The 57,671-nt window shown below is 55.4% G+C and carries 52 protein-coding genes, 2 tRNA genes and 1 pseudogene (2 of these 55 cut by a window edge); 38 read left to right on the top strand and 17 right to left on the bottom strand.

Annotation, left to right across the window (positions count from 1 at the left end; translation table 11 throughout):
- The 4 genes from P0120_05420 to P0120_05405 form a co-directional block, all read left to right on the top strand.
- Positions 1–1,123, top strand: the 3' portion of a protein-coding gene (locus tag P0120_05420; GenBank protein ID MDF0673768.1) for a DegT/DnrJ/EryC1/StrS family aminotransferase. The gene continues 35 nt to the left of window position 1, outside the view; only the last 1,123 of its 1,158 coding nucleotides appear in the window; its start codon lies beyond the left edge, outside the window; its stop codon occupies positions 1,121–1,123.
- Positions 1,123–3,654: a polysaccharide biosynthesis protein gene (locus P0120_05415; protein ID MDF0673767.1), complete on the top strand. Its 2,532-nt coding sequence runs from the start codon at positions 1,123–1,125 to the stop codon at positions 3,652–3,654. The genes P0120_05420 and P0120_05415 overlap by 1 nt, the downstream gene beginning before the upstream one ends.
- Before the next feature lie 91 nt (positions 3,655–3,745).
- Complete coding sequence (locus tag P0120_05410; GenBank protein ID MDF0673766.1) at positions 3,746–6,061, top strand: AAA family ATPase; 2,316 nt, start codon at positions 3,746–3,748, stop codon at positions 6,059–6,061.
- 1,155 nt (positions 6,062–7,216) lie between these two features.
- The gene (locus tag P0120_05405; protein MDF0673765.1) at positions 7,217–7,504 is read left to right on the top strand and encodes a hypothetical protein; all 288 of its coding nucleotides are present in this window, start codon (positions 7,217–7,219) and stop codon (positions 7,502–7,504) included.
- A gap of 21 nt (positions 7,505–7,525) precedes the next feature.
- On the opposite strand, the pseudogene P0120_05400 reads toward P0120_05405, so the two are convergent.
- A pseudogene (locus P0120_05400) lies at positions 7,526–8,701 on the bottom strand (IS3 family transposase).
- A gap of 28 nt (positions 8,702–8,729) precedes the next feature.
- Between P0120_05400 and P0120_05395 the strand changes: the two are divergent.
- Positions 8,730–9,047, top strand: a complete 318-nt coding sequence (locus tag P0120_05395) for a hypothetical protein (GenBank protein MDF0673764.1) — start codon at positions 8,730–8,732, stop codon at positions 9,045–9,047.
- A 115-nt stretch (positions 9,048–9,162) separates the two neighbouring features.
- Here the strand turns inward: P0120_05395 and P0120_05390 are convergent, their stop codons facing one another.
- On the bottom strand, positions 9,163–10,458 hold the full coding sequence (locus P0120_05390; protein MDF0673763.1) for a nucleotide sugar dehydrogenase: 1,296 nt from the start codon (positions 10,456–10,458) through the stop codon (positions 9,163–9,165).
- A 241-nt stretch (positions 10,459–10,699) separates the two neighbouring features.
- Here P0120_05390 and gltB point away from each other — a divergent pair, with 241 nt between their 5' ends.
- From gltB to P0120_05360, 6 genes are all read left to right on the top strand, one after another.
- Complete coding sequence (gltB, locus tag P0120_05385) at positions 10,700–15,217, top strand: glutamate synthase large subunit (GenBank protein MDF0673762.1); 4,518 nt, start codon at positions 10,700–10,702, stop codon at positions 15,215–15,217.
- 76 nt (positions 15,218–15,293) lie between these two features.
- Positions 15,294–16,730 (top strand): glutamate synthase subunit beta, encoded by a 1,437-nt coding sequence (locus tag P0120_05380; GenBank protein MDF0673761.1) that lies wholly within the window; start codon positions 15,294–15,296, stop codon positions 16,728–16,730.
- Positions 16,727–16,954 (top strand): hypothetical protein, encoded by a 228-nt coding sequence (locus P0120_05375; GenBank protein ID MDF0673760.1) that lies wholly within the window; start codon positions 16,727–16,729, stop codon positions 16,952–16,954. Before P0120_05380 ends, P0120_05375 begins: the two co-directional genes overlap by 4 nt.
- Positions 16,924–17,583 carry a nucleotidyl transferase AbiEii/AbiGii toxin family protein gene (locus tag P0120_05370; GenBank protein ID MDF0673759.1) on the top strand — a complete coding sequence of 220 codons (660 nt, stop codon included), beginning with the start codon at positions 16,924–16,926 and terminating at the stop codon, positions 17,581–17,583. Before P0120_05375 ends, P0120_05370 begins: the two co-directional genes overlap by 31 nt.
- Positions 17,584–17,686: 103 nt before the next feature.
- Positions 17,687–17,878, top strand: coding sequence for a hypothetical protein (locus tag P0120_05365; protein MDF0673758.1), 192 nt, complete (start codon positions 17,687–17,689; stop codon positions 17,876–17,878).
- Between the two features lie 251 nt (positions 17,879–18,129).
- Positions 18,130–18,933, top strand: coding sequence for a methyltransferase domain-containing protein (locus P0120_05360; GenBank protein MDF0673757.1), 804 nt, complete (start codon positions 18,130–18,132; stop codon positions 18,931–18,933).
- 20 nt (positions 18,934–18,953) lie between these two features.
- On the opposite strand, the gene P0120_05355 is transcribed toward P0120_05360, so the two are convergent.
- The 3 genes from P0120_05355 to P0120_05345 form a co-directional block, all read right to left on the bottom strand.
- Positions 18,954–19,568: a glucosamine-6-phosphate deaminase gene (locus P0120_05355; GenBank protein ID MDF0673756.1), complete on the bottom strand. Its 615-nt coding sequence runs from the start codon at positions 19,566–19,568 to the stop codon at positions 18,954–18,956.
- 119 nt (positions 19,569–19,687) lie between these two features.
- A complete protein-coding gene (locus tag P0120_05350) occupies positions 19,688–20,740 on the bottom strand; it encodes a glycosyltransferase family 4 protein (protein ID MDF0673755.1) in 1,053 nt (350 codons plus the stop codon).
- Positions 20,741–20,813: 73 nt separating this feature from the next.
- Entirely contained in the window at positions 20,814–22,319 is a 1,506-nt protein-coding gene (locus P0120_05345) for a hypothetical protein (GenBank protein MDF0673754.1), read from the bottom strand.
- A 242-nt stretch (positions 22,320–22,561) separates the two neighbouring features.
- On the opposite strand from P0120_05345, the gene P0120_05340 reads away from it, so the two are divergent.
- A complete protein-coding gene (locus tag P0120_05340; protein ID MDF0673753.1) occupies positions 22,562–22,753 on the top strand; it encodes a hypothetical protein in 192 nt (63 codons plus the stop codon).
- A 568-nt stretch (positions 22,754–23,321) separates the two neighbouring features.
- On the opposite strand, the gene P0120_05335 is transcribed toward P0120_05340, so the two are convergent.
- Together P0120_05335 and vapB are read right to left on the bottom strand one after the other, a co-directional pair.
- Complete coding sequence (locus tag P0120_05335) at positions 23,322–23,720, bottom strand: type II toxin-antitoxin system VapC family toxin (GenBank protein ID MDF0673752.1); 399 nt, start codon at positions 23,718–23,720, stop codon at positions 23,322–23,324.
- Positions 23,717–23,992, bottom strand: a complete 276-nt coding sequence (gene vapB / locus P0120_05330; protein ID MDF0673751.1) for a type II toxin-antitoxin system VapB family antitoxin — start codon at positions 23,990–23,992, stop codon at positions 23,717–23,719. The genes P0120_05335 and vapB overlap by 4 nt, the downstream gene beginning before the upstream one ends.
- A 412-nt stretch (positions 23,993–24,404) precedes the next feature.
- On the opposite strand from vapB, the gene P0120_05325 reads away from it, so the two are divergent.
- The 4 genes from P0120_05325 (at position 24,405) to P0120_05310 (ending at position 29,988) form a co-directional block, all read left to right on the top strand.
- The gene (locus tag P0120_05325; protein ID MDF0673750.1) at positions 24,405–25,022 is read left to right on the top strand and encodes a hypothetical protein; all 618 of its coding nucleotides are present in this window, start codon (positions 24,405–24,407) and stop codon (positions 25,020–25,022) included.
- A 122-nt stretch (positions 25,023–25,144) separates the two neighbouring features.
- Complete coding sequence (locus tag P0120_05320) at positions 25,145–25,672, top strand: GIY-YIG nuclease family protein (protein ID MDF0673749.1); 528 nt, start codon at positions 25,145–25,147, stop codon at positions 25,670–25,672.
- Positions 25,673–26,234: 562 nt separating this feature from the next.
- Positions 26,235–26,723: a type VI secretion system tube protein Hcp gene (locus P0120_05315; GenBank protein ID MDF0673748.1), complete on the top strand. Its 489-nt coding sequence runs from the start codon at positions 26,235–26,237 to the stop codon at positions 26,721–26,723.
- 664 nt (positions 26,724–27,387) lie between these two features.
- Positions 27,388–29,988 carry a hypothetical protein gene (locus P0120_05310; protein MDF0673747.1) on the top strand — a complete coding sequence of 867 codons (2,601 nt, stop codon included), beginning with the start codon at positions 27,388–27,390 and terminating at the stop codon, positions 29,986–29,988.
- 82 nt (positions 29,989–30,070) lie between these two features.
- On the opposite strand, the gene P0120_05305 is transcribed toward P0120_05310, so the two are convergent.
- Positions 30,071–30,229 carry a hypothetical protein gene (locus P0120_05305; protein MDF0673746.1) on the bottom strand — a complete coding sequence of 53 codons (159 nt, stop codon included), beginning with the start codon at positions 30,227–30,229 and terminating at the stop codon, positions 30,071–30,073.
- Between the two features lie 426 nt (positions 30,230–30,655).
- Between P0120_05305 and P0120_05300 the strand changes: the two genes are divergently transcribed.
- From P0120_05300 to P0120_05290, 3 genes are read left to right on the top strand one after another with little or no spacing between them, the layout of a single operon-like run.
- Positions 30,656–30,838, top strand: coding sequence for a type II toxin-antitoxin system VapB family antitoxin (locus P0120_05300; protein MDF0673745.1), 183 nt, complete (start codon positions 30,656–30,658; stop codon positions 30,836–30,838).
- Between the two features lie 11 nt (positions 30,839–30,849).
- Entirely contained in the window at positions 30,850–31,287 is a 438-nt protein-coding gene (locus tag P0120_05295; GenBank protein ID MDF0673744.1) for a DUF5069 domain-containing protein, read from the top strand.
- Between the two features lie 11 nt (positions 31,288–31,298).
- Positions 31,299–32,447, top strand: coding sequence for a hypothetical protein (locus P0120_05290; GenBank protein MDF0673743.1), 1,149 nt, complete (start codon positions 31,299–31,301; stop codon positions 32,445–32,447).
- A 68-nt stretch (positions 32,448–32,515) separates the two neighbouring features.
- Here the strand turns inward: P0120_05290 and P0120_05285 are convergent, their stop codons facing one another.
- From P0120_05285 to P0120_05270, 4 genes are all read right to left on the bottom strand, one after another.
- The gene (locus P0120_05285) at positions 32,516–32,947 is read right to left on the bottom strand and encodes a hypothetical protein (GenBank protein ID MDF0673742.1); all 432 of its coding nucleotides are present in this window, start codon (positions 32,945–32,947) and stop codon (positions 32,516–32,518) included.
- 200 nt (positions 32,948–33,147) lie between these two features.
- A complete protein-coding gene (locus P0120_05280; protein ID MDF0673741.1) occupies positions 33,148–33,984 on the bottom strand; it encodes a hypothetical protein in 837 nt (278 codons plus the stop codon).
- 6 nt (positions 33,985–33,990) lie between these two features.
- Entirely contained in the window at positions 33,991–35,550 is a 1,560-nt protein-coding gene (locus P0120_05275) for an AAA family ATPase (GenBank protein MDF0673740.1), read from the bottom strand.
- Positions 35,551–35,623: 73 nt separating this feature from the next.
- Positions 35,624–36,334 carry a hypothetical protein gene (locus P0120_05270; protein MDF0673739.1) on the bottom strand — a complete coding sequence of 237 codons (711 nt, stop codon included), beginning with the start codon at positions 36,332–36,334 and terminating at the stop codon, positions 35,624–35,626.
- A gap of 239 nt (positions 36,335–36,573) precedes the next feature.
- Between P0120_05270 and P0120_05265 the strand changes: the two genes are divergently transcribed.
- Both P0120_05265 and P0120_05260 read left to right on the top strand, forming a co-directional pair.
- Positions 36,574–37,212 (top strand): MBL fold metallo-hydrolase, encoded by a 639-nt coding sequence (locus P0120_05265; protein MDF0673738.1) that lies wholly within the window; start codon positions 36,574–36,576, stop codon positions 37,210–37,212.
- Positions 37,213–37,229: 17 nt separating this feature from the next.
- Complete coding sequence (locus tag P0120_05260; protein MDF0673737.1) at positions 37,230–37,736, top strand: bifunctional nuclease family protein; 507 nt, start codon at positions 37,230–37,232, stop codon at positions 37,734–37,736.
- A gap of 4 nt (positions 37,737–37,740) precedes the next feature.
- On the opposite strand, the gene P0120_05255 is transcribed toward P0120_05260, so the two are convergent.
- The 5 genes from P0120_05255 to P0120_05235 all read right to left on the bottom strand — a co-directional run bounded on the left by P0120_05255 (position 37,741) and on the right by P0120_05235 (position 42,513).
- Positions 37,741–38,049 carry a hypothetical protein gene (locus P0120_05255; protein ID MDF0673736.1) on the bottom strand — a complete coding sequence of 103 codons (309 nt, stop codon included), beginning with the start codon at positions 38,047–38,049 and terminating at the stop codon, positions 37,741–37,743.
- A 266-nt stretch (positions 38,050–38,315) separates the two neighbouring features.
- A complete protein-coding gene (locus P0120_05250; GenBank protein MDF0673735.1) occupies positions 38,316–38,738 on the bottom strand; it encodes a hypothetical protein in 423 nt (140 codons plus the stop codon).
- Between the two features lie 113 nt (positions 38,739–38,851).
- Positions 38,852–39,844, bottom strand: a complete 993-nt coding sequence (gene trpS / locus P0120_05245; protein MDF0673734.1) for a tryptophan--tRNA ligase — start codon at positions 39,842–39,844, stop codon at positions 38,852–38,854.
- On the bottom strand, positions 39,841–40,581 hold the full coding sequence (locus tag P0120_05240; protein MDF0673733.1) for a site-2 protease family protein: 741 nt from the start codon (positions 40,579–40,581) through the stop codon (positions 39,841–39,843). The genes trpS and P0120_05240 overlap by 4 nt, the downstream gene beginning before the upstream one ends.
- Positions 40,582–40,587: 6 nt before the next feature.
- Complete coding sequence (locus P0120_05235) at positions 40,588–42,513, bottom strand: penicillin-binding protein activator (GenBank protein MDF0673732.1); 1,926 nt, start codon at positions 42,511–42,513, stop codon at positions 40,588–40,590.
- A gap of 177 nt (positions 42,514–42,690) precedes the next feature.
- On the opposite strand from P0120_05235, the gene xerD reads away from it, so the two are divergent.
- The 17 genes from xerD to P0120_05150 all read left to right on the top strand — a co-directional run.
- Positions 42,691–43,647: a site-specific tyrosine recombinase XerD gene (gene xerD / locus P0120_05230; GenBank protein MDF0673731.1), complete on the top strand. Its 957-nt coding sequence runs from the start codon at positions 42,691–42,693 to the stop codon at positions 43,645–43,647.
- 105 nt (positions 43,648–43,752) lie between these two features.
- Positions 43,753–43,828: transfer RNA gene (locus P0120_05225), tRNA-Val, on the top strand.
- Between the two features lie 133 nt (positions 43,829–43,961).
- A tRNA-Asp gene (locus P0120_05220) sits at positions 43,962–44,039 on the top strand.
- Positions 44,040–44,112: 73 nt separating this feature from the next.
- Entirely contained in the window at positions 44,113–44,814 is a 702-nt protein-coding gene (locus tag P0120_05215) for a MotA/TolQ/ExbB proton channel family protein (GenBank protein ID MDF0673730.1), read from the top strand.
- Positions 44,811–45,254, top strand: coding sequence for a biopolymer transporter ExbD (locus P0120_05210; protein ID MDF0673729.1), 444 nt, complete (start codon positions 44,811–44,813; stop codon positions 45,252–45,254). Before P0120_05215 ends, P0120_05210 begins: the two co-directional genes overlap by 4 nt.
- Before the next feature lie 13 nt (positions 45,255–45,267).
- Positions 45,268–46,383, top strand: coding sequence for a TonB family protein (locus tag P0120_05205; GenBank protein ID MDF0673728.1), 1,116 nt, complete (start codon positions 45,268–45,270; stop codon positions 46,381–46,383).
- A 3-nt stretch (positions 46,384–46,386) separates the two neighbouring features.
- Positions 46,387–47,727 (top strand): Tol-Pal system beta propeller repeat protein TolB, encoded by a 1,341-nt coding sequence (tolB, locus tag P0120_05200; GenBank protein MDF0673727.1) that lies wholly within the window; start codon positions 46,387–46,389, stop codon positions 47,725–47,727.
- A 78-nt stretch (positions 47,728–47,805) separates the two neighbouring features.
- Positions 47,806–48,531: a peptidoglycan-associated lipoprotein Pal gene (pal, locus tag P0120_05195; GenBank protein MDF0673726.1), complete on the top strand. Its 726-nt coding sequence runs from the start codon at positions 47,806–47,808 to the stop codon at positions 48,529–48,531.
- Between the two features lie 64 nt (positions 48,532–48,595).
- Positions 48,596–49,999 carry a tol-pal system protein YbgF gene (gene ybgF, locus P0120_05190; protein ID MDF0673725.1) on the top strand — a complete coding sequence of 468 codons (1,404 nt, stop codon included), beginning with the start codon at positions 48,596–48,598 and terminating at the stop codon, positions 49,997–49,999.
- 4 nt (positions 50,000–50,003) lie between these two features.
- Complete coding sequence (gene ybgF / locus P0120_05185; GenBank protein ID MDF0673724.1) at positions 50,004–50,765, top strand: tol-pal system protein YbgF; 762 nt, start codon at positions 50,004–50,006, stop codon at positions 50,763–50,765.
- 63 nt (positions 50,766–50,828) lie between these two features.
- Positions 50,829–52,601 carry a DNA mismatch repair endonuclease MutL gene (gene mutL / locus P0120_05180; GenBank protein MDF0673723.1) on the top strand — a complete coding sequence of 591 codons (1,773 nt, stop codon included), beginning with the start codon at positions 50,829–50,831 and terminating at the stop codon, positions 52,599–52,601.
- Between the two features lie 91 nt (positions 52,602–52,692).
- Positions 52,693–53,694: a tRNA (adenosine(37)-N6)-dimethylallyltransferase MiaA gene (gene miaA, locus P0120_05175; GenBank protein ID MDF0673722.1), complete on the top strand. Its 1,002-nt coding sequence runs from the start codon at positions 52,693–52,695 to the stop codon at positions 53,692–53,694.
- Positions 53,695–53,706: 12 nt separating this feature from the next.
- Positions 53,707–54,606, top strand: a complete 900-nt coding sequence (gene mtnP / locus P0120_05170) for an S-methyl-5'-thioadenosine phosphorylase (protein ID MDF0673721.1) — start codon at positions 53,707–53,709, stop codon at positions 54,604–54,606.
- A 2-nt stretch (positions 54,607–54,608) separates the two neighbouring features.
- The gene (locus tag P0120_05165; protein ID MDF0673720.1) at positions 54,609–55,523 is read left to right on the top strand and encodes a PfkB family carbohydrate kinase; all 915 of its coding nucleotides are present in this window, start codon (positions 54,609–54,611) and stop codon (positions 55,521–55,523) included.
- The gene (locus P0120_05160) at positions 55,520–56,200 is read left to right on the top strand and encodes a tetratricopeptide repeat protein (protein MDF0673719.1); all 681 of its coding nucleotides are present in this window, start codon (positions 55,520–55,522) and stop codon (positions 56,198–56,200) included. The genes P0120_05165 and P0120_05160 overlap by 4 nt, the downstream gene beginning before the upstream one ends.
- A gap of 7 nt (positions 56,201–56,207) precedes the next feature.
- On the top strand, positions 56,208–57,134 hold the full coding sequence (locus P0120_05155) for a DUF4115 domain-containing protein (protein ID MDF0673718.1): 927 nt from the start codon (positions 56,208–56,210) through the stop codon (positions 57,132–57,134).
- Positions 57,135–57,620: 486 nt separating this feature from the next.
- On the top strand, positions 57,621–57,671 hold the start of the coding sequence (locus P0120_05150; protein MDF0673717.1) for a c-type cytochrome. The gene runs 396 nt beyond the window's last position; only the first 51 of its 447 coding nucleotides appear in the window; the start codon lies at positions 57,621–57,623; its stop codon lies beyond the right edge, outside the window.

The raw sequence follows: 57,671 nt of genomic DNA, 5'->3' as shown, positions 1-57,671 counted from the left end.
TGGGGAGGAAGAGGTGTCAGAAGTGCTGGAAGTTCTCCGCTCTGGTTGGTTGACAACCGGTCCCAAGGTGAGAGAATTTGAGCGTGAATTTGCCGCAATGGTTGGAGCCGAGCACGCGGTTGCGGTTAATTCCTGTACGGCGGCCCTCCATCTTGCCCTTGAAGCGGCTGGTGTGAGGGAAGGGGATGAAGTACTGGTTCCGACGATGACCTTTGCCGCGACGGCTGAGGTCGTCACCTATTTCAAGGCACGACCAGTTCTGATCGATTGCGTGCAAGACACGCTGAATCTGAATACCGATCGTATCCAACAAGCCATCACCGATAAAACGAAAGCGATCATCCCTGTCCACTTTGCCGGGCATCCGTGCGACCTACGACCCATTCAGGCGATCGCGAAGGATCACAGCCTACACGTGATCGAAGATGCGGCGCATGCCTTGCCAGCGCGATATCATGGCAAAATGATCGGCGGGATTTCTGACGCCACTTGTTTTTCGTTCTACGCGACAAAGAATATCACCACTGGTGAAGGCGGAATGGTTACCACTAATAACGCTGAGTGGGCCGCTCGTATGCGGATGATGAGTTTGCACGGTCTCAGCCGGGATGCTTGGAATCGCTACTCTGCGCAAGGTTCGTGGTACTACGAAATCCTCTCGCCTGGTTTTAAGTACAACCTGACTGATATTGCTGCAGCGCTTGGTTTGGCCCAAATGAAGAAGTGTGAGCGGTTTTGGAAAGGGCGTGAACGGTATGCTGCTCTGTATCAGGAAGGTTTCCAAGATCTTCCTGAGGTCATGTGCCCTCCAACTGCTTCTCATGTTCAGCACGCCTGGCATCTGTATGTCATTCAATTGAATTTGGATCGTTTGCGGATCGGTCGCGATGAATTTATTCGTCAACTGCAGCAGGCCGGTGTCGGATGCAGTGTGCATTTCATTCCTCTCCATTTACACCCGTATCATCGGGACAGGGGGGGCTACCGACCTGAAGACTTCCCCATTGCGAGTATGGTGTTCCAACGAATCGTTTCATTGCCGTTGTACTCGAAGATGACGGAGGATGAGGTCAATCGAGTCATTGAGACCGTTCGGGATCTTGTCAAGAGGAACCGACGGTGATGAAACGCACGCTCGATGTCTGCATAGCCGCGCTAGGGCTGGCTCTCATGGCGCCGTTGCTAGCAATGATCTCTGCTTTGATCAAACTGAGCTCACAGGGTCCGGTGATCTTTCGCCAGGTTCGCGTGGGACAGGGATTTCGTCCGTTCTCGATACTAAAATTCCGAACCATGGGTGTGGATGCTCCTGGTATCTGCTTGCCTCTCACAGTGGGACAAGATCCTCGCATTACGAGAATCGGTCGGATTCTACGGAAATTCAAGCTCGATGAATTGCCTCAACTGGTAAATGTTCTTGTAGGCGATATGAGCCTTGTCGGTCCAAGGCCGGAAGTTCCAGGCTATGTTGAACGACTACGTTCTGAGTTTTCGGAGGTGCTCACGGTTCGTCCCGGGATTACAGATCTGGCCTCGTTGAGGTACATTGATGAGGCGGCGCTCCTCGCCTCTTCCCCGAATCCTGAAGAAGAGTATCAGTTCAAAGTTCTTCCCGAAAAGCTCCGGTTGGCGAAATTGTATATTCGCCATATGTCTTTGCGGCTCGATCTTGCGATTATAATGCAAACGTTGGTGCATATTTCTAGGCTTCCGCTTGTGGTCTTCACACTTCCTGAACTAAAAGCAGCCGTCGACTCCCCCCTATCCTCTTCTTGGACTAACCTATCGTCCCTTATTATGAGGTGGCGGAAACCAATTATTGTCGTTCTTGATGTAGTGTTAATAATTCTGGCAAACTACTTCGCATTTGTCCTACGATATGATGGCAGTATTCCCGAAGGTGAAATCCACATCTTCGAGCAAACGGTACTCGCGTTGGTTGCCATTAGAGGAGTGGCGTTTGCCTTGTTTGGCCTGAATGAAGGTTTGTGGAGGTATACGAGCATTTGGGACCTTCAAAATATTATAGGGGGGGTCCTGACAAGTACTGTCATATTTTATGGTTGGGTCCATTGGGCGATGGGGATCTATAGCTACCCGCGTTCTATATTTGCCATAGACGCTATGTTACTCATCGGGTTTCTTGCCGGGATGAGATTGTCCTCCAGGGTCCTTCGCGATAAGTCAGTTTTTCAGAAAAAACGCAAGGTTTTGGTCATCGGCGCTGGAGACTCAGGAGAACGAGTGGTCCGGGAGATGAAAACGCGCCCAGTATTTGGTTGTCAGCCGATCGGATTCGTCGATGATAACGTCGGGCTTCTTAATCAACGTATCCATGGAGTCCGAGTCTTGGGGACAGTGCAAGACCTCCCAAAACTTGTAGAAGGATTCAAGCCTGAAGTAGTTGTGGTTGCGGTACCGAATGTCACCCCTGGGTTTCTTCGAGACCTCGTTATCAAATTGGAGCCGTATAATATTTCCATCAAGACATTGCCTGCCAAAGATGAACTCCTTGCAGACCAAAGTACGGTCAGTCAAATACGTAATGTTTCGATCCCCGACCTTTTGGCGCGAGCGCCCATTGATCTAGACAATGAAGCTACGAGGCAGATGATTAGAGGTAAGTGTGCCCTGATTACTGGTGCCGGCGGGTCGATTGGTTCCGAATTGGCTCGTCAAATTACCTTATTCGAGCCGAGAGTACTATTGCTCTATGAGCGCCATGAGAACAGCCTATACAACATACATAAAGAATTAGATGATCGGAGACTTCCGTTTCCCATTGTCCCGCTGATTGGGGATGTCACTGACGCCCAGCGCCTCTGCGCCGTTCTGGAGCAGTATAAGCCTCAGATCTTGTTTCATGCAGCAGCGCATAAGCATGTCCCTCTTGTGGAGCTGAATCCGATGGAGGCCGTGAAGAACAACTGCATCGGCACGCGCGTCACTGCTGAAGCCGCGAGCCTCCACGGAGTAGAACAATTCGTCCATATCTCGACTGATAAGGCGGTCAACCCATCGAGTGTGATGGGAGCTACTAAGCGAGTGGCTGAACTGATTATTCAGGATATTGCGAGAACGAGTCGCACTCGCTTCCTCTTGGTACGGTTTGGCAATGTTCTTGGCAGCAGTGGCAGTGTGTTGCTGCGTTTCCAGGATCAAATCAGGAACGGTGGGCCCGTGACTGTTACACATCCAGAGATTCAACGATACTTCATGCTTATCCCCGAAGCGGTTCAGTTGGTGCTTCAGGCGGCAACTATTGGCGAGCAGGGCCACATTTATATTCTCGATATGGGGAAGCAAATCAAAGTTCTTGATATCGCTCGGAGTCTCATTCGGCTGTCAGGACTCAATCCAGGGAAGGACATTCCTATTCAATTCGTCGGTCTCCGTCCTGGGGAAAAGCTTTATGAGGAATTAGTCGGGGAGGGAGAGATTGCGGTGCGATCATCCTTGGAGAAAATCTTGCAGATTCGTGCGATAAGCCAGCTCGACTTCGTAGAGTTTCGCGAAAAGCTATTTGCATTGGAGGCGTCAAGCTATCGCGGCGAAGCCGGCGTGTTGCTCGAACGACTCAAGGAAATCGTTCCTATGTTTCAAGCCTGCGTTTCAGATATGGAGTTGTCGACCGTGAAGACTGGTTCGCTGTAAAGCTAGAAGAGGTGTCTGCGATTCTGCTGATGCGTCTTTACAAGGTCTAGTTCCTGTTATGCCTTAGTGATAAGTTGTTCGGAGGGCACGCATGCAATATTCTGAGCCAATCGCCTCAGTAGAACAAACGGGAGTAGACGCAGTGCGCGAGTATGCCATCATCGCCTCGCGTAATAAATGGATCATCGCAGGCGCGATCGCGCTGTCTTTGACGCTGGCTTGGGGTTACCTGCTGATTGCTACTAAGTACTATCAGTCACAGGCCTTGATTGTGGCGGAAGAACGCAAGGGAATCGACGACGTTATCAATAAAGGAGAAAATGCGGATCAACATTTTGAGAAACGTCTCTTTCTGATTCAGAAGCAAATTATCAGCCAGGATTTCTTGGGTGCGATAGCAAAAGAATTAAATCTACCCAGTGATGGAGCGGATGAGCAAGGAGAGTTAATCGGCTGGGGCGAGTTAGCGACTATGACGAGAGTTGAGCGAGCCATGATCGACCCAGCTGGAGGCAAAACTTCACAGAACTTGGTTGACGGCTTCGTGGTTTCCGTTCTACATCCGGATCCGAAAACTGCCATGTCGGTGACGGCACGAATCGCGGACAAATTCATTGAGGTGAGCAACCGGGAGCGTGAGAAGGAGGTCGAAGGCACGGGAGAATTCCTTGATGAAGAGCTGCGTGCATTAAAGCACGAACTGGAAAAAAGGGAAGAGAGTATCAGTCAGTTCAAGAAGTCACACCTTGGTGACCTTCCCCAGCAGGCAGACACCAACCTTCGAGCTTTGGATCGAGCAGAAGCAGAGATCACGGCCACTTCAGAAAGTCTTCAGCGTCACGCAGATAAGCTTGACACACTGCATCAAGCGGTTCAGCTGTACCGTACATCCGGGCAGCAGAGTTTTGGCATCGGGACCACACGCTCGGTAGAACCGGATCCTCTGTTTCGGCATCTGAAGGAACTCCGAGAGAAACTAGTCAAGCTCAGGGCGGAATTTTGGGATGGGTATCCCGAGATCATCCTAACTAAGGAAGAAATTCGGCAAACGGAAGAAGAGTTAACCAATCTGTATGGTCGGGATGCGATTCGGCCGGACAAGACGCCGCTCGATCCGTACCTCCAAGATCTGTTGAAGCAGCAAAACGAGGAACGAACCGAGATAGCTCTTCTCAGACAGCGGCTAGATCAATTGCGCGCCACCAAGCGAGATCTCGAACAGCGCCTCGATAGGTCGCCTTCAGTTGAACAGGAGCTGCTTGTCCTTGAGCGCGACTACAATAATATGAAGACCAATTACGCGATGCTCCTTGATAAACGCCTGCATACGCGGGTCGAGGAAAATATCGAAAAACGGCAGAGAGGCGGAAAGTACCGCATATTGGACCGTCCTTATTTACCGCAGGTGCCAGCCATTCCAAACAGCCCAAGAGTTTTGGTATTAGGGCTCTTGTTCGGATGCGTTTTGGGGGCAGGCCTGTCGGTTGTACGTGAGCGACTCACTCCTCAGTTCCGAGGTCCAGAAGATGTAGAACTGCTTCTTGCAGGCCCTCGGTTATTGGCGGCCATTCCTGATTTTTCGTTACTGTGGCGTACGGCCGCCGATCCAGGGTATTTTCAGAACTCCGCTTTGCCGAGACCTTCGCTGGGCATAACCATCAGATCGCGGTCGGAGGCTGAGCTGAACAAGCAGCCGTTGGCTGAACGACCGAATTTGCACGAGACCGATAGAAGATTTGTTGCGAAGATGTTCCCACGTTCCATGGCTGCTGAGCAGTATCGAGTCGCCGCGGCGAGATTGCAGTTGCTCAACGCGACCGGGGCGCCGATGGTTGTCGCTGTGACGAGTGCCATCAAAGGCGAAGGAAAAACGACAACGGTGATTAATCTTGGCTATACGCTTTCGCGAGACTTTGGAAGGCGGGTACTCTTGATGGATTGTGACTTCGTCTATCCCGAACTAACGGCCTTCCTCGAATCACCGATAAGCCATGGGCTGATTGATTGTCTAAGAAGTGACATTCCGTTGCAGCAGGCCATGTGTTCCTTCACGGATGTTCCATGTTGGATAATGCCGGCTGGCGAATCTGTGGCTAATTCCAACGACCTATTAAGGGCGGGTCAACTCAATCGTGTGTTGGCTCAATTACGAGAGGAATTTGATTATATTCTGCTGAATGCTCCTCCAATTCTACCTGTGGCCACGATGAATGTGCTAGAGAGTCATAGCGATCTCCTCCTCCTTGTGGTGAGAGCGAACCTAACGTCCAAGCAAGCTGTCACACAGGCGATTGGATCGCTGCGTGCGGATAGACCCATTCATGTGGTTCTCAATGGTGTGGCATCAAATTCTCTTCCGAGCTATATGTTGGAGTACGCGGTCAGCGAAAGTCGAGTAGCTGTTTAACACGTGTTTTCAATTGAAGGCGATTAGGCTCTCGTCACGACAATAACAACCCGAAGAGCGCTTGATGCTCAGTGGTTCGTCTCACCACATGTTTTCCGTGTAAGTTTTCCTGAAGAGCGGAACCGAATCTCAAGATTAACAATCAACGTTTCGAGCAAGCGCGAGCGCGGGGCACTGAGTGGTTGACCCCGGCATTTTCAGCAAGGTTCGTTTGCAGGACGTGCGGCTACGCTGTGCAGAACTGAGCTCCTCCCAAATCGATTTTGAGATAGATTCTAGGCAGTCCAAACGGAGGACCGCTATCACTGAAGCACGCGGCTCTGAAGGATGTGAGCACAAAAAGCTCCAAGGCACCGCTGAGCGCCGGGAGGTTGTGGTCTATCTGGTCATGGTGAGTAGCCTTCTGGTTCAGCGAGCAGGCCGGGTAGTAGAACGGGTTCGAGAGAGGTACCATCGTTCTCTCGGCGATTGGGTCCGGTGCGATGCCCCGGTGATCGGCGCATCGAGGGCTCTGAGTGTGCGCCATTCACGGTGGGGTTTCCAGAAATATATGAACTGCTTGCGGAACAGGGGCACCGGTGGGAATCATAACTGGCTGTGGCGGGTTTATCGACGAGCCACCGTCAAGCGGTGTGTAAATGAGTTCAGGCGGTGGTCCTCTCCGGCTGCCGGCTCACCTCATTTCTCTTGTGTCCCGACTTCAGCTTGTTTCCGTCCTTGAATGTCATGCTGTGGCTACAAGCGGCAACAGCTCCGGTGCGTGCAGCGTGCGCCACGGCGGTTCGGGGGATCCCGGAGCGCCTTCTGGATGATCGCATTGGTTTTCCTCCACGCGCTTGTAGGGGCGGGACGCGTCTGGGCGGAGCCGTACTGAAGCGAAGGGGGATTCCAGGATGTTTGTGTGGCCCACAGCTTCGCCAATCCCTTGTGGGAACGAGGAGAACGTGACCTTGCGGTCCTAGTCCCGCAGTAGTGTATCGACGGCGTTCCCTCTCCGTGAGTTGCGTATACTGCTCCTCGCTAAGACAAGTGACGCATGAACTGAAGCAGACTGTGGCTGATCCACCAAGGAGGGATCAACCATGACGTCCCCCGCCTCACGATTTCCTTGAGCACGCATTTGGGGCCTACTGCCCCTCATCGAAGGAGGTGTCCATGGCAGAATCGGAGACGGAACGAGGCCGCTTCTCCTCGCGCAAGAATGTGGAAGCCGTGCTGCGGCTGCTGTGCAGTGAAGCTCTGGATCTGGTCTCCCGCGAATTGGGACTTACGGCAGCCCGGCTCGCCGCATGGCGGGACCAGTTCCTCACCAGCGGCACCGTGAGCCTGAAGAGTCGAACCGACGATGAGCGGGATGCGGAGTTAGCACGGATCAAGACCTTGGTTGGGGATCTCACGATGCGCTTGGAACTGTATGGTGTGGGTGACCCCGGTTGTCAATAGTGGACGCCATGAGTTGCCGCCTCACGCCGCCAGCTGTTGACGAGCCCACTGCTGGGCAAACACCGCGGGCGAGCAATTTCCCAGCCTGGAATGCCGACGCTGACGGTTATAGAAGAGCCTCGATGTACTCCGTGATCTCTCGCCGAGCCTGCTCCCGTGTTTCATACCGCCGGTGGTGCACCAGCTCATTCTTGAGCGTTCCCCAGAAACTCTCCATCGGCGCGTTATCATAGCAGTTGCCCTTCCGACTCATAGACGGGGTCAGGCCGAACTGCCGCAATTGCGCTTGATAGTCCTGGGCACAATATTGAGAGCCGCGATCAGAATGATGAATGAGCCCCGGGGCCGGGCGCTTGGTGTCGAGAGCGTTCCTGAGCGCCCCCTGCACCAAGTCCGTCGTCATCCGCGCCCCCATCGCATGCCCAACCACCTCACATGTATACAGATCTTTGATCCCCGCCAGATACAACCACCCTTCTGCGGTGGGGATATACGTGATGTCGGTGACCCAGGTCTCGTTCGGGCGCGTGGCGACAAACGTTTGGGCCAAGACATTCTCCGCCACCGGCAGCGAGTGCTTTGAATCCGTCGTGGTCGTGAACCAGCGCACCTGTTTGCAACGTAGTCTCAGTTTCTTGCGTAGCCGTTTGATGCGTCCGACCCCAGCGGGGAACCCATCCTCACGCAATTCCGCTTGGAGACGTTCCGGCCCATAGGTCTGCCGGGTGCGCACATGCGCGGCCTGGATCGCCACTTCTAGGCGCGCGTTCTCCTGAGCGCGCTTCGAGGGACGGCGCGTGCGCCAGGCATAGTACCCACTTCGGGACACCTCCAGCACCCGACACAACACACTCAGGGGATACTGGGGCCGCAGCGTCCTCATGAGCGCGTACCGGGCAGCTGCGCCTTGGCAAAGTACGCGGTGGCTTTTTTTAAGATGTCGCGCTCCATCCGCGCCTCGGCCAGGTCGCGCTTCAGCCGAGAGACCTCGGCCTCCAGCTCTGTCACGGGCCGTCGGCTCTCCCCCAGCGTCGCGAGCTGACCGCGCCGGGCTCGACACACCCAGTTCTCGAGCGTCTTGCCCGACATGGCCAGGCGTCTTGCTACCTCTGGAATCGTCAACTTCTGTTCCAGGACCAGCTGCACCGCTTGCTCACGGAACTCCTTCGTATACTGCTGTCGCGGAACTCGTTCCATCTCACACCTCCAGACCTCAGATCATAGGTTGAAGGCGTCCACTTTTTCGAGCCTAGCACAGTGCGGGGTCTGTCAGGAATGGGGCCTGAGTCGGTCGACCTTCTATGCGCAGCAGGGTCGCGGTGCACAGCTGTCCCTCTCGCCCACCAAGCGGAGGCCGAAGACGGCAGACACCGATGAGGTGCTCACGGGCCCTATTCGAGCGGGGATCACCACCGCGCCGTTTCTGGGAGAGAGCCACCGCAAGGCCTGGGTGCGGCTGCGAGCGGAGGGGATTCGCACGTTCCAACCTCCTGTGCTGCGGCTCATGCGGCAGGCCAACCTCTTGGTCCTCCGCTCTCGTTAAGAGTTGTTTCAAGAAGGGGTGATGGTTAAGAGAATGCTCTCTTCAAGCCAGGATCGAGGAACATCCCTACTTGCCCGCAATCGAGATTGTCCTGTCTCTGAGATCCAGCATGTCGTTACAGCCGCCAGTATCTTATCGACGCAGGAATGTGACTTGGATCAAGGATGCTCTTCACGTCGATCACGACGCCTTGCTTCTGATTGCGAAGAGGCTTCAGTAGATCGACGACGCTCATATTGGAAAACTTCTTGTGCGCAACGGCAATAATCAATCCATCAAGGTCTTTCATCTCTTTCCATTCGACGAGATGAATGCCGTACTCTGCCACGGCTTCTTCACTCTCTGCGATGGGATCATGTACGAGTACGTCGATTCCATATTCACGAAGTTCGGAGACGATGTCAGGCACTTTGCTGTTACGGAGATCTGGAACGTTTTCCTTAAACGTCAAGCCGAGCACCCCTACTCTGAGTTCATTAGCAGGTCGTGATAAGTGGCTGAGTAGCTTCATGGTGTGTTCCGCCACAAACTTTCCCATGCCGTTGTTAATGCGCCGGCCAGAAAGAATGACTTGTGGATGATAGCCCACTGATTCCGCCTTTGAAGTCAAATAATAAGGATCCACTCCGATACAATGGCCACCGACAAGACCAGGAGAGAACTTGAGAAAATTCCATTTCGTCCCTGCGGCTTCAAGCACAGATTTGGTATCTATTCCTAGTCGATGAAAAATCAAAGCGAGCTCGTTCATCAGTGCAATATTAAGGTCTCGTTGAGTGTTTTCGATGACCTTCGCTGCTTCTGCGACCCTGATACTTGATGCTCGATGAACACCCGCTTTCACAACTAACGCATATGTGTCCGCTACGATGTTCAGAGATTCAGGGTCCTGCGCCGATACGACCTTGGTAATCTTTTCGAGTGTATGTTCTTTATCCCCGGGATTTATTCGCTCCGGTGAGTAACCTAATTTAAAATCTCCGCCCGCTTTCATTCCAGAAGAACGTTCCAAGATCGGCAGACACACTTCTTCCGTCGCGCCCGGGTAAACAGTCGATTCATAGACCACGATGGTACCTGAAGATAAGTGTCGCCCGATCAGCTCCGAGGCTTTTTCTAAGGCGGTGAGATCCGGCTGTAATGCTTCATTGATGGGAGTCGGAACTGCAACAATAATGAAGTCGGCCGTTTTAAGGTCCGAGGGCTCCGATGAGTATCTTATTTGAGCAGCAGTTAGATCATTTTGTGATACCTCTCCTGTCCGATCGATTCCCTTTCGTAGTTCTTCAATTTTCCTTTTATTGATGTCAAACCCAACGACAGGAGCAATCTTCCCAAATGCCACGGCAATTGGGAGGCCTACGTAGCCCAATCCCACAACGGCAATTGAACGCGATGGTTGCTTATCCATACCACCCCCTGATGAGTAATGAACCAAATGACACTAAACAATGGCAGAAGACGCCTTGGTCGTCAAGGAAAGGCTATGCCTGTCGTAACCTTGACAGAAGAATGACCCATCCAGTAAGGTCCCATCTTAACAACCGGGTGAGGTTCACCCTGAACGCTATGGGGGCAAATCCACCCAAGTTTCTCGCAGATCTCATTCCCTATACTATAGGGAACTTTCATCCTTTGAACGAGATAGGCAGATGAATATTCCTGGGTTTCCCAGCCGACAGGGACTCTACGATCCTCAGCACGAGAAGGACTCTTGTGGGATCGGCTTTGTCGTCAATATCAAAGGGAAGAAATCCCATGACATTGTCCGTAAAGGACTGCAAGTATTGGAGAACCTTACCCATCGAGGCGCGCAAGGCTGTGATCCATGCACGGGAGATGGAGCCGGAATTCTTCTGCAGGTCCCGCACACATTCTTGAAACGAGTCGCGGAGGATGCCGGCGTGTCATTGCCGGAAGTCGGCGAGTACGGGGTGGGGCAGTTGTTTCTGCCGCCCAATGCAGATTCCCGACGGCTGTGCGAGAAGCTGTTCACTGAAGTCATTGGGGAAGAGGGCCTGCGCCTGCTCGGCTGGCGTGATGTGCCGGTCAAAAGCGACACGATCGGCTCGGTAGCGCGAACGACGGAGCCGTTCATGCGGCAGATCTTTGTCGCGCGCGACGCGCTGAATGAGGCGCAATTCGAACGGAAACTCTATGTGATCCGCAGACGGGTTGAGAAGGCCGTGGCAGAGTCGGCCATTCTAGGACGAGAACATTTCTACGTATCCAGCTTGTCGGCCAATACCATCGTCTATAAGGGGCTGCTGTTGCCGCATCAAATGGCGGCCTACTACCAGGACCTCACCGATGAACGGATGGCAAGCGCACTGGCCTTGGTGCACTCACGCTTCAGTACGAACACCTTTCCTACTTGGCCGCGTGCCCATCCCTATCGGTATGTGTGCCATAACGGGGAGATCAATACCCTGAAGGGGAACGTCAATTGGATGAGAGCTCGCCAAGGCCGCCTTCATTCCGAGCTGTTCGGGAAGGACATGGAGAAACTATTCCCGATCGTCTCCGACAATCAAAGCGACTCGGCCTGTCTGGATAATGCCCTCGAATTCCTGCTGCTTGGGGGGCGATCGCTGCCGCATGCCATGATGATGTTGATTCCCGAACCGTGGGTGGCGAATGCCCAGATGGATTTGGATCGCCGGGGCTTCTACCAGTATCACGCGGCGATGATGGAGCCGTGGGACGGACCGGCGGCGGTCTGTTTTACCGACGGCAAGATGATCGGCGCCACCCTGGATCGCAACGGTCTCCGCCCCTGTCGCTATCAGGTCATGGCGGACGGCACGGTCGTCCTGGCATCGGAGGCCGGAGTCTTACCGGTTCCGGCGAAGGAGATCCGCATGAAGGGCCGTCTCATGCCCGGACGCATGTTTTTGGTCGATACGGCGCAGGGCCGGATCATTGACGACGAAGAGATCAAATCCGACATCGTCAAGCGGAAGCCCTATCGCAGTTGGGTGACGCAATACGGTGTCTCGCTCGATGAGCTGCCGGAGCCGTTGAATGTTCCGCAGCCGGATCACCCGACGATCAGGCAGCGGCAGCAAGCCTTCGGCTATACGGTCGAGGAGCTCAAGATGGTCATCACGCCCATGATCGTGAACGGCGAAGAGCCGGTGTCGTCGATGGGCACCGACACACCGTTGGCGGTGTTGTCCGATCGACCGCAGCTCTTGTTCAAGTACTTCAAGCAACTGTTTGCCCAGGTCACGAACCCGCCGATCGATCCGATTCGCGAACAGCTCGTGATGTCGCTCGTCACGAACATCGGTCCGAAGCCGAATTTGATGGATGAGTCGCCCGAATCTTGCCGCCGCATCAAGGTGCAACAGCCGATTTTGACGAACGCCGATCTCCAAAAGATCCGCGGCATCTCCGATCCGAATTTCAAGAGCAAGACGCTCCGCATGTTATTCCGCGTGACTGAAGGAGCGGACGGTCTCGGTGCGGCGGTCGATGAACTCTGTAAGGAGGCGTCACACGCGATCAAGGAGGGGTACAAGTTCTTGATCCTCAGCGATCGCAGGGTCGATGAGGCTTGGGCGCCCATCCCAAGCCTCCTCGGTATTTCGGCCGTGCACCATCATCTGGTGCGGGAATGCACGAGAACCGAAGTCGGGTTAATTCTGGAGACCGGAGAGCCGCGCGATGTCCATCAGTTCGCCTGTTTGATCGGCTACGGCGCCGGGACGATCAATCCGTACCTGGTCTTCGAAACGCTCGTGGACATGGAGCGCGATGGCTATCTGCCGGAAGGGCTCGACGCGCAGACCGCGGAAGGCAAGTTCATCAAGGCCATCAACAAGGGCTTGCTCAAGATCTTTTCCAAGATGGGTATCTCGACCGTGCAGTCCTACTGTGGAGCCCAGATTTTCGAGGCCATCGGGCTGAATCACGAAGTTATCGAGCGCTACTTCACCGGCACGGCGTCGCGCATCGAAGGAGTCGGGATTCGCGATATTGGTGAAGAAACGCTACGCCGACACCTCACTGCTTACGAACCGGCGGCGATCCGCCAACTGGATTTCGGCGGAGAGGTCCACTACCGCATTCAGAGCGAGCACCATAACTGGAATCCGGAAACAATCTATAAACTGCAGCATGCCAGTCGCGCGAACGACGCGAAGACCTACGCCGAATTCGCTCAACTCGTCAACGACGAGAGTCAACGGCGGTCAAACCTGCGCGGCCTGCTCGATTTCAAGTTCGCGCCGCAGTCGATTCCTATCGAAGAAGTGGAGCCAGCGAAAGACATCGTCAAGCGCTTCAACACGGGCGCGATGTCGTTCGGGTCGATCAGCAAGGAAGCGCATGAAACGCTCGCGATTGCCATGAACCGGCTCGGCGGCAAGAGCAACACGGGGGAAGGCGGTGAGGATCCGGAGCGGTTCACACCCTTGCCGAACGGTGATTCGAAGAACAGCTACATCAAGCAGGTGGCCTCGGCCCGATTCGGAGTCACGGCCCATTACCTCATCAACGCGCGGGAGTTGCAGATCAAGATGGCGCAGGGAGCCAAGCCCGGCGAAGGCGGCCAGCTGCCGGGACACAAGGTGGACGAGAACATCGCGCGCTTCCGTTATGCCACGCCCGGCGTACAACTGATTTCGCCGCCGCCGCATCACGACATCTATTCGATCGAGGACTTAGCCCAGCTCATCTTCGACTTGAAGAATTCCAATCCGGATGCCGGTGTCTCCGTGAAACTGGTGGCGGAGGTCGGCGTCGGCACGGTCGCAGCCGGTGTCGCCAAGGCCCATGCGGACAAGGTGCTCATCAGCGGCGATTCGGGTGGCACGGGCGCGTCCCCATTGGCATCGATCAAGTACGCCGGGATCCCGTGGGAGCTGGGTCTGGCGGAAACTCATCAAACGCTGGTTCTCAACGACCTACGCGGCCGCATCCGAGTCGAGACCGATGGCCAGATGAAGACCGGCCGCGACGTCGTCATCGCCACCTTGCTTGGGGCAGAGGAATATGGATTCGCGACAGCGCCGCTGATCGTCGAAGGCTGCATCATGATGCGCAAGTGTCATCTGAACACCTGCCCCGTCGGTATTGCGACGCAGGATCCGGAATTACGCAAGAAGTTCGACGGCAAACCGGAATACATCGTGAACTATCTCTTCTTCGTGGCCGAAGAAGCACGGCAGCTGATGGCAAGGCTAGGTTTCCGGACGATCAACGAGATGGTCGGCCGTGTCGACAAGCTCAAGACCACGAAAGCCGTTGACCACTGGAAAGCGAAGGGGTTGAATCTCACGCCACTGCTGACGGCTCCTGATGTCCCGGCGGATGTGCCGCGCTATTGTGTGCAGAAGCAGGACCATGGTCTCGCCGACATCCTCGACAACAAGCTCGTCGAACTCTGCAAGGCTGCGATCGAGAAGGGTGAGAAGGTCAGGCTCGAGCTCCCGATCAGGAACATCAACCGCACGACCGGCACGGTGCTCTCGAGCAAGATCGTGAAGACGTACGGGCCGGACGGGTTGCCGGAAGACACGGTTTCAATTAGGTTCGCCGGCTCGGCCGGTCAATCGTTCGGAGCCTTCCTTGCGAAAGGTATCACGCTGACATTGGAAGGCGAGTCCAATGATTACATCGGCAAGGGATTGTCCGGCGGCAAGATCATTGTCTTCCCGCCGAAGAACATTCTTTATCATCCTGAAGAGACGATTTTGATCGGCAATACGTCACTCTATGGAGCAACGCAAGGCGAGGCCTATTTCTACGGAATGGCGGGTGAACGGTTTGCCGTGCGGAACAGCGGGGCGCATGCCGTCGTCGAAGGGACGGGCGATCACGGTTGTGAGTACATGACCGGTGGCGTAGTCGTGGTGCTCGGCAGGACCGGGCGTAACTTCGCGGCCGGCATGTCCGGGGGAGTGGCGTTCGTGCTGGACGACCTTGGGACGTTCCAGAGCCGCTGCAACACCGGGATGGTCGAGTTGGAAGCGGTGACGACGGCCGAAGATAAGCGGCTCCTGCATGATCTGATCGCAAAGCACTTCATGTACACGGGTAGCCGAAAGGCCAAGCAAGTCCTCGATACATTCGAGGCCATCTTGCCGAAGTTTGTGAAGGTGATGCCGGTGGATTACAAGCGAGTCTTGGAAGAACGGAAGCGCAAGGCGAGCGCGGTGCATTGAATAAGTGCTAAGCAAGAAAGTGCTGAGATCCTGATTTTCACTCAGCACTCAACTCTCAGCACTCAGGACTGAAGAAATGGGTGATCCAAAGGGTTTCATGAAATATACCCGAGAGGGCCCGAAGCGCAAGCCGATCGAGCTGCGTGTGCTCGATTGGAAGGAGATGTACGAACCGATCTCCGAGGAGAAACTGAAAACCCAGGGCGCGCGCTGCATGGATTGCGGGGTGCCGTTTTGCCAAGGCAACACCGGCTGTCCCGTGATCAATCTGATCCCGGAGTGGAACGATCTGGTCTATCGCGGGCGATGGAAGGATGCCCTCAAAGCGCTTCATACGACGAACAATTTCCCCGAGTTCACCGGTCGGCTCTGTCCAGCGCCCTGCGAGGGAGCCTGCGTGCTCGGCATCAATGAAGATCCGGTTGCAATCCGCATCATTGAATGGAACATCGTCGATCGCGGGTTCAACGACGGACTCGTCACGCCGATTCTGCCGGTCGTGAAAACCGGGAAATCGGTGGCGATTGTCGGTTCCGGTCCGGCTGGACTCGCTGCCGCGCAGCAGCTGGCTCGGTCCGGCCACGACGTGACGCTCTTCGAAAAAGCCGATCGGATCGGCGGGTTACTCCGTTACGGCATTCCCGACTTCAAGATGGAGAAGTGGGTCATCGACAGACGGCTGGAACAGCTGAAGGTCGAAGGGGTGAAGTTTCAAACAGGCGTCACGGTGGGCAAAGACATCACCGGCGAACAGCTGCGCAAACAGTTCGATGCTGTCGGACTGACCCTCGGTGCTGAGCAGGCCCGCGAGTTGGCGATCCCGGGGCGCGAGCTGAAGGGTGTGCATCCGGCCATGGTGTATCTCACCCAGCAGAATAAGCGGACGGCGGGCATTCCTCTCAGCGACGAGCCGATTACAGCGAAGGGTAAACGAGTGGTCATCATCGGTGGAGGTGATACCGGGTCCGACTGCCTCGGCACCGCGCACCGTCAAGGCTGTGTCGAAGCGCATCAATTTGAATTGCTGCCGGAACCGCCGACGCAGCGGGCCGAATCGACCCCTTGGCCGCTCTGGCCGATGCAACTGCGCACATCGCACGCTCACGAGGAGGGCTGCGACCGGCAATGGAGTGTGTCCACGACGAAGTTTACCGGCCACAATGGCCACGTCACAAAATTACATGCAAACCGTGTCAAGTTCGAAAGTGGAAAGTTTGTATCGATGCCGGGGACCGAATTCGAGATGAACGTTGATCTCGTGCTGCTGGCCATGGGGTTCACCGGTCCGGTCAAGAACGGCCTGCTCGACGATCTGGGTGTGAAGTATGACGCGCGCGGGGCGGTATCAGTGGACGAGAGCTTCATGACCAACCTCGACGGCGTTTTCGCCGGCGGCGACACCAAACGCGGCGCGTCACTCATCGTCTGGGCCATCGCCGAAGGCCGCAAAATGGCGGCGGGGATCGATCAGTATCTGCAAGCCGGCAAGTCGGCGAAGACATCGGTGAAATGACAAAGAAAGAAGCGCAGGCCTATCGCAATCGCTGGCGTGCCGTTAATCAAATTATCGCGGACGAGTTGCGGCATACTCCACTGGAGATAAAATTCAAGAAAATGGATGCTGCCTACCGGATCGCCGCTGGATTGGGCCTTCTTCCTCGGATGAAAGCACTCAAGCAGGAGTCTGAACAAGAGGTCAGACGTCGGTGGCTACAACTAAAGACCACGACCTTGTAAATCCGTCCTCCTTCGCTTCCCTTGCTCCTGCCATTCGCTCTCTCTGCACTCTTTTCAAAACGTCTGATGTCCCCGGCATAATTATCGGAGGGGTCGCTGCTAGTATCCACGGACAAGCAAGGGCAACGGAAGACGTTGATGTTGCGGTCTTGCTGGATGAACGGCATCTGAACCGCTTCGTCAAGTTAGCGGCAGTGGAAGGCTTGTATCCACGAATATCGGACGCGATTGCATTCGCGCGGCGGAACGCCGTCCTTCTTCTCGAGCATTCTGAAAGCGGTGTCAGCGTCGACATCGCGCTCGGACGATTACCGTTCGAACGATATGCGATTGAGCATGCGATAGGCGTCAAGATTGATGATCTTGTCGTTCCCGTGGTTGCCCCGGAAGACCTGATTGTCATGAAGGCTGTTGCGCACCGCCCTCAGGACCTTCAGGATATCCGCGTGATCGTGACTTCTAATCCGAAGCTGGATGTCAGGCGAATTCGCAGAGAGGTTCGTGGAATGGCTGGTGCTCTCGATATGCCAGAGCTTTGGACCGATATTGCGGGGCTCATTCAAGGATCAAGATCTCACTCAAAGAAGCATAGGCCAAAATCAGGAAAAGGTCGGCTAAAGAAGAAATAAATCAGGGATGTTCGAATTGTGTGGGTGAGTGCCGACAAACCGATGGACTTGGCAGACGTTGAGGAGCTGGAGGCAATCCACAGGCGAAAGGGAGATCGCTGACATGGCGAACAAATGTGAGGGGGCTTCAGGGGAGATACAAGCGGAGCATTGGGACGCTAGTGATCAGAGCCTGCTTTCGGCAACGCTGGTGGCGACGCCAGCGCAACGGCTCGCTTGGCCAGAGGAGGCACTGCAATTGGCCTACGCCACTGGGGCCTTGAAGCCGAGACGGATGATGACCAAGGAAGAATAGGACGCGATGGGATCGTCGAATCGGTGATCTCCGGACCATCGCCGAAAAAAGAAAGATAATCACAGTGAGTGAGCCGTATCGACAATCTGGTCGCTCCTCCAAGAGTGGCCGCTGAAAGCAACCGCTAACTGTTCTTGAATCGCTCAATCCCTTAACGTACGAAAACCGTGTGTTTCGGCGAAGACACTAAGTACGTAGTTTATACGGAACCAGAGAGCACATGGTCAGACAGTTTGGGACGTAAGCACGACATGAGCGAGCCCACGTTACAGGCTCAAGTCGACGCGGCGAACGCTTATGAAGCGCTGTTCGTGCCGGCACTCTTCGGGCAGTGGGCCCCGAAAGTCGCGGATGCCGCGCAAATCCAGTTTGGTCAACGAGTACTCGACGTTGCATGCGGTACCGGAATTCTTGCGCGTGAAGCCGCCTCGCGGGTGAGATCAACCGGGCATGTCGTGGGGATTGACTCGAGTCCTGGAATGGTTTCAGTTGCCAGACAGCTCGCACCAACGATCGAGTGGCGAGAGGGAATGGCAGAATCACTACCGTTCCCAGACCGGTCTTTCGACGCTGTTGTGAGTCAGTTCGGCCTCATGTTCTTTGCGGATCGCCGCCGGGCCCTTCGCGAGATGCTTCGCGTCCTGGCGCCAGGAGGACGGTTGGCTGTGGCGATCTGGGACTCGCTCGACAACATACCGGCGTATGCGTCTGAGGTAGCGCTACTGGAACAAATGGCCGGTCGGCAAGCGGCCGATGCCCTGCTCGCACCATTCGTGCTCGGCAATCGGAAAACTCTCGCCAAGTTATTTTCGGAGGTCGAGGTAACCTCAGCCAAAATTATGACTCATCAAGGGACTGCTCAGTTCCCCAGCATTCAGACCATGGTCGAAGCCGATCTGAGGGGCTGGTTGCCGGTCATGGGAGTACTGCTAACCGAGGACCAGATCAGCCGCATAGTAGAGGCAGCTGAGCAGGCTCTCAGTCCCTACGCTACTGCGGATGGACGAGTGGCGTTCCCATTGTCGGCCCATCTCGTGACCGCGAGGAAAACTTAGCACTCGGGGAAAAAGTGGCCTTATTGGAAGACCGTCTTGAGCGGCCTGCGTACATCTTCACGGTCAAGCACGAGGACGACGTTGGGATGTAACTGAATGGACGAGGCAGGTATGAAAGCGCTCAACGGTCCTTCTAAGGATTTGGCGACGACCTCGGCCTTGTGTGCTCCAAAGGCCAACAGCAAGAGAGTTCGCGCCGCACGAATGGTGCCGAGACCCATGGTTACAGACCATTCCGGGACCGGCTCGCTCTCGAAGACTCGAACAAGCTTGTGTTTGGTCGACGCGCTTAGGAAACAGCGCTCCGTCCGTGAGTTGAGACTGGAGCCGGGTTCCTTGAATCCTAGATGGCCGTTCTGCCCGATTCCTAGGATCTGCAGATTGATACCGCCTTGGTTTCGGATGAGCCGCTCATACGAAACACAGTAGGAGGCCATGTCCTCGGCCTGTCCGTTCAGCAGATGGAGATGAGACTGGTCGATATTGACATGGTCGAGAAGATGCTGATGAAAGAGGATGTGATAGCTGTGCGGGCTGTCGCTCGGTAACCCGATGAACTCATCGAGGCTGAAAAGCCGAACGTGAGAGAAATCGAGACGCGTTGTGCGGTGCAGATCTACCAAGTTCCGGTACAACGCCGAGCGGCGTGTTGCCCGCGAGTCCGAGCCGCAACGCCGGAGTCTGCTTGATTGCCTGGACGACGAGGCTTCCCGCTATCCTGCTGCCTTCCTCCGATGGGTGATGAACACCAGCATCATTCGTCCGAAGAGAAGGATTCGCTCATCGACGCTTCCTGGAGCATTCGTTCGTACAGTTGTACATACTCTTTCGCCATGCGCTCGGCCGTGAATCGTTCCTCGAAGGTTTTGCGGCATCGACGTCGATCGATCTCGTCGACGCGGCGGGCGGCTTGCACCATCTCTTGCTCATCTCGACAGAGAAATCCCGTCGTCTCATGGTCGATCAGCTCCGGATACGATCCATGTCGATAGGTTACCACTGGAGTGCCACAGGCCAATGCTTCGATCAACACCAAGCCGAACGACTCAGGTCGATGGGGGCACAGCACTGCGCTCGCATTCCCCAGAAATGCGCCTTTTTCACGATCGCTGATTTCTCCGATGAACTGGATGAGCGGATGAGTCAGGTGAGTGGCGATCTCGGTCTCAAAATATTCACGATCGACCGGGTCCACCTTGGCGGCCATCCGCAACGGCATGCCCAATTGTTGGGCGATCCGGATCGCCACCTCCGGCGATTTCTCCGGCGACATCCTGCCCATGAACGCAAGGTACTTCTGAGGTTTTGAGTGAAATCGATAGAGATCCACCGGGAGCCCGTGGTACACGTTCGCTTTCCAGTTGTTGTAGCGAAAGAGTGCTCGCTGCGCATACGAAACGGAGACCACAGGAATCTCCCAGAATTCGCGATAGACCTTCGCTAGTTCCGGCGCTCCCAGGTGTCCATGGACCGTGGTAATGACAGGGACCTCGGACCGGCGGGCAAGAGGAAATCCCACGAAGTCCAGATGAGAATGGATAATGTCGAACTGATGGGACAGGTTCCACACCTGTTCCAGCATCTGCGTCATGATAGCGTCTCTATTGATGAACAGCGTGTGGGTGAGTGCGCGGTCGCACATGGGGACGAGCTTCGCGCTCGTGGTCGAATCACCGCTGGCAAACAGGGTGACGTCATGACCGAGCCGGACCAGCTCTTCCACGAGGTGGAAGACCACTCGTTCCGTCCCCCCATACTTATCGGGAGGCACACTCACGCTTAGGTGGACCAGTTGAGCGATCTTCATGCCGGATCTCTCCGGATAGGGTCGTTACTGAGGGTCCGCACCATACTGCCCTCGACATAGGCCCAACACCCGATTACCGTGTGTGTGGCGAGGCTCCTTGTCGAAACCGTGCAAGGACATTTTTTGTGATCTGTTGAACGTTCGGATTGAGACTGGACTTGCGCAGGTTCGGCACGTTGAAATCGTCGAGCCCCCAACTCCATTGAATGGTACCGGCCGCGAACACCGTCGCCCCGTTATCAAGGGTATAGATCGTCATGTGGGCCAGATGGGGCTGACTCTCGAAGGTATATGGGGATTCCGCGAGAATCGTGGTGCCCGGTGGAGCACTTTCAAAGACTCGATCGGCCTCATAGCCCAAGAGTCGCGGTAAGCGGTTCCCCGGCCGAAGTTCCGTACCGATCATGGTCCAGTGGTCAGGTTTGGTGATGACAATATCAGCATCAACGGGATTGCCGTCATACATCACGCCGATCAATGACTCCTCAGGCCGGTTGACCGGTTCATCCCGCCAACGCACCGTCATGAGATGTCGATTTCCCCGTTCCTCTTGAGCATAGGGATCGCGCGCCGGTGCATCATCCTTGTATGAGACGATTGTACGATCTTGCTCACCTGTTATCGCACTGGGCTCCAATCGGATCTGCCAATAGCACACATTCCCCGAGAAAAATGCGAGGTGCACGCCGCGGTCTCGTCCACGTTCAACATGAGCGCGCATCTGCCACGTCCAATATTCGTCATGCCCGACGGAGAGCCAGCCTTTATGACGGTCTAGGAGACGGGCATCCGCATGGGTGTCCACATTCGTGCTATAGGTGACATCATAGCCTTCCCGTTCCAACCATCGTACCATGTTGTATTCCCAGCCAGAAGGTGAGGAGGCATCCGTCGGGGGCACGGCATTGTTGGTCATAAAGTCGCCGGCGCCATTGCCATAGGCGGCGGCAGGATTGCTGCTGATAGCATAAGGCCGATTGAAAGACACTTTGTAAGCCCGCCGTCCATCTGTGCTGTTGAAGTCGTAAAGCGATTTGCCGCCCCAATTATTATAGGCCTGATAGGTGGTGACGCTCGATTGAAAGAGAAAGTCAGAGGGGCGCGTCTCATCTCGCACGACAAAAATGATGTAGGCTTGCGCGCCGCTCGTCTCCGCCGTCAGTTTAGCGAGATAGATGCCGCTGACCCATGCTTCCCGATCGGACTCGTTTCCGACCACAAGGAGGTACGGATCCTGCCATGCACAGTCAACGAGTCCGGTCCGAACATCCATCGACGGCATCGGTTGCGAGACGCCCGGGAGGGTCACAGGTCCATGCACCAGCCTCCCGCCGGCGCCTCCGTACCACCCCATTCGATAGATCTCGATCCTGTAAAAGCGGTCCTGCGTGTGGACGTAGAACTTGATTGGGTGCCCCCGATTGACGCTGGTAACTGAGGCGTAGCCCTCGATTTCGTGATGCAATGCCGGATTGGTCAGGCGCCACTCTGCCGTGCCGGGCCGAGCATTCTCTCGTTGGACCGGATTGGTTTCCGCCAGCGCCTCTGCCTCCATGAGAGCGTTAGGCCAAGTTACCATCAATAGGAGACCAACCAGTCGGAAGCATGGATGCACGACACCTCCCGCCGATGAATCAGATCAAGGTATCGCCGCCCCTCATTGCAGTGAGCATTCCTATTAAATCACATTCTGTAGCTGCGGCGAAAGCATCGCTCCCACCGTTGTCTCATCTCCACGGGCATACAGCAGGACCTGCTTACGAGGGTTGGCAGACGCTAAGGAGCTGGAGGCGATTCACCGAAGAAAGGGAGATCGCTGAGATGGCGGACAAACATGAGGCTGCTTCAAGGAAGGTCCAAACGGAACATTGGGACGCCAGTGATCAAAGCTTGCTTTCGGCTATGTTGGCGGCAACACCGACTCAACGCCTGGCTTGGTTGGAGGAAGCGTTGCGGCTTGCCTACACAACTGGCGCCTTGAAACCAAGACGGTTCATCAGCAAGGAAGAATGAGATGCGATGGGAACATTGCCGAGATGATGGGCTGGGCCATTGCCGAAGGGCGAAAAATGGCCATGAGAATCGACAAGTATCGGCAAGCGGGAAAATCTGTAAAGTCAGGCTGCTGAAAACGGCGATTTCTCACCCGCCCACCCCGGCGCGCTAAGACGCGCCTTTCACCGGACTGCGTTCTTGCCTTGGTCAACCCTTCAACGGTGAATTCAACTGGAGGCAAAGTACCTATCCGCTCGCCTTTGATCGAAGCGAGCGGCACAAGCAAGCTTGGAACGTACCTCCTCGGGCTCTCGCTGCGGCCTTGTTGGACGGACGTTTTGAACGGCCAGAAACTCCAATCGTTGACACGTTCCATTCGAAATGTGGCCTGTCCCCGTTTCCGACGGAGCCGCAAAAACAAAACGACCAAGAACTTTTGTCATTTCTCGCATCAGGGTCATCACTATTCATTCATCAAACCATTGAGGCCGTCTTTTCACCAGGGCCTATCATCCGGCCGTAGCCGATCAAGCAATTGTTCCCGACCCCTTACTTCTTTTCCTGGTTGGGATCTGATCACCATACATCACACCCAATTGTCCAGCCGCAGGCCAGGAACATACTGAAACTCCCTGAGGTTGTTGCTAACGAGCCGAACCCCAAGGCTCAATGCATGGGCAGCAATGAGCATGTCCATCGAGCCAATCGGGGTCCCCTTTGCCTCAAGTTGCCCACGCAAGCGACCATATGACCAGGCTGCAGCCTGGTCAAACCCAGCGACCTGGAGCGGAGCAAGAAACTGCTCAAGGGCATGGCGATTCCTGGACGAATGACGGCTCTTGCTGACTCCATAAGCCAATTCAGCTACCGTGATGCTGGAAATCCCGATGTCGCCGACAGGGTGCGACAGGAAGCGCTCGATAATGGAGGGAGGCTGCTGTTTGATGAGGTAAATGCAGATGTTGGTATCCAGCATCCGCTTCATGCAAAGGGGCGCTTTCGTTTCTGGATCGGAGGCTGTTGCCTGCCCTCCCCCATGAAGTCGTCAGTAAACATGGTGAGGCTATCGGTGAGCGGCTGCCACGTCTGTTTCTTTTGGCGAATGACGAGCGTATTGCCTCGGCGCTGAATCTCGACCTCGCCACCCTCCAACTGAAACTCGCGGGGGATTCGTACAGCCTGGCTGTTGCCGCTCATAAACAGCTTCGTTTTCTTCCTCGTCGCCACCATAATCCTCCCATAATGTATATACGCCATGATATACAGATGCCCATTCGCTGTCAATGGACGTCAGGGAATGTCAGGAAGGACGGGACAGCGCAGGATGCCGGAAGACTGTTCAGATATCAAAGCCTGACCCCCTCAACCCTCTCCCACGGACCAAGCCCGGTCTTGGAAAGCAGTGGGTCTGCCCCCTTAAACTCGTCCACGCATGTGTTAAATCGGGCTGGAAAAGGGGTACGGAGTCCAGCCGATTCGCTGGGATCAGTGTTGAGCCCTTCGCAGCTATAACGGAACTATGCCGGTCTGTATAGCACGCCAATCCTGCAGCAGAGGAAATCTTGACAAGTGATTGAACATACGCAAGTATCACGATCCTGCGGGCAGGTTGCAGGTGCGTACTATACCGGTCAGTATACTCAATAGCTAGATGACAACAGAAACCGCTATGACGTGCGAACAGATTGATCTTATTCGCTGGGCAGTATCGATCGCTGTACCAGCGATAGCCGGTTTACTCGGCGTTGGAATTGGCGCATGGTTGACGGGACGTCGTGAAAAACGCCAATGTCGTCTCGCTTTTATCGAGAAGCAGTTGAAAGATTTCTACTCACCAATGCTGGGCCTTCGCAATGAAATTTTCATGCGCAGCAATCTTCGAGTGCGCATCCACGATACTGCGGATATCGTGTGGCGAGAACTCTGTACTCAAGCCAGCAGACTGAGTCCTGAGGCGCTCGGCGAGTTATCCAGAACTCGCGGACCAGAATTTACAAGCCTCACCGATTACGACAATTCGCAGTTACGAAAGGAATTGATTCCTGCCTATCAACAAATGGCAAAGCTGTTTCGCGATAGCTATTGGCTTGCTCATCCCGAGACTAGGGCGCATTACGAAGAACTCATAGAGTTTGTCGAACTTTGGGAAAGGTGGCTTGCGAAAACAATTCCCGCGGAGGTCATTCAGCGCTTGCAACATACTGAAGAGCGACTCAAACCATTCTATGCGCATTTGGAGAAAAAGCATGATCTTCTTCGATCCTCCATTGAGAGTGGCGCGGTCTGAAAGAGTTGTCATCCAACAACGCCATCAACACAGACGGCCCTGGTCAACGCGCCTTTGGCGCGTCGCCCAATCCTGCTGGTTATGACGAGCGTTAGACGGACCAACGAACTGGTGGGCAGGCGATGATCTACTTTATCAAGAACATCGTCAACGGCCAGATCAAGATTGGGTATACCGACAAGCCGAATAAACGACTCGCCGAGTTACAGACCGGCTCCACGGATAAGCTAGTGCTGATCCGAGCAATTGAAGGAGACAAGACGGCGGAGGCAGAGCTTCACAGCAGATTCGCTGTCCACCGCCTCCAGGGTGAGTGGTTTGCGCCTGTCCAGGACCTTCTGGATTTCATCACCGGGCAGACCGACAAGTCGCTTGTGGGCAAGTTCTTTCACAGCTTCAAGGACGGGAAAATCTGTTGGCAGGGCTACATCGTCGCTGATCAGGCCGATGGCTACTACCTGGTCCAGCTGTTCGAGTGGGTGCTCGGTGACCCGTCCGTGCAGAAGGTGATTCACCTCGGCCAAATGGCCGACTGGGATTTCTACGGTTCCACTGACGAAATGTATGAAGCGTATGAGCGAAGAACAGGATGTCCCAGCAAGCCGCTGTTCCGGTCGATCAAAGATGCTCCTGACTCGAAGGGAGCTTGACCTCCCGCCTAACAAGCGCTCGCAGCCGACTGCGAGCGTGTCAACTTCCGGAAGACCTGAGGTGCCAGTGCCCCGGGCTATCGGTCGTGGTTCGGGACGCGAAGCACGTCCCGAACCAGCGGCTGCACCGGACATCCGCTGCACAACCTCCGGTTGCTCCGCGTCTGCAAGTGAGCCGTGGGGCCGATGCTCGCGGCCTGCGGCTCCCTCGCAGTCGAGCCATCGGCGTGACGGCTGGCCACCCGCACGCGATGAGACTGCATCAAATGGCAATGGCGTTCGCTACGGTATGGCGCATTAACATCAAAACAGATGCGCAAGAAGAGTTAAGCCCGGAAGGTTCAGCTCGTAGGAAGGTTGTCCCAGGGTTGGATTAGTCAGAAAAATTGAGGTCCGGGATACCTATGGGCTTACCGGAGTTTCTTCCAATCGGCGAAGTGTTTTGCCTGCTCGGCAAATCTCGACGAAATTGACATGGTCGTTTCTCCATTCACCTCATTGACAGCGTTCCGCCTAAGGACTAGCCTTTCCGCCAGCTACTCCATTGAAAAGGAGGGATGTCATGGCGGCTGTTGATTATTTCCTTAAGGTCGACGGGATTGAGGGCGAGAGTAATGCGTTGAAGCATAAGGGGGAAATCCAACTGGATTCTTGGTCTTTTGGAGGAACGCAAGCGGGTGGCGAGCATTTCACTGGTGGTGGAGGTCGAGGTAAATTCTCGGCCCAAGATTTTCATTTCACGATGAAGCTCAGCAAGGCCTCGCCAAAGCTCTTTCAAGCCTGTGCCATCGGTGAACACTTTAAAGACGCCACGCTTGTCACGAGAGGGACGGGTGAGGGACAGCAGGAGTACTACTGGATCAGGTTCAGCGACTGTCTGGTGTCTTCGTATCAGCAGGGTGGTGCCGCTGGATCGGATCTCCTTCCGTCGGATCAGGCGTCGTTGAGCTTCGGGAAGATTGAGATTGAGTACACCGAGCAGAAGGCGGATGGGTCGCTCGGAGCGGTTGTGAAGGGTGGCTATGACTTGAAGGCAAACAGGCTTATCTAGGGGAGTTAACGGGAATTGTGACTATGCAACCTCTCGCACTCCACCTAGAAATGATGGGTTGGTGGGAATTCTTCTTGAGCGAGCTGAAGACAGGTGCTTTGAGCCGTCAGAAGCAGTGGGATTGAAGCAATGATAAAAATAGGTTGAGGGAAAGGTTGATGAGGACAGGTGTTTACGCCAAGGCGGCACTGAGGACCAACTCTTCTTCATGAACGTGGGTGGAAACCGCAGAAGCTTCGCAACCTTCGACCAGATCGGTGACTCGCTCACGAACTCCCTGTGCATACCGAAGAAATTCGATACCGAACTGGTTATCTCTGTGCCAGCGCACGATGGAGACTTAGACGGCTGGCGGAGACTCTTCTTTCAGGTACGCATGTATCTGAATGGGTTCTTACTGTATCCGTTCTGATACATATAACCTTGCAGCCCCACCGCATTTCCCTTCCGATAGCCATCTCACGATCCTATTCGGGCTAACAGCAATGCGCAGTGAATTGGCGATCTCGATCACAAGTTCCTCACACCAGTCGGCTAGACCGACCGGCTAGGTATTTCACTTGCAACAATCGATTTGGGATTCACGTTCGAGAGGATCTGCATTCTAGACCCTTGCAAGCCCAGTGGGCCGAGGTGCGGTTATGTGCCAACAAAGGGGGAAGCCATGGGACAGGGAAGGAAACATCGCTCATTCTGGTTGTGTCAGATCTTCGCCGCGATTGGATTGGCTTTCATCGGCGTACAGGAGGCGCGTGCGGTACTCCAGGGAGTCGTTCAGCCGCTAGAGGCGGAAGATGCGGCACTCACTGGTGCACAGGCCGCGACTAACCACAAAGACTTCACGGGCAGCGGGTTCGCCGACTTTACGGGAGAAGGGTCGATTGAGTGGACATTCAATGTGGTGCGCGCAGGACTGTATCAATTGGAGTTTCGTTATGCCTTAAGTACTGGCGATCGTCCACTGAACATCGTGGGAACTAATGGGATAGCGATCAAGTCCAATGTGAGTTTTCCAGCAACGGGCAGTTTTGATGTGTGGAAAACCGTTGACGTGTTTGCGCAGTTTGATGCCGGCCCCAATTTGGTTCGGTTGGTCACAACCGGCGGCAGTGGCGCGAATATCGACCACCTCGTGATCTCATTGACGCCACCCGATCTGAACCGGTTTCTGACGTTTCCTGTCCATTCTTCTCACAAAGACTTTGTTGGCAGTGACGATAATGCATCAGCTTATTACGCTGTCATTGATCCGAATAATCAGCGGGATACGTTCGACAAGTTTAGGGCAGCTAATGGCATGAGCGATCCACAACTCAATTCGGACGCCAGGGGAATTCACCGCGCGACCTATCTCAATGCGGGAGATTTGGGGTTTGGCCGGGACATGTACGTGCGAGTGACCAAGACCTCGGACGGGAAGGTCATCTCCGCAGCTTCCTACGTCCAAAACTATCTGTCGGTGGCGGATGCCGTGGATGGTCAGAATCTGTTGGCCACGGTGGCGATGGAGTATGGTCCTTCCGCAAATAACGTTACTGGACCCCGGTTCACGAAGTTCTATGTGTACGACAAGAATGGGCAACGGCTCAAGAAGATCGATCTCGACGGCCGTGGGGACAAGTTCGTCCCAGGACTGTGTAATGTCTGCCACGGCGGGAAACCAAAGGCCGGAGGATTTCACGGAAGCCTTGCCGTGTATGAGAACAAAGGCGACACCGGTGCCAAATGGATCCCCTGGGATCTTGATACGTATGAGTACGACTCGAGGAAAACGAGAGCACAACAAGAGGGCCAATTTAAGAAGATGAATGCCGATCTACTCGACATCTTTCATGATCAGCCAAAAGGCACGAGCGTCAGTAGCGGTGTTGCGATTGCCATCAAAGGATGGTACGGCGGGGAGGGACTTCCCAATCCCACGTTCAACGGCAATTTTGTGCCGCCTGGATGGGTCAGTACCACAGACGGCAACAAAAGCGATCTCTATCTGAAAGTTGTCGGGCCGACCTGTCGTGCATGTCACCTACAACGAGGCACCTACCACAACAGCGGACATGTCGTCTTTCAGGGACAGTCGCTGCAGCAGTCGCTCGAATTCAATAGCTACGACGATTTCAAAGGCTACAAGAAACACATTGAGCCGTTAGTCTATGACATGGGCGTGATGCCGGTGGCGAAGCGCACGTACGAAAACTTTTGGCGAAGCGATGCGCCGATCATTCTCGACAACGAATTGTTCGGAGGCCAGGTCTATCAGAACCCCAGCAATCTCAACCCCAATGCGCGGGTAGCGACGGTGTTCGGCCAATTGCGGCGTCCTGGTCGGCCGATTCCGAACATCGCCGGTATTCCCACGACCTTTGGATTGAAAGATCGGGCACCGATCGGCAATTTCTGTTTCCAAGGGCCGATCTTTACCATGGCCGACGTTGCAGAAGGAAAACGGGTTCGATTGAATGGTCGATCCAGTTTGTTTGTGGATACGTTCAACTGGAGCTACGTGGACCCGCAGGTCGGGTGTACTCCAGCTAGTGGCCCCACTCTCTCCGGGGATAAAACCTCGTTCGCTTCCTTTGCACTCGATCCCGCGAAGCTCTCCGATATCAAGAAACCGCTGGCAAAGCCGTATTTCATCAAGCTGACGGTCGGGAACCAGTTTACCTCAGGAGGTGGTGGCTTCAACGAAATCATCGTCGGCCAGCTCTTCACCGACAGTGCCTTGAAGCCGCTCGTCTTTGCCGACAGCAATGCTAGTACGAAGGATATCTACGACCTCATTAAAACGAACTTCACGTTGTCAGGAGCCTCGGGAAGTAGTGGCCCGCTGTCGTGCGTCCATTGCCATAGCAATGGGGCGCTGGGTCGAGCAGGGGGCGTATTTGATATGTGGGACGTGAAACTACCGGGCGGGCCCGACAGCGAGTTGTGGAAACTCGTGGCCTATCAACGCATCATGAGCCGCGTCGATTGTCGAGACCCGGAAAACAGTCTAATTCTCAAAAAGCCTTCCGGTCATCATCACAACGGCGGCACAGTACAGGGGTTTGGCGTGGGGTCAGGGTTTAATCATCTGGCATCAGGCGATGATAGTCATCGCGACGCAATTCTCAGGTGGATTATGGAAGGAGCCCCCTTTGCCGGGACCGGTAAATCGAGCGATCTGGGCTGCACAACCAAATTGTCATTGCTGACGCCGCTATCCCATCTCCCGATCAAGCCGGTCGGTCCAAAGAAAAATACTCAGCAGAAGAAGCCAAAACCTTAGCTCTTGAGCTTGTTTTGGATTGACAGCGTCGGAATGAGTGACGTTCAGAAACTGTTCGAAAAAGATTTATCGGAGGGGGTGTTTATGCGATGACTGGGCTGAGGGTCAGTTCCTCATGCTCAGCGTAAGCAGAGAGGATGGGAACTTCGCAGCCCTCGACCACATCTTTGACTCGCTCTCGATCGCCTTGGGCGTAGCGGAGAAATTCAATACCGAACTGATTGTCTTTGGTCCACCGCACAATTGAGACTTCGACGGCAAGCGGAGATTCTGTTTCAGGGCATCGATGTGCAGAGCCAGGTAGCTTCCTGGAGTCAGGGCCACGTTGCTTTGCATTCTGCAGCCTGTTGCGGAGAGATCGAAGAGGGTTCCTTCACTTGCGCCGTTGTCTGTCTGGACGCTGGCGGGATACCGCACATAAATTCTGGGGCTGCATCGAAGCTGCATATCAATCTCACTGCTACTGATGTATCGGCAGTGCCGAAGAAAAACTTGAAGGCCGACCGCGCACTACATCGCATCGCTTCGGGGCGCTTGCCATTGGCGTCCTGTAAGTATGGCGTAGAGTCTGACTGTGCGTAGACAGCTCCGACGCCGCTTGCTTCCTCTCGCGTGCGTGCGTAGTATTTCTCAAGTTATGTAACCTCCAGATCGGGACGGTATGCGTATGAATATCGCAATTGACAGCAGTCTCATACGGCAGGCGATGCAAGTGACTGGGCTCTCGACTCGGAAAGCCGTGGTCGAGGAGGGCCTTCGCTTGCTCATCAAACTGAGAGGACAAGAAGGAGTTCGACGTTTGAAAGGAAAAATCCCTCTTGCGGAGAATGTGCGTGAGTTGGACATCTGAAGGAAATGTCCATGACGACAGCAAGATATCCTCGCAGTCCAAAAGTCTTACTCGGCGGCATTGCTCACCTCGGGCGTTTTATCGACAAGATTCGCCTGCGTAATGCTGGACAGATTCAAGATTACAACTACATCACGGTCGGGTTCGATAAATATCTGGCCGATTTTCTCGGGATTGATCCCAAGGCGTTTGAGCAGCGCGTATTAGCCGGTGGGACTGATGAGGAGCTGATTGCCTGGGTGAAGGTCAACGGCCGCAAGCCATCTGAGCAGGAAATCGCGCAATGGTCCCAGGCTCTCCTCGCTTCCGGTCCGAAAGACGATGCAGCTCGTCAGCGGTTCCGAGGCCGCCTGGAGGATATCGCGACCAAACGTGGTGTGCCGGTTAGTTCTCTTCCACCTGTGACCACCTGGGCTGACGTGATTGAACTTGATGAAGGTCGACTGTAAAGGTCCGAGGCATGAACCGGGCTGGCGTCATTTGCGTCTTCCTTGCGCTGGTGCTTGGACTCCCGCTTCTCGGCGTGCTGTGGGCCGGTGAGCCGGTCGGGCGCTATCTTGAATTTCCTCCTCGTACTAATTATGTGCAGCATGAACCGTTCTCCTGGACGGTATTCATTGCTCTAACACTCTTGATCGCTCTCGCCATTGGACCAATTCTTTTTCGGATAGCGAACACAAACCTTCGACCGTCATCTTCCATAACTCAGCACTCAGCCCGCTTCGCCAGCTCAGCGAGGCGAGCACTCAACACCCAGCACTATCGCCCATCGTTTCCCTGGTGGGGTTGGCTCGGAATCGGATGGACGGGCCTCTGGTGGGTAGTGGCCTGGACCCGATCGCCCTGGATGGCGGCGCTTCAGGAACATACGTTCACGCCGTTGTGGCTGGGCTACATCGTGACCGTGAACGCCGCCTCATACGCCCGCACTGGCCGATGCATGATGCTCCATCGGCCAAGCTATTTCTTGTCACTTTTCTTCCTGAGCGCTGCCTTCTGGTGGATCTTCGAGTACCTGAATCGCTTCGCGCAGAACTGGTACTACGTCGCCGCAGCTGAGCCGTCGTCGCTTGAGTACTTCTTACGAGCTACGATTCCGTTCTCCACTGTGCTGCCGGCCGTTCTCGGTACCGCGGAGTTGCTGACCTCGTATTATGCTGTCAGTGCTGGTCTGGACCGTTGCAGACCGATACGCCTCTACAACTCTAAGCAGGTCAGCTGGTCGCTTCTTGTCGTGTCATGTCTCGGATTGTTCGCCATTGGGCACTGGCCTAATTACCTGTTTCCACTCGTCTGGGTTGGACCGCTATTGCTGGTAGTCTCGTTTCAGGGATTAGCCGGGAGACCGACTATCTTTTCAGCACTTACACAGGGAGATTGGCGGGGCCTATGGGTCCCGGCGCTAGCGGCGTTGATTTGCGGCGTGTTTTGGGAGCTTTGGAACTGGAAGAGTCTCGTTCACTGGGTGTACGCTATCCCGTTCGTGCATCGGTTCCAGCTGTTCGAGATGCCCTTGCTCGGCTATGCGGGATATTTGCCGTTCGGTCTCGAATGTGTGGCGTTCACAGATCTCTGTTTGAACCGTCAGGCTCCCGGAGGAGTGGAATAGAAGCGATTGCCGACCATAAGTTGTCGGTCCTTGTGGTCCGACCACGGCACGCTTGAAGAGCGTAGGTTCTACACCGAGGGCAGCGTCAGCAACTTTTTCATTTCGCAGTGTGCGAGGACGACGTCGGGGGCGCGCTGTAGTGCCTCATAGTAACTCCGCTCGTACCCATCGCCTAGTTCGGATGGACGAATGAGCGCTCGCACCTCGGTCAACAGTACCGCCACATCGTCGACGGTCAACTGGTCGTTCCCCTCGAGTAGTTCGTCGATGCGGACCACCATATTGGAAAGCGGATGCAGCCAGGTAAACCACGGATCGTTCATCACCAACTGTAAGAGTTGGCCTGTGGAATCAACCCGTCCGTAAATCCGCTCATAGGTCAGCTGTTCGGCGACGATCAAGGCTTTGTGCAATCCTAAGAGCCCATGTCGGATATCGGTCAAGGTTTTCCTGAGCGGATTGGTTTCGCGAATCTGTCTCTGTCTCGATGAGATCGCCATAAGCGTAATCTTATCAGCTCAATAACAAAATGGGGACTCAGGGGACCTTCATTAATCAATAATCAATGTCACGATATACTCTTATCGGAGATCAGGGGTTTGTTCTGTAGCCGCAACCAGAGCTTTTGCGATGGCTGAGCTGAGAGTCAAGTTCTCATCTAATCATCATTGGGTCGGGTCGCTAAACGAGGCATCGGAAATCAGCGTCCTTGTTCGGGTAATTCTGAGGACAAGGAGGTAGAAGCCCGCCGCTGGTTCGGATTTTGTGTGAATCGTCCCTCCGAAGAAAGATGGGTTGAAGGGCTCAGCAGGTTTCCATAGAAGGAAAACAGCTCACCGGTCAGACGGGCTGTGTGGTCGGGATCGGTAGGAAGTTTCCGCCGGATGTAATCGTTCAGCACGTGGCCGTCGATGTGCTTATGAACATGAGGCTGGTTCAAGTTCATGCGGTAGCGCTCGACGGCATTGGCGACGCGACTGATGAAGATCACGGTGCCGTCTGACTCCAGTCGTTCGACGACCCCCACATGGGTTAGGGAGTCATTCAACTTGCCGTCTCCGTTGAAATCCCACGTGTTATCGAAAAATACGAGATCGCCTGGACTGACGATTGATTCTCGATGAAGCGTGCCATGCTGGCGTACGTGGTTGTGGATGAGCCGGACGCCGTTTCCCTTCGGATCATTAAAACCTCCACGATACAAATCGATGCCGTGTTCCAAGAAGATGGCACGGGTCACCCCTGCACAGTCATAGACGATACGTTGGCCCTGGCTTGTAATCGTCCGTGCTCCAACCAGCTTGGCTGCAGACTCAACAATCGCTGATCGGCTGGGAAGAGACGTCAGGAACGAAGTTGGACGATCTGCTGTGGTCGATGTCGGAGAAGACTGCGGCAGTTCAGATGATTCACGAGGCTCCGTCTTGTCCGCTGAGACTGCTGGAGACGCGGTTTCTCTATTCAGTTTCATGACCGGCTTGGTGCAGCCCACGAGAGTTGCACCTGCAACAAAGGCGATGATCAGGGGAACTGGCATCGGTGGTTACCGCACGTTCACAAATCGGCCTTCGGCTGTCTGTCGGAGTGCATCGATGTCTTCACGTCGCGTGACGGAGAGCGGCACCGTGTGGGTCAATTCTTCAATGAGTAGGTCGGTCGTCAGCGGGGTCTTTTGGTGCAGTGCTCGATAGAGGGCCGCGACCACCGCTTGCTCGATTTCCGACCCGCTGAAGCCGGCGCTTGCACTGACGATCTTGCCGAGGTCGAACTTTTTGCTCTCCTGCTTCCGAAGGCTCAGGTGAATCTTCCAGATGGCTTCTCGTTCAACATTGCCCGGTAGATCGACGAAAAAAATTTCATCGAACCGTCCTTTGCGCAGGAGTTCGGGGGGCAGCGACGACAGATCGTTGGCCGTGGCGACCACAAACACATCCTGCTGCTTTTCCTGCAGCCACGTGAGAAAGGCACCAAAGAGGCGTCGGCTCAACCCCGCGTCCGCCCCGCCGCTTCCTCCGCCTGCGACCATCGCTTTCTCGATTTCATCGATCCAGAGGACGATTGGGGATAAGGATTCGGCCATCTCAATCGCCTTGCGAAAATTCTTTTCCGATTCGCCGACGAATTTGTCGAAGAGCCGGCCGGCATCGAGCTTCAGGAGCGGGAGTTTCCATTCCCGCGCGATCGCTTTTGCTGCGAGTGATTTGCCGCAGCCTGGCACGCCGACCAACATGATGCCCCGAGGCGGGGTGAGATTGAGAGACTTGGCTTCGGCGGTAAACCCGACTTGGGCGCGCTCGAGCCAGGCCTTCAGATTGATGAAGCCTCCCAGCTCAAACCGATTATCCTCCAAGGGATAGTATTCCAAAAGGCCGCCGTCCTTGATCGCCTGCACTTTGCGCTTCAAGATGGTTTGTATGTCCTCGACAGAGAGCGTGCCGTCCTCGACGAGGCACTGAGCCACGACCTGACGCGCTTGATGGAGCGTTAAGCCCTGGAGAGCACGGAGGATGGCGTCGGAATCTTTAGACGAGAGGCTGTTCTCAGCTGTCTTGGTATAGCTGATCGAACTGAGAATGCTTTGTGCGAGAGTCGTGGACCGTGGATGAGCGGTTGTTCGAGGTCCCAACGATTGGAGCAAGCCGCGCAACATCGACCGCAGTTCGTCTCGATCCGGCAGTTTCAGATCGAGTCGCACCGCAATTCTGTCGAGTTCCAGCGGCAGGGTGATCGGTTGGCCGGTCAACAGGCAGGTGGCTCGTGATCGGCTGTAGACGACTGCAACCTCACGAAGTTGTCGGCAGACAGCAGGATCTTGCAGATGTGGCCCAAGATCCTTGAGCCAAAACACCGCTTCGACTGTCAGGCCATGAAGATGCTGGAGGACTGCCAAGGGGGTCGCGGTCAGTTTACTGAGCGTCAAGCCTTCGTCTGCGCGCGTGAGTCCTCGGGTGATGGACCACTCGAAGAGCGGCATGCGCTCCTGCGCGGTCACCGACTGTAGTAAGGCCAGAACTCGCTCCTCCTCCACCGTTTCAATGACGACGAGAGGATGAGAGGAGCGGATCAGGGTGCGGAGATCGTGCACGCTGGTCGACAAAGCCATCGGAGGGAAATGCTAGCACGAGGCCTCGACCGGACCAAGAAAACCGGTGATTGTGATCGTCGCGTGCCGAAGATTATGTCTTGGCTGGATTGGCGAGCGCCTTGTTGATTTCGTTGATCAGGCGGTGCTCGATTTCGTTCGTTTCTTCGTGGCTGACACTTAAGATGCGCCCCCCCTGTGCGACCCGTTCGAATTCGGCTTTCACGCCGACTTTCGTCAGATTGTCGGGAAGGGCTTGAAGAGAAATGAGGTATTGATTCCTCGATCCCGTTACTTCGAGCGACGTCGGGTTGGAGATCTTGCGCTCCGTCACATAGACCGCCCGTTGGTCGGTCTTGACGCTGACCTTCAGTTGATAGCCGTTGCGTGCCAGTGCGTCCTCAACGACCTTTGCAACGGTTGGCATAGGCCGAGGGAGGGTATCGGACTGCGCGCCTTTCTCCTCGACTTTGAGGGATTCCGTCATTTGGGTTGCCATCATTCGTTTGGCCTCAGCTAACTGCAGCTCCAGTTCCTCAGTCTGGCGTTTGGCTTCCACCTTCGTGGCTTCCGTAGTGCTCTTTGCGTCCCGAAGTTCTTGATTGAGCAGGTCGATTTGCTGCTGCATCACCTTATTCCCGTCCAACAAAGAACTCAGGAGAGTTTCTTGCTTGGCGACTTGCTTCTTGAGGGCCTCATTCTCGACGCGAACGGAATTGTCGTCAGGAACGCAGCTGGCGGTAGCTATTACCAGAACGGCCCAGATGCCTAGTGACCATGGATCAGCGAACGGTTCGTTGCGCACGCGATAGCCCTCCCAGGAAAGTCGTGAGATTATCTACGGTTCAGCTCAACTTGTCCATGTAGTATTCGGCCGTATCTTGCTTCATCTGTTCAGGTAGGAACTAGGGCCGGTATGATCGGGTCGTAAAAAACAGATTCTTGACCTCCAAGACCTGATGAGGTGTGCTGGAACGGATGGCTCTGTCGAGGTTCGCCCCCAGCTTGCGCTTCCAGCTCGTTGGACTGTAGCATGCCAGTATCATGACTGCCTTGATTCGGAAGACCTTTTCGGTTCCCCCCCTCGGTTGTAACTGCTCGATCATTGGTGATCCTGTCACGAAGCAGGCGGTCGTCATCGATCCTGGCGGCACACCGGAGCGAATCCTCCAGGAAGTGCAGCGGCTGGGTTTCACCGTCAGCTGTATTCTTCATACGCATGCCCATCTTGATCACTTTCTGGCTTCCAGCGAAATCAAACGTGCGACCGGTGCGGCGATTTGCTTGCACCAGGATGATCTCGAACTATGGAAGAACCTCGAACTCCAATGTCGGGTCTTTGGAGTCTCGTATGTACCGGCCCTGCCTCCGGACCATTGGCTTGCCGATGAAGAGAAGGTGATGGTGGGGCAAGTGGCGATCGTGGCGCTCCATACCCCGGGCCACACACCTGGATCGATGAGTTTTCATGTGCCGAACGATAAACTTCTGTTGGCCGGGGACACGCTCTTCCGGGGAAGTATCGGCCGGACAGACTTGTGGGGCGGCAATTTCAAAGCCATTGAGGAGTCTATCCGCGAACGGCTCTATACCCTCGACGAGGCGACGACTGTCGTGACCGGTCATGGATCGGACACCGAAATTGGTATCGAAAAGGAATCGAATCAGTTTGTCCGTGTGTGACGGCATGGGGAGGGACCATGGCTTCATGCAAGTTGGTGACTCTCGTTGCGCTACTCTGGTCGGTGTCGGTTTATTCTGTCGTCCGGGGCGAAGAACCCTTCCGTTCTCATTCTGATCTCGTGAAAATTGCCGAGGTGACGGTCCGTATGTCGGACCATGGTCCGGTGGTGCTACTGCAGGCCGAAGGTCGGACGATCCCGATTTTTGTCGACCTCACAGTGGCGCTATCGATTCAGAGTGCCCTGAGCGGGGAAAAGCTGCCTCGCCCAATGACGCACGACCTCATGCACACGATCCTGAACGCTTACGGTGGAAAGGTGACGCAGACGGTTATCACGCTGAAGGACGGTACATACTATGGGGCGTTGACTGTGGCATTCAAGGACCAGGTCAAGGTGTTTGACAGCAGGTCATCCGACTCTCTCGCACTGGCCGTGCACTTCAAGGCGCCGATTCTCGTGGGGCGTGATTTACTGGAATCAGTCGGGAAGGTGTCGGAAAAGGAAAAGAACGCGGAGCTGTAAGGTCTTATTCCTTAGCCATCCTCTCTTTGAGGCGCTCAATCCGCTTGTCGGTCGATCGTTTGATGAAGATCATGTTCTCGGCGAGATGTTGCTGAGCGTTGATCTTCCCTTCGGCGCGCCGTTTTTGTTGATCGAGCCCAAACTGTGCGATAACCGGCCCGTCTTCCTGGTTGAGGTCCTTCCAGATCTCGGTACAGCGTGATTGCTTGGCCGGTGGATACTTGTCGCAGGGCGGATCGGCGGCGAGCGAAACCGAGGATGTGATGACCAGGCAGAAGATCAGAGCTGACCAGTATCGCCAAGAGTGAATCATACGTTCTCCATCGGAATGCTCATCAGTCTGCCGCAGCACCATACCACAAGTTGCGAGGTCGCGGAGCCCCTCTCTCTGCGGTTGCCATAAGCATGATTGAACTAGGCCAAAGAGTGAGGACCAGGTTCTGCCATACAAGACTTCCTGCTGGAATAAAAGTTGCAATGATTTTGATTGCTAAGGGGATGAATAGGACTGCAAAACCAGCATATAGAGCAATCGAACTCAACAAGCTCCCACTTCTTTTTTTCGCATGATGTGGAGAGTTACTGATTTGGAACTAGCCCAGCCGCTTTCTCTTCTAACGTCACGTAGACCTTGTCGTCGAAGGTATAGTAGCCACCGTCGTCTTTGTCGGTGGAAATGCACGCCGATGAGAAAATGACGGCACAGCCGAAGATATCGCCAAGGACCCACCAGGACCAGGTCCTCGTCAGAGTCATGGTCTTTGGTTCATAACCGTCTTTGGTGATGACAGCCTGGTGGTCCTCTTTTCGGTTGAGCGAGACGGTGCCAGGCGCCAGCAAGTGGACGCGGTCATCGACCACGACCTGCGTATCGAGTGGTGTCGTGAAGATCGTGACGGACTGATGGTCCCCGTGCCACCAGGTCCCACAGCCGGGGATCGAGACAAGTCCCAAGAACAGAGCGATGTTCCCAAGTCGTAATCGGCCGGCCCAGTGCGTCATAGCGGCCCCTCCTCGCTGATAGCTATCCTGCGAGGCATTTTTTCACTGACTAGGTCGTTCTTCTAGCGGATTCGCAAAACTTGCAGGGGAGGTCCGAGGAAGGGAGGGCCGGCCTAAATCTTCATGGCTTCGTTGACTTCATGCAGGGTCGCACCGGCGACAGCGGCCGCTCGTTTGCTGCCGGCCTCGACGATTTCTTCAACGCGGGATGGATGTTGAGTCAATTTCGTGCGTGCGTCCCAGATCGGCGTCAACTGTTCCACCATGCGGTCCGCCACGAGTTTCTTGCAATCGATACAGCCGATGGCGGCGGTCCGGCAATCTACATTGATCTGGTCTTGAATCGCCTGTGGAGAATAGATCTTATGGAATTCGTAGACGGGACAGAGATCGGGATTACCTGGGTCGGTGCGTCTCACACGGGCTGGATCGGTCACCATGGTCTTGAGCTTTTGCCGGACCACCGGCTCGGTGTCCGACAGGTTGATCGTATTATTGTAACTCTTGCTCATTTTTCTGCCGTCGGTGCCAACCACCTTGGGAAACTTGGTCAAGTGTTCCTTCGGCTCGGGAAATACGGCTGTTTTGTAAATGTCATTGAACCGCCGGGCGAGCTCTCTCGTCAGCTCCAGATGTGGCAGTTGATCTTTTCCCACCGGAACAAAATCGGGTTTGTATAAGAGAATGTCGGCGGCCTGCAGGACTGGGTAGCCGAGAAAACCATAGGTAGTAAGGTCCTTCTCCTTAATCTCTTCTTGTTTTTCCTTGTAGGTCGGGTTGCGCTCGAGCCACGAGATGGGCGTCATCATCGAGAGCAGGAGGTAGAGGATAGCATGTTCGGGAATACGAGACTGGATGAAAATCGTGGAACGGTCAGGATCGATGCCGCCGGCCAGCCAATCGATCAGCATCTCACGCACGAACGTACGGATGCGGCTGGTGTCGGCATAATTCGTCGACAACGCGTGCCAATCGGCGACGAAGAAGTAGCAGTCATACTGTTCCTGCAATGCCTTCCAATTTTCTAAGGCACCGAGATAGTTTCCGAGATGCATGAGGCCGCTGGGCTGCATGCCGCTGAGTACTCGTCTGCGTGCTGTGGTCATTCTGCGACTCCTGGACGGAGGCTGAGCGCGGTCGACAAGATCGTACCGGATAGACTCTTGGCGAAGGTCCCGGTGATCGTATGGATAATGCCAAGTTCTTTGTCGAACACGATGAGCCCCACCAGGATGAGCATCCCATAGGGTTCCAATCGTGCCAAGGTCATGGCCGGCTTGGGAGGGAGCAACGACGTCAGGATTCGGCCCCCGTCGAGCGGCGGGATCGGAAGCAGGTTGAATAATGCGAGAAACACATTGATCATCACGGAATACAGCGACATGACGGCGATCGGGCGCAGAAACATGGTCGCAAAAAAGCCTGAAGAAGCATCTGCTTCTGCAGTCTTACGGAGCGACAACGTTGGTTCGAACGTGAGGAGCAATGCCAGCAGCAAGGCACTCGCGACGGCGAGCAATAGATTCATCCCGGGTCCGGCAGCAGCCGTGAGCGCCATGTCGCGCCGAGGCTGGTGCATGTTCCGAGGATCAATCGGAACCGGCTTGGCCCATCCGAACAGAAAGCTCCCGGGCAGCATCAAACAGATCAGCGGTAAGATGACGGTTCCGAACGGGTCGATATGGGCCAACGGATTGATGGTGAGCCGTCCCTCACGTTTTGCGGTCGAATCGCCGCATTTCTCAGCCATCCATCCATGCGCATATTCATGGAGCACCATCGCGAACAACAAGGGGAGCCCCATATACGAGATCGTGTGCAGGATCTGTGAGAGAGAATTCATGAGCGATCAATCCAACTGCACAAACTTACCCTGTTTCACCTGCAGAAGAAAGAGCGGTCGCTGCAGGGTGCCGTCTGGTCCGAAACCGGCAGGCCCGGCGAGAGTCGGCAAATTGCGTTGGGTCATGAGGAAGTCGTGAAGCGCTTCGCCGGAGGTTGCCCCGTAGCGGATTCCTTCGATGACCACTCTGGCTGCATCATAGCCTTGCATGGTGAAGAGCGACGGGGTTGATTGAAAGCGCTTACGGTACCGCTGCACGAACTCCTGCACAACGGGATTCGGGCTGTCGACAAAAAAACCATCCACGAATGTTGCGCCGTCGACTGTCCGATCGGCGGTGCGGGCAAAGTCCTGAGAGTTCCACCCGTTGGTACCCAGCAGCTGGACTTTGATGTCATGAAACGCCAGCTGTGCGGCGAGGAGTCCGATCTCGTGTGAACGGCTGGGGATGAAGATCGCGTCAAACCCCGGAGTATACAGAACACGCTTTTCGTTTCGGCGGAGCGGTTTGCCGGGCTGTTGCGGCGCGTCGACCGGAACCGCCAGCCCATACTTTTTCAGGTCCTCGGCCTTGAGCCGTTGGATCTGCGGACCAAAATCCGTTTCCCCTTCCTTGAACATTTCGATGGAGATGATCTCACCGTCCAGCCGGTGCACCTCCTGCGCGAAGAGACGGGCAAGTTCTCGCCCATAGAGGGTGTCGGGGTGGAGAATGCAGAACCGGCGATAACCCTGTTCTTTCGCCGCATAAGTCGCGATGCGCTCGGCTTGCATGGCATACGTCAACGACGTGCTGAAAAGATAGTTCCCCAACCGGCGGACATTGGGAAGTGTGGCCGTCGGTGTAATCAACGGGATCCTGGTCTTTTGCGCCATTTCGGCCATGGCGGGAAGGTTTTTTGACAGCATCGGCCCGATGACGACGAGCGGACGGTCGTCGTTGAGCAGCGCCGAGAGATCGTCCAAAAAGCCCTGCCGGTCTGCATCATGATCCTTCACGATCAATCCAATGGATGGAGTTCCCGGCTGCTCCCGAGCTCGCTCCACTGCCAACTGAATTCCCTCCAGGACGTCGTTGGCGAAAGCGGACAATGGTCCCGACAACGGAAGGATGGCCGCGATAAAATACTGGTTCGCCTTCAACCTCGACTTGATGAGTTCCAGCGTTTCGCTTGCCTTCGGGACGGAAGGATGAGCGGGAAACGCAGCGAGAAAATGTCGGGTCTCCCGTTCTGCCAAGTGGTCTTCGTTTCGTCCAACGTAGTAATCGATCAGTCGAAGAGACGCGAGATCGCCGGGATATGAACGAGGATAGGCATCACGCACACGGATCAATCCTTTTTTGTCCAACTTTTCCGTGATGAATTGGCGAATCTGCTCCCGTGTCTCCGCCATCTGTGCATCGGAGCTGCCGGCCATTCCCTCCAGCAAGGTATGGATGGCACGGACATAGTCCTTTTTCTGAGCTAATGCCTCGGCCGTCAGCTGCTGCGCCTCACGTTTGGTTGCGTCGTCGGGTGCCGTTGTCCGTACTTGCGCCAGCAACGGCAACGCCAGGTCGAGATTCCCCATAGCGGCATGGATGCGGGCCATCATGAGCTTGCCCCGGTCCATGAGGTCCGATTCGGGAAACTCCGTCTGAAGTTGGTTCAGGTAGCGGAGCGCCTCTCCATAGTCCTTCATCCCGTACAGCGCGGCGCCCAGCAGCAGGTAGGTATCATCGAGGTGTTCAGGCGGGGGAGTGGTCGTCAAGAATCGACGCAGGACCGTGACGGCTGATTCCGGATCGCCTTTCTCGATCAGGTGTTTGGCCTGATTCAAAACCGGGGGATTCGGAGGAAGGACTTTCGCGGGATCTGCCGCCTCTGCCTTTCCCGATTGAGTCGGCATGAGGGCGACGCCGAGCGTCAGCGCAAGAGCGATGGCGACCATCAGCGGCGACCATGCAGGGATAGGAAAAGGGTTATGAGCGTGGGCGAGCATTACATTCGGCCGGTGGTAGGCCGTAGGCAGACTAGTATCGGAAAGGGTGCAACCTGTCAAGGAGAACTATGCCGGTGTTCATTGTACGGATGAAGGGAGTTCGCTATAGTTCGTCATCCGACGGCCATGGCTGAACCAACAGCACCATTGCTCGACCCTCTTCTCGAACGGTATCTCAGCGAGCTGCGGATCGAAGGCGGGCTAGCGGCCAATACAATTGAGTCCTACCGGCGCGACCTTTTTAGATTGCAGCGATACTTGAGGCAGCATCAGCTCAGCATACGAGATTCCGTTCCACCGCACACGATAAGATCCTTTTTCGCATCGCTCAAACAGGAGGCCCTCGCGGCTTCATCGATTGCCCGCCTACTCTCGACGATGCGAGGGTGGTATCGCTTTCTGGTTCGGGAAAACCTCGTGGAAACCAGTCCCCTCCGTGATATGACAACGGTGCGGCGGCCGGTCCGATTGCCGAAGACCCTGACGCACCAAGAAGTGACGGCGTTGCTGGAGCTGCCGGCTCACGATCGTGCCGAGGATCAACGCGACCGCGTGATGCTGGAATTGCTGTACGCGGCTGGGCTTCGTGTGTCGGAGCTTGTCGGGCTCACCCTGTCGCAGATCGACGTGAATCTGGGCTGTGTACGAGTCGTGGGAAAAGGTGCCAAGGAGCGAATCGTCCCGATCGGACAGACTGCGGGCAAGATGTTGGTTGATTACTTGGAATGTGTAAGACCGACTCTACTCAAACAGCGATCGTCCCGCGTCCTGTTCATCAGCCGGCGAGGACGAGGACTCACCAGGCAGGCATTTTGGAAGTTGCTGCTGCACCGAGCACGGCGCGCCGGTATTTCCAAGCCCATCTCGCCGCACATGCTGCGGCATTCCTTTGCCACGCATCTGCTGGAAGGCGGGGCCGATCTGCGAGTCGTTCAATCCATGTTAGGGCATGCAGATATCGCGACGACTCAAATCTATACGCATGTGGAAGGCAGCCGATTGAAACACATCCATCGCCGATATTTCCCACGGCAGCCCGGTCGAGGTCGGATACGCGGAGAAAAATCGATGAAGGGGTCATAGTTAGGAGCAGAGATAGAGATATTGCGAAACTGGGCCAACAGTGCGCAAACACGTTGACAAGAAAGCACGGACTTGATAGGCTCCGCGGAGGTTGCTAAGAAAATCGGGCGGATAGCTCAGTTGGGAGAGCGCTGCCCTTACAAGGCAGAGGTCACAGGTTCAATCCCTGTTCCGCCTACCACTCGGAGATATTTGGTACGCAGAGACAGGTAGTGAGCTTGCCGGGCGGAGAGCCTGTTCCTACATGCGGGAAGTGATCGGCGACCAACGATTTCGTCTTGTTGTGCTGCTGTTCTGCTAGCGATAGACTTTGCGGGGCCGTCGTTCAGCCTGGTTAGGACGCCAGATTGTCAATCTGGAGGTCGCGGGTTCAAATCCCGTCGGCCCCGCCATTATCTTCAGAGTTTGGTACACTCCACTTTGCCAGGAAATTATGAGCGCTGAGGAGAGAGAGTAAAGACTCGTATGTTTCAAACCGGCCCACTAGGAGTCGTTCTGTCGCTCGGGATCGTGTCCAAGGTGGTTCTCTTGCTCCTGATCTGCTTCTCGATCACGTCATGGGCCATCATCTTCTACAAATTGGCCGTATTTCGCACCGCTGATGCAAAAGATCGCCATTTTATGACCGTGTTGCTGCGGGCCAGAGATGTGGAGGAAGTCACTCGGCATGCGCAACAGACAGTTGGGAGTCCCTGCGCGAAGATTTTTCATGCCGTGATTCAACGGATCGGCTACATTCCCACCGAGGTGAATGAAAACGGTTCTGTCGCGTACGATCGACATGTGATGGAGCGGACGGCGGCCCATCTTGCTCAAGGTCAAATCACCAAGTTGGAATCGTTTCTCCCATTTCTTGCGACGACCGGAAATATCTGTCCGTTCGTGGGCCTCTTGGGAACGGTGATGGGTATCATCGACTCATTCCGGGAAATCGGCACACAAGGCACAGCCAGCATTGCGGCTGTGGCTCCCGGCGTCTCCGAAGCCTTGATCGCGACCGCAGCCGGATTGTTTGCCGCGATTCCTGCCGTCGTTGCCTATAATTATTTTCTCGTACGTATCAGACGCGCGGCCATGCACATGGATTCGGTCGTGGTGGAGTTGCTCGCTTTGATTCCAGCCCAAACGAGACCTATCGCTCCGGTTCCCGTTGGAGTGAAAGGATGATCTTGGAGACGAGGCAGCGTCGATTTTTAGCGGAGATCAACGTGATTCCGCTCGTGGACGTTGTGCTGGTGCTACTGGTGATCTTTATGGTCACGGCACCGATGCTCTATCGAGGCATGGACATCAAGTTGCCGGCTTCAGCGTCGAACACGATCAAGCCGGAGATCCGAGCGGTGCTGACGATCGAGAAGGATCAACGTCTGTATCTCGACAAAGATCAGGTGAGCGTGGCTCAGCTGGAGCGGAAGCTGCGCGTGATGAAGGAAGAGCATGCCGATGTCTCATTGTATTTACGCGCAGACCGCGATGTGCCGTATGGAATTGTGGTTCAGGTGATGGATGGAGTCAAAAAGGCGGGCATCGAAAAACTCGGCATGGTAACTGATCCCACCGGACCCGAACGTGTCAGTGAGGGTACGCCATCCCAACACAACCAGTAGGATAAGGTCCACAGTGCAGGCTTGGGCAACGGCCGGCATGGTCTCGGATGATGAATGGCAGGCGACACTGACTCGTCGCTTGGGCTTTGCCGTCGTCGTCTCTCTGGTACTGCATGTCGGCATGCTGGCGATGGTGGGCTGGGTTCGCCTGCCACGACATGGCGAACGGCCCCTGGTGTCCATTGAGATTTCACTCGCAAGTCTGCCGACTCTTCCCGAGAAGGCTGTTGAACCGGCGAAAAGTCAACCGATTGACAAAGAGGTTGAACCACCCAAGCCGGTCCGGCAGGCCAAGCCTATCGAGCAATCTAAAGCCATCGAACGGCCTAAGCCCATTGAGCACCCTAAACCTGTTGAGCCACCCAAACCTATTGATCAGCCCAAATCTGCTCCTCCCGTGAAAGTGGCACCTGTGTCTCTTCCTCCTGTGACGGCCGCAGCCGTTCCTCCTCCGGTCGCTCCGGCAAAATCGTCGAATGATCTCATGCGCGATATCATGAAAGATATCGAGTTGCCTCCGGATGCCCCGCAGCGCGGCGACATCAGCCCGGAGGACAAGCCAAGGAAATCACCGGGGATCAAGCTGCCCGATGTACCGGTCCTCACGGAAACCAAGGAAACACCCCCAAAAAGGCTGGTTGCCTCCGCTCAACCCTCCTCCTTGACGGAGGATGTGGCGAAGGAACTGGATGAGGAACTGAAAAAGATCAAAAAACTTGAGGTGCCCAAAGCGGCGCCCCCAGTGGAAGCACCGTCAAAACCTGTCCCTCAAGTTGAAGCAAAGGTCCAGAACCTCAAGGCTGTCGACACCACATTGAAGGTTCCAGGGATGACTCAGGGATCCAGCGCGTATCTTGCGCTTGTGCGACAGCGAATCAGTAATTCTTGGAATGCTCCGCCCCTGGATCTGACCAGCCAAGCCTACGTCGTTGTCGTACAGTTCAGACTTCATAAGAACGGCTCGGTCACCGGTGTGGCGATCGAGCAATCTTCAGGTAACGAGTACTATGATTTAGCGGGGAAACGAGCAGTTCTCAGTGCAAACCCATTACCTAAGTTTCCGTCTGATATCGTTGATTCGTACTTTGACGCCCACTTCACTTTTACCGTCGGAGAGCCGCAAGGATAAACCATGACCTTCCGAGCTGGTGTCGTTGTCATCCTGTGTGTGTCAATCGGCGTCGCTTGGATCATTGAGTCCGGTGCCGCCGACGTCTTTCTTGAAGCAACTAGACCGGATTTCCAGAGGATTCCACTAGGGATCGCCGCGATTGAGAACGTGAGTGGATCGGAGTCACCCGAGGGACGTGTGAAGCTGGGCACGCGTATCGAAGAAATACTCAAGGCGGACGTGCGACGCTCGCAGGTCTTCACGCTTGTCGATTTGCCGAGTCTTGGCATCAAGGTCGCTCAGCTCGGGGCAGAGCCTGATGCTTCCTTCAAACAAGCCGCCGAGAACGGGGTGTCGGTCATTGTCTGGGGTAAGGCGGGAATCAAGAATGGTAGCAAGGACGCCGATCTCAGTATGGATGGGTACGTGTATGATACGGCCAGCAACGAAGTCGTGGGAGGGAAGCGGTATGTCGGCTCGACATCGGTTGCCCGCCTCATGGCCCATCGTTTTGCCGATGAGTTGGTCTTTCGCTATACGGGAGAACCGGGAATCGCCCGGACGAAGATCGCCTATGTCTCGGAGCTGGGAACGGCTCGCGAGTTATTCGTGATGGATTACGATGGATACGAGCCTCGTCAGTTGACTGCCGACGGGTTCTTGAACCTGATGCCTCGTTGGTCGCCGGACCGACGGTTTTTAGTTTTCACGACGTACCGTAATCGGAACACGCAGGATATCGACATGATCGAGCTTGCCACAGGAAAACGGTGGACACTCGTCGCGCAAGGAGGGTTGAACATCACTCCGGTTTTCTCTCCCGATGGGAATGCGCTGGCCTACGCCTCAAGCCATGAAGGAAACGCCGAGTTATATCGTTTGGATACCCGTACGAAAGCCGTTCAGAGACTCACCACGAATGCGGCCGGGGACTTATCTCCCTCGTGGTCTCCCTCGGGGCGCGAGATTGCATTTACGTCCGATCGAGGCGGCGGACCACAAATTTTCCTTATGAGCGCGGATGGATCCAACGTGCGTCGCTTGACGTTCGATGGAGACTACAACGCGGCGCCGGCCTGGTCTCCTCGAGGAAATTGGATCGCCTACGTGTGCAGGACTTCCAAGAAAGAGTACAAACTGTGTGTGATCACCCCCGATGGCCAGAAACATCTTCAATTAACCACAGGACTGGGAGTGGATGATTCTCCGTCCTGGTCTCCGGATGGTCGGCATCTAGTCTTCAGCTCGACGGTGGACGGGAAGAGTCAGATCTACATGATCAATGCGGACGGTAAAGATCTCGAGCGCATTACATTTATCGGAACTCACAATAGCGCACCGTCCTGGTCTCCGGCATCGTAAATATCCAGGAAGGCATTGACGGCAATCGTCCTTCGCTGTAAGAAAAAGGACGATATTTCATAGGAGGAAAGGAAGCTAATGAAAACGTCGCCAGCCAGCTGCTTGCCGTTGATTCTTGGTATCATCGTGCTGGGAATTCCAGCCTGCTCGAAGAAGGCGGTCCGATCAGGAGGAGATACCCAGGCTTTGCAGGAAGAGATGGCCAGAGGAGAGATGGCTAAGGGGGGGGCCAAAGAAGGAACCAGTTCAAGTTTTCCCGATACGTCGTTCTCTGGGCGTGAGGATGCGAATAGCCTACGAGGGTTGGATCGCAATCCTTCCGAAGAGCGGTTAGCGGGAAATGGCGGCAATGGAGGTAGTCAAGGCGGTGCCGGCCGCTCTAACGGGGTGATCGCAAAAGCAGATTCCGGCGCGGCCGCTCGCCAGTTGGCTGAAATTCGTGCGGAGCAGGTGGCGTCCGTGGCGGCTGGACTTCGGGATGTCTTTTTCGCGTACGATAGCTTTTCGATCACCGATGAGGGACGCCATGCCCTTTCCGGCAATGCGGAATGGGCCAGATCGAATCCGTACGCACAGCTGAAAATCGAAGGACATTGTGACGAGCGTGGCACATCAGCCTATAATTTGGTGCTGGGTGAAAAGCGTGCGAAGGCTGTTCGGAATTATCTCGTTGAACTGGGAGTGGTCCCCACTCATTTGTCGGTCGTTTCCTACGGCAAAGAACGGCCGTTCTGCACGGAGCATACGGAATCTTGTTACTCGCAGAATCGCCGTGGCCATCTCGTTGTCAAGACAGGCAAGTAGTGCGATGGCAGAGCCGTTCGCCTGAACGAGCCCTGACTGTCGGTGGTCGTTCGGAGTCCAGGACATGACGCCTCAACTACGAACAAGACATGGTCTGCTTCTCGGTATCGCTGTGGGCGGTCTCCTTTTGCCGGGGTGTGTCGCGCAGCAGTCCGACCTGAAAAAAGCCGAAAAAGATCTTCAGCAACAGCTGTCCCAGACCAGGGCCAGGCAGAACCAGGAAATTTCGACCTTACGCGAACATGAATTGCCGCAGCTGCGAGGAGAGCTCGAAAAGGCTCTGCACCAGGCACGAGAGCTCCAGAGCAAACAGGAAGATTTTAAGCATCGGTCAGCCCAGTTGGAGCAGCAGACAAAGAAACTGGAACAGTTGGCGGCCAAGCTGGAATCCGACAGCAGCACCCGTTATCTGTGGATGCAGAAGAGCTTCGAGACGCAGGACGCGAAGGTGTCGGCCCGGCTGGACGAGCTATCGAAGGCCATGGAGACTTTGAAAAAAGAGGTCATTGACGTCGTCCAACGTACGAACGAAGGGTTGGTAAAACGCGTCGATGTCAAGCTGGAAGGGCACCAAAAGGAGTTAATGGAGCACCAGAATAAGATCGAACAGAGTTCTCAAAAGTTCACCCAATTCAATCAGGCGCTGACGGGGTTTCGGGAGGCGCTGACCGGTCTGAATGATCGCGTGGGTGAGCACGAGCAAACCGCTAAGCATCTCACATCGAGAATCGATGCCGATTCAAAAACGAGGGCGACCCATGCGGAGGAGATCAACCGAAGCGTGATTTCCATCACGAAGGCGCTTGAAGCAGTCGGGAAAAAAGCTACGGCTCGCCTTGACGAGCAGGACGGTCGAATCGATGCCTTGGCGAAAACTCTTGAGCAGGTATCAAATAGGTCCGCTCCTCCGCAACAGGCTCACAAACCGGTGCAACAGCCCGCACTGGGGTCGAATGAACCCATGCAGGATGGTGGAGGAGAATCCTCAAGGCTGTCCGTTGGGCCGGAGACCACGGGAGGTGCGACAACGATCGTTCCTCCCCAAGAATCACCGAAATTTGAACCGGTTCAGGCCAGTGCCGATCCACCTGATCGGGTTCGCTATGAGCAGGTGTTAGGCTTGTTTCGAGACGGGGACTTGGAAGGTGCTCGGCAAGGATTTGCCGGATTTCTCGATGACTATCCAAACTCTAACCTCGCGCCGAATGCCCGCTTTTGGCTGGGAGAGTCGCACTTCGGTAAGAAAGAGTTCCAGAGAGCGATCGATGCCTACGATAAAGTGGAGATCGACTATCCCGGCAGCGAAAAGGTGCCTGCTGCAATCTTAAGGAAAGGATATGCGTACTTGGCGCTAAAAGACAGGAAGCGAGCGTCGTCCGCCTTTAAGCAAGTGGTCACGCTCTACCCGAAAACTGCTGAGGCGGGAAAAGCCTCGGACAAACTGGCTCAACTCAAGGAGGTGCGGTAACACCATGTGTGTCCGTACACTCGTGTCCGGTTCTGCGGCCTGGGGATTGTTGGCGTCGACGATCGTGCTTGTCGGCTGTGCCAAGCATGCCGATTTTCTGGAAATGCGCCATCAGCTCTCGACCATCTCGCGAACGCAGGACCAGGATCATCAACGGGTGGATGCCGTGGTCCGACGATTGGATGCCGTGGAGCGGAGCAAGGATACGGATTCTGCGAAACCGCGATTCGAGGACCTGGCAGCACGCTTTCAAAAACTTGAAAGCCGATTGGCAAAGCTGGAAGAGGCTGCCGGTCAGGCATCCGCCAAGCCGGATTCCTCGATAGAGTCTCGTGCATCGAGGCCTGTTAAACAGACTCCATCGGCAGAACCGACGGTGGCGGTATCCGGGATCACGCCGACGTCCGCATTCAATCTGGCATATAATGATTATCTCAGCGGGAAATACGAGCTTGCGGTCGCAGGGTTCCAACGGTTCATCAAGGATTTTCCCGGCACGTCTCTGACTCCAAACGCTCAATATTGGTTGGGAGAATCGTATTACAACTTGAAAGACTATGGGCGAGCCATCCAAACCTTCGACTCTCTCGTGACGGAGTATCCAGGAAACGAAAAGGTTCCCGCGGCGCTGTATAAGCTTGGTCTGGCGACGGCCGAGACCGGCGATCTCGGTAGGTCGAGAAAGAATCTGAAGCGAGTGCTTGAAGAGTACCCTTCATCGGACGAATCGAAGTTGGCAAAGTATAAGTTGGCCGAGATCCGATGATCGTCGCCGTGGCGCGACGCCCCACCCCATCACCGCCTTCTCACTCATGAGGAGCATCGTGCCGTGCTGAGAACCGACGGCAGTGGCAAGATCTGTATTCTTTCGGAAGAGGTCATCGGTCGTATTGCAGCGGGAGAGGTGGTCGAACGCCCGGCGGCGGTTGTCAAAGAGCTCATCGAGAACAGTCTCGATGCGGGGAGTCGGTCCATCACGATCGACGTGAGGGACGGAGGGCTTGTCTTGATTCGGGTGAGCGATGACGGAGAGGGTATGAGTCCGGAAGATGCCCCGCGCGCTTTTCACCGACATGCCACGAGCAAGCTCCGGTCCGATCTGGATCTCTGGTCAATCCGCACGATGGGTTTTCGAGGCGAAGCACTGCCGAGCATCGCCGCTGTCGCCCATGTTCGGTTGATGACGGCGACTCGCTCCGCCGAAGTAGGGACCGAGCTGGAAGTCGTCGGGGGAGCGGTCGAGAGAATCGCCGAAGCTCCTCCGATCACAGGAACACGTGTCGAAGTTGCAGAGTTGTTCCACAATCAGCCGGCCCGGAAGAAGTTCCTGAAGTCGACCCTCACGGAGTTCATGCATATCAGCCGGGTCGTACAGCAGGCATCGCTTGCCTGGCCGTCCGTCCATTTCTGCTTGACGCACAACGGCGAGGAGATCTTCAATTACCCGTCTGCGCCGTCGGGTGGTGATCGGATCGCCCAGGTTTATCGACGCACTTTTATAGACCAAAGTCTCCGAATCAATGCCTCGCTTCCTGGAGCTCATGTCAGCGGGTACATCGTGGATGCGGTCCATGCAAAATCCGCTCGCGTACCGCAAGAGTTGTTCGTGAACCGTCGTCCCGTGCGCAACGCCGCCGTCTCTCATGCCGTCGGGGAAGGGTATGGTTCATTCCTTGCCAAGGGGAGTCAGCCGCGATTCGTGCTGTTTCTGGAAATTGATCCGGATCGCCTCGATGTGAATGTCCATCCGACCAAGCGGGAAGTGAGATTTTCGGACAATGAGGTGATCCACCAACTCGTACGGCGAGCGGTCCGCAAAGCCTTGAGTGGCGGAAAGCTCGCTGAGCTGGGTAAGACTCCGTTCGTAGAGTCCTCCGTGCGACGGACCTTGGGTTCCATCGTGGCGGATCTCCCCACGTCCGAATCCGTTGGAGCGGAATCGACGCCCTTGCAGTCCACCCCCGGAACCCAATTGCCGTTGGTGAGCGATGCGGCGGAGCCCTACGGTCGAGTGCCTTCAGCTGAGGTGATCGTGCTGGGGCAGATCAATCGGACATTCCTCATCGCTCAAGTCGGCGGGGATTTGACGGTGATTGATCAACACACGGCTCACGAGCGGGTCCTGTTTGAACGACTGTACCGAGCTTGGACGACCCGTGGTATCCAGGCCCAGCCTCTGTTGATCCCCGATCCGGTGGAACTGTCGCCACCTCAGACGGCATTGCTTCAACGTTACCAAAACGATCTGCAGCAATTGGGGATGGAAATAGAACCATTTGGCTCCTCAACCGTCTTGGTCAGAGCGATTCCGATCGGTCTGGGCAAGATCGATCCGACCACGTTTCTACAGGATCTCATGGATGATCTCACGCAATGGGACAGTGGCTCGAGTCTGGAGGCACGAGTGCGATCAGTCCTGGCATCGTTGGCGTGCCACGGGGCGGTTCGGGCCGGTCGCTCGATGAAACCGGAAGAAATCAAGGCTCTGGTTGAGGAATGGCGTACCGAAGGAGAGATCACAACCTGTCCGCACGGGCGGAGAACGTCGTTCCGACTCGGCATCGCAGATCTGGAGAAAATGTTCGGACGAGCTGGTTGGTAGCTGATGATTCCGACGGAGGCTACGGATATTCGATGGAGAGCTTTGGTCCCGGCAGATAGGTCTATCATCGGCGCGGCAGCGTTCGCGTGACATGCGATCAGATCAGTGGCTCCACTACCGTCCCCTCGTCGTGCTGCTCGGTCCGACGGCCGTCGGTAAAAGTCGGATTGCAGTACAAGTGGCCAAATACCTTGAGACGGACGTGCTGGCGGCGGATTCCCGTCAAGTGTATTGCGGGATGGACATTGGAACGGATAAGCCGACCGTCGAGGAGCGTCAGGCGGTGTCGCACCGTCTTATCGATTTGGTCGACCCCAGCGAAATGTTCAACGCCGGTTGGTATCGGCGAGTCGCGATGGTGGAAATCGAACGCTTATACAGTGCGGGGCGGTTGCCTTTCGTGGTGGGTGGAACCGGGTTGTATATCCGAACCTTGGTGAGAGGGTTGTGTCCAGCGCCCCAGGCTGATCCTCACGTGAGAGCAGACCTCAAGAAATCGAGAGACGAGCGGGGACGAGATGGTCTCTATGCAGAGCTGCTGCGCGTTGATCCTGAAACGGCAGCACGGTTGCATCCGAATGATGAATCCAAGGTCATGCGGGCGTTAGAAGTCTTTCGGCTATCCGGGCGCCCACTGTCGACCATGCAGGCCGAACACGGGTTTCAGGAGACTCCATTTTCCTCTCTTCTGATTGGCCTTGAGCGAAGGAAAGAGACCCTGTATCGAAGGATTGAAGAACGAATCGATTGGCAGCTGACTCATGGGATGGTAGAAGAGACTCGATTATTGCTCGGCCAGGGATACGGGCGCGAGCTCGGTTCGATGAAAGGTCTCGGCTATCGCCAGGTCGGAGCCTATTTGGCGAATGAGTGCGATTACGCCGAAATGGTGCGTCGGTTCAAGCGCGACACGAGACGTTTTGCGAAACGGCAGATGACCTGGTTTCGAAGTGAAGCGGGAGTTGTGTGGTTGTCGATCGAGGACAGCGAGCCCTATGAGCGGACGGCGGAACGAGTAATCGCACTCATCGATCAATTTGTGGGGGATCTTGGACAACAGAAACAGCCTGCGGCGTTGCAGCCGGCCTCTTAGGAAAGGATCTGCATGAAGAGAAAAAGACAGGATGAGCGGGTGACCGTCGGGGTGATCGGAGGAAGCGGACTGTATGATATTGAAGGGCTCACTTCCGCTCGGTCCATCCGAGTCCGGACACCCTTCGGGGCTCCTTCCGATGCGATCACCGTCGGCTTGCTTGACGGAATTCAAGTCGCATTTCTTTCACGGCATGGGCGGGGGCATTTGTTGAATCCGAGCGGGATCAACTACCGCGCAAACATTTTCGCGCTCAAGTCTCTGGGGGTGTCTCATGTGATTTCGATCAGTGCGGTCGGCAGCATGAAGGAATCAATTCACCCGGGCGACGTCGTTGTGCCTGACCAGTTCCTCGACCTCACAAAGCGGCGCGTCTCGACATTTTTTGACAACGGAGTCGTGGCGCATGTCGCCTTCGGCGAGCCGATTTGTGCCGAACTGGGACAGGCTCTCCTGGCGGCTGGGGAACGGGTCGGCGCCAAGTTGCATCGCAGCGGGACCTATCTCTGCATGGAGGGGCCGCAGTTTTCGACGAAAGCGGAATCACGACTCTACCGGCAATGGGGCGTCGATGTGATCGGCATGACCAACATGCCGGAAGCGAAACTGGCGCGTGAGGCGGAGCTCTGTTACGCGACCTTGGCGCTGGTGACCGATTATGACTGCTGGCATGAAACGGAAGAGGCGGTCACGGTGGAAGCGGTATTGGGGACGCTTCATCGTAACGTGGCTCTAGCCAAACAGATACTCCGCGTGGTGGTGCCGTCCTTCGTCGATCCGAGAGACTGCCCCTGTCATCGGGCATTGGACAATGCCATTCTGACGGCGCCGAACCGAATTCCTACAGCTGTTCGGAAGAAGCTCGCCGTGCTTATTGACCGTGCGCTGGCACCGAAGAAAGGAGTCCGTTAGTCATGGGGAAACTGTTGGTCGTGGGATCGGTTGCACTCGATACGGTCAAAACCCCTTTCGGTGAAGGAACCGAGATTCTTGGAGGGTCGGCCACCTATTTCTCAACGGCGGCCAGCTTCTTCACGTCGGTCGCACTCATTGCCGTGGTTGGAGATGATTTTCCCCACCAGCATATCGCGTTTCTCAAAAACCGTGGGATTGATCTCACCGGTCTGGAACGCCGCCCAGGGGCGACCTTTCGCTGGAAGGGGGAATACACGCACCAATTGAACGAGGCGCATACCTTGGATACGCAGCTCAATGTGTTCGAAACGTTTCGCCCTCAGATCCCGGAGGCCTATCGTGCGCCGGACGTGCTGTTCCTGGGCAACATCCATCCGGAGCTTCAGCTCGATGTTCTGCACAAGGTGAAACGTCCCGCATTGGTAGCCTGCGACACGATGAATTTCTGGATCAACGGCCAGCGCGAGGCGCTTTGGAAGGTGTTGGAGAAGGTGGACATTCTGATCATCAACGACGGTGAGGCGCGCGCACTCGGACAGGATTCCAACCTGGTAAAAGTGGCGAAGCTCGTGCTTTCACGAGGACCCAAGCATCTCATCGTCAAGCGGGGCGAGTATGGCGTGCTCATGTTCAACGAAAAGCAGATTTTCGGCGCGCCGGCTTTTCCGCTCGAAGACGTCCGCGATCCGACCGGTGCCGGAGATACCTTCGCCGGGGGATTTCTGGGCTACTTGGCGGCGACAGGAAACCGGTCTCCGGAGGCCATGAGACAGGCCATCATCTTTGGAAGCGTGATGGCGTCATTTACCGTAGAATCCTTTAGTCTTGACCGATTGCGCATCCTGGATTACAAAGAGATTCAGGCTCGGTTCGTCGAGTTTAAGCGGCTCACGCATTTTGAGGATGTTCAATGACCATGCGCGATCGGCGGTTCCATCGGCGGCCAGAATACCATCTCCTGGTGTGTGTAGGACTCATAAGTACGTTGGGAGGGTGTGCGAACGACAAGGAAGTGCTGCAAAAATCGCAAGGGTATTATCAGGAGGGTGTCGCCAGCCTCCCTGGGGATCGCCAAAAGGCTTTTGTCTCGTTCCAGAAGTCAGTCCAGTTGAATCCGGCCAATAAGGAGGCGCGGTACGCACTGGGACATGTGTACGCGCTGCAGGGCAAGTTGTCCTACGCGGAAGAGCAATTCCGCGCGGCGATCAAAATCGATGAAACCTATTCTGAAGCGCATACGTATCTGGGGCAAGTTCTGGCCAATCAGGATCGGTGGGACGAGGCGATCCAATCCTATCAGCAGGCCCTGGCGAATCCCCTCTATCCGACGCCGGACTTGGCTCGATATCATCTCGGTCGCGCACTGGCACACCAGGGCGATCTTCAGGGTTCGATGGAGGCGCTGGAAGATGCGGCGTCCGCAAGCCCACCAAGTGTTCCGCCTGCAATGACTCATCTTGAGCTTGGTCGGGTGTATTATAAATTGGGTTATACGAACAGAGCCCGGGAAACTTTGAAGAAGGTGGCCACCTTGGATAAAGGTGGAGAGCTGGCGGAAGCGGCAGCGGCACTCTTGGCGCGATTGAAGTAGGAGACTTATGGAGTCAGTCGGCGAATTCTTCAGGCAAGTCCGAGAGACCAAAGGGTTGACCGTTGATGAGGTGGCGTCGAAAACCCGCATTCGCACGGATTTCGTTAAGGCACTTGAGGACGGTAATTTCGCCAAGTTACCCGACCAAGTCTTCGCCAAGGGGTTTGTACGTTCCTACGCCCGATCGCTGGGCTTGGATGAAGAAGATGCGATTCACCGCTTTATCCAATCGGCGGGTTCCTTTTACGAGAAACAGGACGAGCGTGAACGGCTCAAGGTGCGACAGATTGAAGAAGACCGGAAGCGTCAGTCCAATCGGAAAGCGGTGACGATCGCGATCAGTATCGCCGTACTGACGCTGATCTTTCTTCTCAGTCGAGAGCAGTCGTCGGTCTTTCGGCGTGGGGCTCCTGAACAAGGGCCTGCGACGAAACGCACGACCCAAGCGGCGAAAGAGGTTCCGGCCTCAACGGCCCGTGATCCTGAACGTACGGCAGGGGTTCCGAAGCCCACCGAAACACCCGCCGGATCGGCAAAGGCGACCGAGGCCCCACCGCGACAGGAACCTATCACACCTGCAGGCGCAGCCTCTCGATCAGAGCCGGAAACGGTTTCTACAGCGTCGACGGCCGCTCCCGGTAGTGATGGTCCGTTAGCTGGCATCGGCCTGAACGCAACGGAGCGTTTTGGGGACGGTCAGTTGGTGTTAGACTTGGAAGCGACGGAATTGAGCTGGGTCGTCGTGCAGATCGATAACGGGAGTCCTCAGGAGTCGTTGTTACGACCAGGCGAAAAAGCCCATTGGAAGGGACAGGACCAATTCATCTTGACCCTTGGAAACGCCGGAGGAGTGAAGGCCGAGTTAAACGGCAAACCGCAAAAGCCGTTCGGACCGAGCGGCAAAGTTGCCCGCGACATTGTTCTGAAACGATAGCACCACGCCTCTCCAATCATATTCGGTCAAGCTGTCCGTGCTTGCCTTCCGGTCCTAATCTGCTACAAATCCGATCAAGCGTCGCCTGGGTGGACCTTTGATTTTCAGATGGATGTTCACGGCCACATTTCCGGATGCCGCAGCTAACGGGTATTGTATCGTTGTCAATGAGGCGTGGAGGGTGTAGCTGAGGCGCAGAGGCGCCACGAAATCGATGAAAATGTGGAATGGGCTGCAGTGAACCACGTAAATACCGACATTCTCTTGCCTGTTTGTAAGTTGGTGTTGGTATGAGGTTTGATCTCCATTTATTTATGTAACAACAAGACGCGATGAGCGATGGGGTGAGGGGTGTTTTCTTGACAGGAATTCAGAGGCGTTGGTATAGTTCGTGCGTTTTACTTGGCTCTTGAAAATCATGAAGACAAGTCGGCGGCCTGGAGTGTCACTCAGGCTCGGTGGGTTCAACACAAAGGAGGACGTGTGATGGGGTATCTGTCCAAGTTTTTAGGGGTCACTGCAGCAGTTGTATTTCTC

Source organism: Nitrospira sp., assembly GCA_029194675.1.
Taxonomy (GTDB): Bacteria; Nitrospirota; Nitrospiria; order Nitrospirales; family Nitrospiraceae; genus Nitrospira_D.
The sequence above is the reverse complement of the archived record's forward strand: the minus strand, read 5'-3'. Positions and strand labels throughout refer to the sequence as shown.

Bases quoted from the DNA above. Each gene is read 5' to 3' on its own strand.
- P0120_05415 (MDF0673767.1), top strand. From the start codon at position 1,123: ATGAAACGCACGCTCGATGTCTGCATAGCCGCGCTAGGGCTGGCTCTC.
- P0120_05410 (MDF0673766.1), top strand. From the start codon at position 3,746: ATGCAATATTCTGAGCCAATCGCCTCAGTAGAACAAACGGGAGTAGAC.
- P0120_05405 (MDF0673765.1), top strand. From the start codon at position 7,217: ATGGCAGAATCGGAGACGGAACGAGGCCGCTTCTCCTCGCGCAAGAAT.
- P0120_05390 (MDF0673763.1), bottom strand. From the start codon at position 10,458: ATGGATAAGCAACCATCGCGTTCAATTGCCGTTGTGGGATTGGGCTAC.
- gltB (MDF0673762.1), top strand. From the start codon at position 10,700: ATGAATATTCCTGGGTTTCCCAGCCGACAGGGACTCTACGATCCTCAG.
- P0120_05380 (MDF0673761.1), top strand. From the start codon at position 15,294: ATGGGTGATCCAAAGGGTTTCATGAAATATACCCGAGAGGGCCCGAAG.
- P0120_05375 (MDF0673760.1), top strand. From the start codon at position 16,727: ATGACAAAGAAAGAAGCGCAGGCCTATCGCAATCGCTGGCGTGCCGTT.
- P0120_05365 (MDF0673758.1), top strand. From the start codon at position 17,687: ATGGCGAACAAATGTGAGGGGGCTTCAGGGGAGATACAAGCGGAGCAT.
- P0120_05360 (MDF0673757.1), top strand. From the start codon at position 18,130: ATGAGCGAGCCCACGTTACAGGCTCAAGTCGACGCGGCGAACGCTTAT.
- P0120_05350 (MDF0673755.1), bottom strand. From the start codon at position 20,740: ATGAAGATCGCTCAACTGGTCCACCTAAGCGTGAGTGTGCCTCCCGAT.
- P0120_05345 (MDF0673754.1), bottom strand. From the start codon at position 22,319: ATGGTAACTTGGCCTAACGCTCTCATGGAGGCAGAGGCGCTGGCGGAA.
- P0120_05340 (MDF0673753.1), top strand. From the start codon at position 22,562: ATGGCGGACAAACATGAGGCTGCTTCAAGGAAGGTCCAAACGGAACAT.
- P0120_05335 (MDF0673752.1), bottom strand. From the start codon at position 23,720: ATGAAGCGGATGCTGGATACCAACATCTGCATTTACCTCATCAAACAG.
- vapB (MDF0673751.1), bottom strand. From the start codon at position 23,992: ATGGCGTATATACATTATGGGAGGATTATGGTGGCGACGAGGAAGAAA.
- P0120_05325 (MDF0673750.1), top strand. From the start codon at position 24,405: ATGACGTGCGAACAGATTGATCTTATTCGCTGGGCAGTATCGATCGCT.
- P0120_05320 (MDF0673749.1), top strand. From the start codon at position 25,145: ATGATCTACTTTATCAAGAACATCGTCAACGGCCAGATCAAGATTGGG.
- P0120_05315 (MDF0673748.1), top strand. From the start codon at position 26,235: ATGGCGGCTGTTGATTATTTCCTTAAGGTCGACGGGATTGAGGGCGAG.
- P0120_05310 (MDF0673747.1), top strand. From the start codon at position 27,388: ATGGGACAGGGAAGGAAACATCGCTCATTCTGGTTGTGTCAGATCTTC.
- P0120_05300 (MDF0673745.1), top strand. From the start codon at position 30,656: ATGAATATCGCAATTGACAGCAGTCTCATACGGCAGGCGATGCAAGTG.
- P0120_05295 (MDF0673744.1), top strand. From the start codon at position 30,850: ATGACGACAGCAAGATATCCTCGCAGTCCAAAAGTCTTACTCGGCGGC.
- P0120_05290 (MDF0673743.1), top strand. From the start codon at position 31,299: ATGAACCGGGCTGGCGTCATTTGCGTCTTCCTTGCGCTGGTGCTTGGA.
- P0120_05285 (MDF0673742.1), bottom strand. From the start codon at position 32,947: ATGGCGATCTCATCGAGACAGAGACAGATTCGCGAAACCAATCCGCTC.
- P0120_05280 (MDF0673741.1), bottom strand. From the start codon at position 33,984: ATGCCAGTTCCCCTGATCATCGCCTTTGTTGCAGGTGCAACTCTCGTG.
- P0120_05275 (MDF0673740.1), bottom strand. From the start codon at position 35,550: ATGGCTTTGTCGACCAGCGTGCACGATCTCCGCACCCTGATCCGCTCC.
- P0120_05265 (MDF0673738.1), top strand. From the start codon at position 36,574: ATGACTGCCTTGATTCGGAAGACCTTTTCGGTTCCCCCCCTCGGTTGT.
- P0120_05260 (MDF0673737.1), top strand. From the start codon at position 37,230: ATGGCTTCATGCAAGTTGGTGACTCTCGTTGCGCTACTCTGGTCGGTG.
- P0120_05255 (MDF0673736.1), bottom strand. From the start codon at position 38,049: ATGATTCACTCTTGGCGATACTGGTCAGCTCTGATCTTCTGCCTGGTC.
- P0120_05250 (MDF0673735.1), bottom strand. From the start codon at position 38,738: ATGACGCACTGGGCCGGCCGATTACGACTTGGGAACATCGCTCTGTTC.
- trpS (MDF0673734.1), bottom strand. From the start codon at position 39,844: ATGACCACAGCACGCAGACGAGTACTCAGCGGCATGCAGCCCAGCGGC.
- P0120_05240 (MDF0673733.1), bottom strand. From the start codon at position 40,581: ATGAATTCTCTCTCACAGATCCTGCACACGATCTCGTATATGGGGCTC.
- P0120_05235 (MDF0673732.1), bottom strand. From the start codon at position 42,513: ATGGTCGCCATCGCTCTTGCGCTGACGCTCGGCGTCGCCCTCATGCCG.
- xerD (MDF0673731.1), top strand. From the start codon at position 42,691: ATGGCTGAACCAACAGCACCATTGCTCGACCCTCTTCTCGAACGGTAT.
- P0120_05215 (MDF0673730.1), top strand. From the start codon at position 44,113: ATGTTTCAAACCGGCCCACTAGGAGTCGTTCTGTCGCTCGGGATCGTG.
- P0120_05210 (MDF0673729.1), top strand. From the start codon at position 44,811: ATGATCTTGGAGACGAGGCAGCGTCGATTTTTAGCGGAGATCAACGTG.
- tolB (MDF0673727.1), top strand. From the start codon at position 46,387: ATGACCTTCCGAGCTGGTGTCGTTGTCATCCTGTGTGTGTCAATCGGC.
- pal (MDF0673726.1), top strand. From the start codon at position 47,806: ATGAAAACGTCGCCAGCCAGCTGCTTGCCGTTGATTCTTGGTATCATC.
- ybgF (MDF0673725.1), top strand. From the start codon at position 48,596: ATGACGCCTCAACTACGAACAAGACATGGTCTGCTTCTCGGTATCGCT.
- ybgF (MDF0673724.1), top strand. From the start codon at position 50,004: ATGTGTGTCCGTACACTCGTGTCCGGTTCTGCGGCCTGGGGATTGTTG.
- miaA (MDF0673722.1), top strand. From the start codon at position 52,693: ATGCGATCAGATCAGTGGCTCCACTACCGTCCCCTCGTCGTGCTGCTC.
- mtnP (MDF0673721.1), top strand. From the start codon at position 53,707: ATGAAGAGAAAAAGACAGGATGAGCGGGTGACCGTCGGGGTGATCGGA.
- P0120_05165 (MDF0673720.1), top strand. From the start codon at position 54,609: ATGGGGAAACTGTTGGTCGTGGGATCGGTTGCACTCGATACGGTCAAA.
- P0120_05160 (MDF0673719.1), top strand. From the start codon at position 55,520: ATGACCATGCGCGATCGGCGGTTCCATCGGCGGCCAGAATACCATCTC.
- P0120_05155 (MDF0673718.1), top strand. From the start codon at position 56,208: ATGGAGTCAGTCGGCGAATTCTTCAGGCAAGTCCGAGAGACCAAAGGG.